Annotated in this window: 42 protein-coding genes (1 of these 42 running past the window's edge); 16 read left to right on the top strand and 26 right to left on the bottom strand. The window is 41.3% G+C overall.

What is annotated here, in order from left to right; all coding sequences use genetic code 11:
* Both J3P37_RS05045 and J3P37_RS05040 read left to right on the top strand, forming a co-directional pair.
* A protein-coding gene (locus tag J3P37_RS05045) for an alpha/beta hydrolase (RefSeq protein ID WP_256009934.1) crosses the window boundary here: on the top strand, positions 1–84 show its end. The gene continues 540 nt to the left of window position 1, outside the view; 84 of the gene's 624 nt are visible here — the last part of the coding sequence; its start codon lies beyond the left edge, outside the window; it ends in the stop codon at positions 82–84.
* A 74-nt stretch (positions 85–158) separates the two neighbouring features.
* Entirely contained in the window at positions 159–416 is a 258-nt protein-coding gene (locus J3P37_RS05040) for a hypothetical protein (RefSeq protein ID WP_256009933.1), read from the top strand.
* 161 nt (positions 417–577) lie between these two features.
* On the opposite strand, the gene J3P37_RS05035 is transcribed toward J3P37_RS05040, so the two are convergent.
* From J3P37_RS05035 to J3P37_RS04970, 14 genes are all read right to left on the bottom strand, one after another.
* Positions 578–1,759, bottom strand: coding sequence for an aldose epimerase family protein (locus J3P37_RS05035; protein ID WP_256009932.1), 1,182 nt, complete (start codon positions 1,757–1,759; stop codon positions 578–580).
* Between the two features lie 109 nt (positions 1,760–1,868).
* On the bottom strand, positions 1,869–3,542 hold the full coding sequence (locus J3P37_RS05030) for a beta-N-acetylhexosaminidase (protein ID WP_256009931.1): 1,674 nt from the start codon (positions 3,540–3,542) through the stop codon (positions 1,869–1,871).
* Positions 3,526–5,940 (bottom strand): glycoside hydrolase family 3 N-terminal domain-containing protein, encoded by a 2,415-nt coding sequence (locus J3P37_RS05025; protein ID WP_256009930.1) that lies wholly within the window; start codon positions 5,938–5,940, stop codon positions 3,526–3,528. Before J3P37_RS05025 ends, J3P37_RS05030 begins: the two co-directional genes overlap by 17 nt.
* A gap of 35 nt (positions 5,941–5,975) precedes the next feature.
* Positions 5,976–7,388 carry an alpha-L-fucosidase gene (locus J3P37_RS05020; protein ID WP_256009929.1) on the bottom strand — a complete coding sequence of 471 codons (1,413 nt, stop codon included), beginning with the start codon at positions 7,386–7,388 and terminating at the stop codon, positions 5,976–5,978.
* Positions 7,389–8,654 carry a glycoside hydrolase family 88 protein gene (locus tag J3P37_RS05015; protein ID WP_256009928.1) on the bottom strand — a complete coding sequence of 422 codons (1,266 nt, stop codon included), beginning with the start codon at positions 8,652–8,654 and terminating at the stop codon, positions 7,389–7,391.
* A 111-nt stretch (positions 8,655–8,765) separates the two neighbouring features.
* A complete protein-coding gene (locus tag J3P37_RS05010; RefSeq protein ID WP_256009927.1) occupies positions 8,766–9,695 on the bottom strand; it encodes a DUF5017 domain-containing protein in 930 nt (309 codons plus the stop codon).
* Between the two features lie 77 nt (positions 9,696–9,772).
* Positions 9,773–11,428, bottom strand: a complete 1,656-nt coding sequence (locus J3P37_RS05005) for a RagB/SusD family nutrient uptake outer membrane protein (protein WP_256009926.1) — start codon at positions 11,426–11,428, stop codon at positions 9,773–9,775.
* A gap of 11 nt (positions 11,429–11,439) precedes the next feature.
* Positions 11,440–14,577 (bottom strand): SusC/RagA family TonB-linked outer membrane protein, encoded by a 3,138-nt coding sequence (locus J3P37_RS05000; RefSeq protein WP_256009925.1) that lies wholly within the window; start codon positions 14,575–14,577, stop codon positions 11,440–11,442.
* A 378-nt stretch (positions 14,578–14,955) separates the two neighbouring features.
* Complete coding sequence (locus tag J3P37_RS04995) at positions 14,956–16,389, bottom strand: hypothetical protein (RefSeq protein WP_256009924.1); 1,434 nt, start codon at positions 16,387–16,389, stop codon at positions 14,956–14,958.
* Positions 16,390–16,473: 84 nt separating this feature from the next.
* On the bottom strand, positions 16,474–17,391 hold the full coding sequence (locus tag J3P37_RS04990; protein ID WP_256009920.1) for a hypothetical protein: 918 nt from the start codon (positions 17,389–17,391) through the stop codon (positions 16,474–16,476).
* 23 nt (positions 17,392–17,414) lie between these two features.
* Entirely contained in the window at positions 17,415–20,564 is a 3,150-nt protein-coding gene (locus J3P37_RS04985) for a polysaccharide lyase family 8 super-sandwich domain-containing protein (RefSeq protein ID WP_256009919.1), read from the bottom strand.
* A 202-nt stretch (positions 20,565–20,766) separates the two neighbouring features.
* The gene (cslA, locus tag J3P37_RS04980) at positions 20,767–22,872 is read right to left on the bottom strand and encodes a chondroitinase-AC (RefSeq protein WP_256009918.1); all 2,106 of its coding nucleotides are present in this window, start codon (positions 22,870–22,872) and stop codon (positions 20,767–20,769) included.
* A 38-nt stretch (positions 22,873–22,910) separates the two neighbouring features.
* On the bottom strand, positions 22,911–24,329 hold the full coding sequence (locus J3P37_RS04975; protein WP_256009917.1) for a sulfatase-like hydrolase/transferase: 1,419 nt from the start codon (positions 24,327–24,329) through the stop codon (positions 22,911–22,913).
* Between the two features lie 172 nt (positions 24,330–24,501).
* Complete coding sequence (locus tag J3P37_RS04970; protein WP_256009916.1) at positions 24,502–28,599, bottom strand: hybrid sensor histidine kinase/response regulator transcription factor; 4,098 nt, start codon at positions 28,597–28,599, stop codon at positions 24,502–24,504.
* Between the two features lie 239 nt (positions 28,600–28,838).
* Here J3P37_RS04970 and J3P37_RS04965 point away from each other — a divergent pair, with 239 nt between their 5' ends.
* The 3 genes from J3P37_RS04965 (at position 28,839) to J3P37_RS04955 (ending at position 30,538) form a co-directional block, all read left to right on the top strand.
* Complete coding sequence (locus J3P37_RS04965) at positions 28,839–29,384, top strand: SOS response-associated peptidase family protein (protein WP_256009915.1); 546 nt, start codon at positions 28,839–28,841, stop codon at positions 29,382–29,384.
* Positions 29,385–29,434: 50 nt separating this feature from the next.
* The gene (locus tag J3P37_RS04960; RefSeq protein WP_256009914.1) at positions 29,435–29,794 is read left to right on the top strand and encodes an iron chaperone; all 360 of its coding nucleotides are present in this window, start codon (positions 29,435–29,437) and stop codon (positions 29,792–29,794) included.
* Between the two features lie 114 nt (positions 29,795–29,908).
* Positions 29,909–30,538 carry an NAD(P)H-dependent oxidoreductase gene (locus J3P37_RS04955; protein ID WP_256009913.1) on the top strand — a complete coding sequence of 210 codons (630 nt, stop codon included), beginning with the start codon at positions 29,909–29,911 and terminating at the stop codon, positions 30,536–30,538.
* Here J3P37_RS04955 and J3P37_RS04950 read toward each other — a convergent pair whose 3' ends face one another.
* The 3 genes from J3P37_RS04950 to J3P37_RS04940 form a co-directional block, all read right to left on the bottom strand.
* On the bottom strand, positions 30,539–31,021 hold the full coding sequence (locus J3P37_RS04950) for a GNAT family N-acetyltransferase (protein ID WP_256009912.1): 483 nt from the start codon (positions 31,019–31,021) through the stop codon (positions 30,539–30,541). It lies immediately after the preceding gene.
* A gap of 2 nt (positions 31,022–31,023) precedes the next feature.
* A complete protein-coding gene (locus J3P37_RS04945; protein WP_256009911.1) occupies positions 31,024–31,857 on the bottom strand; it encodes a hypothetical protein in 834 nt (277 codons plus the stop codon).
* 110 nt (positions 31,858–31,967) lie between these two features.
* Entirely contained in the window at positions 31,968–33,749 is a 1,782-nt protein-coding gene (locus tag J3P37_RS04940) for a hypothetical protein (RefSeq protein ID WP_256009910.1), read from the bottom strand.
* A 327-nt stretch (positions 33,750–34,076) separates the two neighbouring features.
* On the opposite strand from J3P37_RS04940, the gene J3P37_RS04935 reads away from it, so the two are divergent.
* Entirely contained in the window at positions 34,077–35,465 is a 1,389-nt protein-coding gene (locus J3P37_RS04935; RefSeq protein WP_256009909.1) for a pectate lyase family protein, read from the top strand.
* Between the two features lie 127 nt (positions 35,466–35,592).
* On the opposite strand, the gene J3P37_RS04930 is transcribed toward J3P37_RS04935, so the two are convergent.
* Positions 35,593–36,171, bottom strand: coding sequence for a PhnA domain-containing protein (locus J3P37_RS04930; RefSeq protein ID WP_256009908.1), 579 nt, complete (start codon positions 36,169–36,171; stop codon positions 35,593–35,595).
* Between the two features lie 122 nt (positions 36,172–36,293).
* On the opposite strand from J3P37_RS04930, the gene J3P37_RS04925 reads away from it, so the two are divergent.
* The 4 genes from J3P37_RS04925 to J3P37_RS04910 all read left to right on the top strand — a co-directional run bounded on the left by J3P37_RS04925 (position 36,294) and on the right by J3P37_RS04910 (position 40,619).
* Positions 36,294–37,523, top strand: a complete 1,230-nt coding sequence (locus J3P37_RS04925) for a multidrug effflux MFS transporter (RefSeq protein WP_256009907.1) — start codon at positions 36,294–36,296, stop codon at positions 37,521–37,523.
* 87 nt (positions 37,524–37,610) lie between these two features.
* Positions 37,611–37,970, top strand: a complete 360-nt coding sequence (locus tag J3P37_RS04920; protein WP_256009906.1) for a response regulator — start codon at positions 37,611–37,613, stop codon at positions 37,968–37,970.
* Between the two features lie 366 nt (positions 37,971–38,336).
* Complete coding sequence (locus J3P37_RS04915) at positions 38,337–39,131, top strand: alpha/beta fold hydrolase (protein ID WP_256009905.1); 795 nt, start codon at positions 38,337–38,339, stop codon at positions 39,129–39,131.
* 6 nt (positions 39,132–39,137) lie between these two features.
* Positions 39,138–40,619, top strand: coding sequence for a sensor histidine kinase (locus J3P37_RS04910; RefSeq protein ID WP_256009904.1), 1,482 nt, complete (start codon positions 39,138–39,140; stop codon positions 40,617–40,619).
* A 42-nt stretch (positions 40,620–40,661) separates the two neighbouring features.
* On the opposite strand, the gene J3P37_RS04905 is transcribed toward J3P37_RS04910, so the two are convergent.
* Together J3P37_RS04905 and J3P37_RS04900 are read right to left on the bottom strand one after the other, a co-directional pair.
* On the bottom strand, positions 40,662–42,245 hold the full coding sequence (locus tag J3P37_RS04905; RefSeq protein WP_256009903.1) for a fasciclin domain-containing protein: 1,584 nt from the start codon (positions 42,243–42,245) through the stop codon (positions 40,662–40,664).
* Between the two features lie 187 nt (positions 42,246–42,432).
* Positions 42,433–42,897, bottom strand: coding sequence for a DUF1579 family protein (locus J3P37_RS04900; protein WP_256009902.1), 465 nt, complete (start codon positions 42,895–42,897; stop codon positions 42,433–42,435).
* Between the two features lie 544 nt (positions 42,898–43,441).
* Here J3P37_RS04900 and J3P37_RS04895 point away from each other — a divergent pair.
* The gene (locus J3P37_RS04895) at positions 43,442–45,451 is read left to right on the top strand and encodes a PAS domain S-box protein (protein ID WP_256009901.1); all 2,010 of its coding nucleotides are present in this window, start codon (positions 43,442–43,444) and stop codon (positions 45,449–45,451) included.
* Between the two features lie 353 nt (positions 45,452–45,804).
* On the opposite strand, the gene J3P37_RS04890 is transcribed toward J3P37_RS04895, so the two are convergent.
* Positions 45,805–46,152: a winged helix-turn-helix transcriptional regulator gene (locus J3P37_RS04890; RefSeq protein ID WP_256009900.1), complete on the bottom strand. Its 348-nt coding sequence runs from the start codon at positions 46,150–46,152 to the stop codon at positions 45,805–45,807.
* 104 nt (positions 46,153–46,256) lie between these two features.
* On the opposite strand from J3P37_RS04890, the gene J3P37_RS04885 reads away from it, so the two are divergent.
* From J3P37_RS04885 to J3P37_RS04865, 5 genes are all read left to right on the top strand, one after another.
* Positions 46,257–46,961, top strand: coding sequence for a nitroreductase (locus J3P37_RS04885; protein WP_256009899.1), 705 nt, complete (start codon positions 46,257–46,259; stop codon positions 46,959–46,961).
* Positions 46,962–47,040: 79 nt separating this feature from the next.
* Complete coding sequence (locus tag J3P37_RS04880; protein ID WP_256009898.1) at positions 47,041–47,784, top strand: NADPH-dependent F420 reductase; 744 nt, start codon at positions 47,041–47,043, stop codon at positions 47,782–47,784.
* Positions 47,785–47,809: 25 nt separating this feature from the next.
* A complete protein-coding gene (locus tag J3P37_RS04875; protein ID WP_256009897.1) occupies positions 47,810–48,232 on the top strand; it encodes an organic hydroperoxide resistance protein in 423 nt (140 codons plus the stop codon).
* A 4-nt stretch (positions 48,233–48,236) separates the two neighbouring features.
* Positions 48,237–49,277, top strand: coding sequence for an LLM class flavin-dependent oxidoreductase (locus J3P37_RS04870; protein WP_256009896.1), 1,041 nt, complete (start codon positions 48,237–48,239; stop codon positions 49,275–49,277).
* A 156-nt stretch (positions 49,278–49,433) separates the two neighbouring features.
* On the top strand, positions 49,434–50,342 hold the full coding sequence (locus J3P37_RS04865) for an NmrA family NAD(P)-binding protein (RefSeq protein ID WP_256009895.1): 909 nt from the start codon (positions 49,434–49,436) through the stop codon (positions 50,340–50,342).
* 378 nt (positions 50,343–50,720) lie between these two features.
* On the opposite strand, the gene J3P37_RS04860 is transcribed toward J3P37_RS04865, so the two are convergent.
* From J3P37_RS04860 to J3P37_RS04840, 5 genes are all read right to left on the bottom strand, one after another.
* Entirely contained in the window at positions 50,721–51,344 is a 624-nt protein-coding gene (locus J3P37_RS04860) for a hypothetical protein (protein ID WP_256009894.1), read from the bottom strand.
* 751 nt (positions 51,345–52,095) lie between these two features.
* Positions 52,096–54,060 carry a T9SS type A sorting domain-containing protein gene (locus J3P37_RS04855; protein ID WP_256009893.1) on the bottom strand — a complete coding sequence of 655 codons (1,965 nt, stop codon included), beginning with the start codon at positions 54,058–54,060 and terminating at the stop codon, positions 52,096–52,098.
* Positions 53,964–55,310 (bottom strand): alpha/beta hydrolase family protein, encoded by a 1,347-nt coding sequence (locus tag J3P37_RS04850; protein WP_256009892.1) that lies wholly within the window; start codon positions 55,308–55,310, stop codon positions 53,964–53,966. The genes J3P37_RS04855 and J3P37_RS04850 overlap by 97 nt, the downstream gene beginning before the upstream one ends.
* A gap of 84 nt (positions 55,311–55,394) precedes the next feature.
* On the bottom strand, positions 55,395–55,952 hold the full coding sequence (locus J3P37_RS04845; protein ID WP_256009891.1) for a Riean_0653 family protein: 558 nt from the start codon (positions 55,950–55,952) through the stop codon (positions 55,395–55,397).
* 400 nt (positions 55,953–56,352) lie between these two features.
* Positions 56,353–57,459, bottom strand: coding sequence for an NADH:flavin oxidoreductase (locus J3P37_RS04840; protein ID WP_256009890.1), 1,107 nt, complete (start codon positions 57,457–57,459; stop codon positions 56,353–56,355).
* Between the last annotated feature and the right edge of the window lie 212 nt (positions 57,460–57,671).

Here is a 57,671-nt window from a genome sequence, read left to right as displayed (position 1 = left end):
GTGAATCAGCGCGTATATAAAAGAAGAGAACATACGATTTCGCAGGAAGAGATTGAGTTAGCCAATCAGCTGATTTTCGTATAACATCTATTCCGTTGTAAAAGAATGTGATAGAACATCCCGCAGCTTTGCTTGTTACGATATAAAAACTATTATTTATGAAAGCACTAAAAAAATCACGTAACATGATAGGCCGCATCTTTTTTTTCTGCCTATTCTTTCTAATCAGTTCGGTGCAGGCTTTTGCAACTAATTATATAGACAGTGACCTTAGCAACCAGGCTGGCACTAATAAAAACTGGCATAACAGCTTCTGGTTCTTTGTATGTGTAGCGTTTCTGATCGCCGTAGCGATTATTGGATATAACCGGAAATTCATCAAGATAAACAGGAATTATCATAAAAACCTACAATAGGATGGTCTGCAAACGCAAAATCAATCTGTTACTATGGACAGAAGGGAGTGCGCCAGCAAATACTAGTAAAAAACAAAAAGGCTGCAATTCTGATTGAATGCAGCCTTTTTCTTAAAAACTCTTGCTAGCGCGTGTGCCGCGTGTGCTAAAAAATCAATCTATTATTCTACAGAAAATTTGTACAAAGTAGTTGTTTTATACGTTTGGCCAGGCTTCAAAGTAGTGCTTGGGAAAGAAGGTTGGTTCGGCGAATCAGGAAAGTGCTGAGTTTCTAAACAAAAACCTGAGCGATGAGCATACACTGCGCCACCTTTGCCATCTTTTAATTTTCCATCAAGGAAATTACCTCCATAAAATTGTACACCCGGCTCTGTAGTAAGAACCTCAAGCGTAATCCCGGTTTTCGGACCAGTTATTTTCGCAGCCTGCTTCAGGTCTGTAGATGAATTAGTAAGGACAAAGTTATGATCGTAACCTTTCCCTAATTTTAGTTGCTCATTATCCGCATCTACCCTTTCGCCGATTGCTGTAGGTTTCGTAAAATCAAAGGGCGTTCCTGCTACATCTTGCAACACACCTGTCGGAATTAAGCCTGCATCTACAGGGGTAAATCTAGAAGCATTGATCGTTAAAACATGATCATTGATGTCTCCATTTCCCTGACCGTTTAGGTTGAAGTAAGCATGATTGGTGAGGTTCACTACCGTAGTCTTATCGGTGGTAGCATGATAGTCCATTTTAATCGCGTTGTCATCGGTTAACGCATAAGTAACCTTTACTGTCAGATTTCCTGGGTAACCTTCTTCACCATCAACAGAAATACGCGACAACTCAAGAGTAAAGTCGTTTACCTGTTTTGCGTCCCACACCTGCGCATGAAAACCTTTAGGGCCTCCATGAAGCGACTGTCCGTTATCATTAGCAGGAACCTTATACGTTTTTCCTTCCAGGGTAAACTGGGCTTTTCCGATCCGGTTTCCGTATCTTCCAATCAAAGCCCCAAAATATGGCTCTCCTGTTTGCTGATATCCGGCAACATTCTCATAACCTAAGGCTACATCTGTTAGATTCCCACTCTTGTCAGGCACCAGGATACTTACGATACGACCTCCATAGTTAGTGATAGCCACCTGGAAATTGTTTTTATTTTTTAAAACGAATAAGCCCGTTTGCTTACCGTCAACTGTTGCTTTAAAATTATTACTATCTGGGATCATAATCTGTTTAGAAACTGAAACTGAATCTGAGTCTGTATTTGATGTACTTGTTTGCTTTGAATTGTTGGTGCACGCCGAGAATCCCAACGCTCCAACGGCTAAAAATAGCAATAAATTAACTTTCATGAGTATTTATAGGTTTTTAAGATTTAAAACCGAAAGTAATTATATTTATTTTAAAATACTTCTGTTTAAATACAAAAATGCCCGTCGTATTAGAACGGGCATTTTGCAATTACTTGATCTGCCTCTCCTGCCTGGTTAATTCGTCAGTGTCCGGCATCATGTTTTTTCTCTGAACCGGCCCGTTAAATTCTTTGTATTTACCTGGCTCAAAGGGATCAAAATAATACAGGCCGCTTTCAGCAAAGAGCCTTAAATGTCTTTTTAGCCTCAATTCGAAATCTGAATAATTTTTCTTAAGCGGATTAGTCCATGCCGATTCCGCCAAAGCGGTAATGCGAGGAAAGAGCATGTAATCCAGGTGCTGCTCTGTTGACACAGATTCAGTCCAGATATTTGCCTGAATACCTCTTACTAACTGTTTAGACTTTGGATGCTCGAGGATTTCTTTATCCGGAAATTCATACACTGATTTTATTGGAACGAAATTTCCGGCCCACTTTCTTCCGATCTTCTGCGTGCTGTCTTGCACGAAATCAAAGTAAAGTGGCAGCCTTGGGCATAACACCGTTTTAAATCCTTTATTAAAAGCTTTCATCAATTCAGCTCGTTTATCATGTCTCCACCAGAAAACAGTTGTTTTATTGATCGGCAAAGATGATCCAACTACCTCATCCCAGGCCAGCACTTCAGCACCCATTTTCACTATGCTGTCGGCTATCCGATGCACAAAGTAATTTTCAACCTCCTTCAGATCTTTCAACTGCTTATCCTTCATTAATGCCTGGACTGCCGGATCTTTATTCCAGTTGTCATTGCCGAAATGAACTTCATCAGCACCTATATGAATCATACCAGAGGGAAATAACACATTTACTTCCTTTAATATATTGTTCAGGTACTGGAAAGTTGCTTCTTTTCCTGGATTAAAAGTGAATTCTGGATATTTTTCATTGCCACCGCCGCTGAATTCAGGATAGGCTTTATTGGCCGCAGTAGCATGACCCGGCATATCAACTTCGGGTATCACCTGTATGAACCTTGCTGCAGCATAGGCTACAATTTCATTGATATCATCCTGTGTATAATATTTCGCCGGCGCCAGTGGGTCTGAATAATTACCAATGCCGCCGATCAAATTTAATTTAGGATAGCCTTTGATTTCCAGCCTCCATCCGGGCTGGTCGGTAAGGTGCCAATGAAATTTGTTAAGCTTATAAAAAGCCATCCAATCAAGAATGTCTTTTACTTTCTCTTTACCAAAGAAATGACGCGACTCATCCAGCATCAAGCCTCTCCAGTTATAAAAAGGAGCATCACTGATCGCATAACATGCAAGTTCAAGCTTTTTATCTTTTAAAGCCGTATTTCTAACGATCTGCAGAACGGAAACTGAACCTGCGAACAGCCCTTCTTCTGTGGAGGCCTTCACCTGAATTCCCTCCGGTCTGATGTCCAGTTGATACAGAGCATCCTTTGAGCGCTTTTCAGACTGGAGGATAAATTTAACAGCGGGCAATGATGAAGAGGCATTCCGGCTTAACGCTAAGCCTTTATGCTTCAGCAATTCCGTTAAAAAATACCTGACAGCAGTCCCCTTGCTTATGGGATCCGAATAGACTGGTGTCTGATCGCTTAATACGAAAACGCCTTCCCGAGGCTGTATGCTTTGCGGCATTGGAATCACAGGGCTGATCCTTGACTGGGCAAGAGCTCCTGAGATAAATGCAGCCACTACGAAACAGTAAGCAGTCAGTCTTTTGATGTGATTATTGCGCTTTTTCATATACCGGATCTTTTACCGTAAATTTTCCGTTGAGCCTGATATCTTCCGAGGAAGATCCTACCATGACTTTGAAATCTCCGGCTTCTACCACTCGTTTCATTTGCCTGTTCCACAACATCAGATCGTCTGCCTCTACGGTAAACTTCAAGGTCTTAGTTTCTCCGGGGTTTAGTGATACCCGCTCAAATCCCTTAAGCAATTTCTCATACGTGGTAACGCTGCTAAGGACATCGCGCAAATATAACTGAACCACCTCTTCACCTGTGACTTTTCCGGTATTCGTGATCTCTACCGAAATAGTTAGCTTCTGATTAGAGGCAATCTGGTTATTAATTTTCAGATTCTGGTATTTAAATGTTGCATAGCTGAGGCCATGGCCGAAAGGATACAGCAAGCCAGGCACTCTTGCATTCTCGCCTTCATCTGTCTGCGCATTGGGTTTTGTAGGAAAGTTAAGCGGCAGTTGCCCGACAGATTTTGGGAAGGTTAAAGTAATTTTCCCGCCAGGATTATAATCACCAAATAAGACATCGGCAACTGCTATCCCTCCTTTTACGCCCGGATAACCTGCGTAGACTATTCCCTTAGCATACCGGTCGATCCAGTTCACTGTTAATGGCTGTGAGCCTGCCAGTACAACAACGTAGGGCTTACCTGTAGCGTGGATAGCTTTTGCTAATGCCAGCTGGTGACCCGTAAGATCAAGCGAGGTCCGGCTTTTATTTTCCCCAGCCGTCCTGGTATTTCCTCCTAATACTAAAATAGAATAGTCGGCCTTACGCGCCTGGGAGACCGCTTCATCAATTAACGCTTGTTCTTCCTTATTGGGCGCTTCAGGGAAGATCTCACTTTCAGGCCATCTTTTGTCGATTAAATCTGCTCCCTTAGCGTACAGCACCCTGTTCTCACCCAACTTGTTGCGGATTCCATCTAAGATGGTTACACTTTTTGAACGAAGTGGGCCGTAATGAGTATGCGCATAATCATTATCAAGGGCGTTGGGCCCGATCACCGCTACGGTTTTTAAAGCTTTAGAAAGCGGAAGCACATTATCTTTATTTTTCAACAACACGATGCTCTCTCTTGATGCCTGTAGCGCAACTTGCTGATGCTGCTGATTATTCACAAGTCTGGCACTTTTTTCCGCATCCTTTACATACGGCACATCGAACAGGCCAAGCTGGAATTTCACTTTCAGAACGTCGTGAACCCGGTTATTAATTGTATCGATTGGAATGCGGCCTTCCTTTACCAACTCTCTAAGGGAATAAATAATACTATCCGGAGCCCTGAATGTTGTCCGAACATTCATTCCGGCCATAAAAGCCTGGAAAACGGCTTCCTTAAGATTGGCAGCGACATGATGTTTATTATATAAGTATTCAAGAGCATCGCTGTCACTCACCACATAACCGCCAAAGCCAAAGTCAGTCCTCAGGCGATCAATCAGCCAGTAGCTGCTTCCCGAAACCGGGATGCCGTTATAGTCATTATAAGAGCTCATTACTCCCTTGATCTTTGCTTCTTTGATCACTTTTCTGAATGGATAGAGCAATACGTCCTCCACTTCCCGCGGAGATACCTGCGGGTCGGTACGAGCCAAGCCTTCGCGTGCTCCTTTATTGGCACTGTACACTGCAAAATGTTTTGGTGTAGACGCGGCTCCGCTTTCCTGGATACCAAGGGCCATTTCAACGCCTAAGCGTGCTGTCAGATACGGATCTTCCCCATACACCTCTTCTAAACGTCCCCAGCGCTGATCCCGGGCAACATCCAGGATCGGTGCATACACATTGGTGTACCCCAAAGCCCTGGCTTCGCTGCCGGTGATCCGCCCCATTTGCCGTACCAGCGAGCGGTTCCAGGTCATACCCATGTTTAATTGTGTAGGAAATCCTGTTGCTTCATAGGCTTCTATTCCCCTGATCCCTTCATTCGTAAAATCAACAGGAATTCCCAGGCGCGTTTGATCTATAAAGAAGCGCTGTGTTTCATTCATTGCCCAAACATGGCGCTTAATATCTGTCACCAGGTCCAATTTTTCCTCAACAGAATTCCAGTTTAAAAAACCGTTAAGATGCTCATCAATATTAGCGATACCATCTTTCCATATTGCGTTTTTCCATTCTTTTGTTGGCAAAGAATCTTTTAGCACCCTCTTCCAGCCATAAAGAGTGGCCATTTGGTTGGTTTTCTCATCCAGAGACATCTGCTGCAACAAATCCTTTATGCGCAGGTCGACGGCCTGCGTACGATCTTCATAGATGTCTTTTTTTCCATTCTTATTGAGATCAATCCAGTCCTTTTTGTAAATTTTTGCACTTTTCTGTGCGAATGATACCGGTGTTAACAGTACCGCAAATAATGCCAGCACGGCATGTTTCTTTTTTATACTCATCTTAAAATTATAACCTTTTCAGACAACTAATTTTTTTAGTTCATCGTCAATTTAAACACATATACAGGTACCGTTTCTGGTAACTTATCCGGCATATTGATACGCAATCCCTGTTCATCCTGCATCCATTTGATTGATTTGGAGCTCCCCAGAAGGTCCACTTTTTTCACTGTAAATTTAGAGCCGGCAAAAGAATTTGCAATAAGGTCTTCTGATTTCCAGCTTCGCGCAAAAAGATAAACAACATTATTTTTTGCAGTATAACAGATGTCGGGATGAATCTCTTTAGAAGTGTTATCGTTATCGGTATCCTGCATGGTATTTTTGCCCGCTTTATCCTGAGCTTCTGCAGTTTTCTCAAATGAGATACTTTCGCTGTTCACTATCCATGGATGGGTCCCATAAACGGCTTCCTGATTAACTTTCATCCATTTACCTATATCGTCCAAACGCTCTTTGCTTTCAGTCAGCAGAGCCCCTTCCCCATTCGGACTTACATTTAATAACAGGTTACCACCTTTGCTCACTATCTCTGTCAGTTGGCGAATCATCAATTCTGAAGACTTCCATGCTTTATCGTGACGGTTATAACTCCATTTACCACTCATCGTGATGCAGGATTCCCAGGGCAGAGCATCCCTTTTTACTGCTATTTTCTGCTCATAAACATTGTAATCACCAACGTTATTACCGATACGATTGTTAATAATACAGTCCGGCTGCAGCGTCTTTATCATCTGGCGTAGCTCAGTACTTTGAGCTTTGGTGATATGGCCTTCGGGCGTATCGAACCACATGACAGCAATGGGCCCATATTGTGTGAGCAATTCTTTGACCTGCGGCTTTACCTTGCGTTCGAAATATTTAGAAAAGTCTTTACTGTCTTCATCCGGAAAGTCCCAGGTATTGCTGCGACCGCCTTTCGTTGGCCAATCTGTTGGCACATCCGGATCTTCCCAATCACGCCCCAGGGAATAATATATTCCCAGTTTTAAGCCGTGTTTTTTACAGGCCGCTGCAAGTTCCTTAATCGGATCTCTTTTAAATGCAGTGGTCTTGACTATATTGTAGTCGCTTGTTTTCGAGTCGTACATGGCATACCCATCATGGTGTTTAGACGTGAACACCACGTACTTCATGCCGGCATCCTTAGCCCTCTTTACCCATTCGTCGGCATCGAACTGTACAGGGTTAAACCTATCCGCTAGTTTGGCGTATTCTTTTAAAGGAACCCGCTCATACAGCATAAAGTGTTCATTCCCTCTGGATGGTTTTCCGTTCCAGTCACCTGCGGCCACAGAATATAAGCCCCAGTGAACAAACATGCCGAATTTTGCATCCTGCCACTCTTTCAGACTTTTGTTTGGATCATTTTGAGCAAATACTGCCTTGCTAACAAGGAGAAAAAGAATTAAAATAACATTCTGTGTGTTTAGCTGCCTCATCATCTACTTGTTTAGTTTTTGATAGCGCAACAGCGCTTCAAGGAAATAGTAATCGGCATAAATTAAAGGCACATCTATTTCGCTGTTATGCGGAAAACTACCCACCGAATGCTTTAATATAAAGCCAGAATTTGTTCCGGGTTTAGCAAGGTATTCGCTGCTGGAAAGTGATTTAAGCATCTTTTCTGCTGTGCTGTAATATTCTTTCCCTTTGTCTCCTGTATAGGTGCTTAGTTCCAGCAACCCGGCAGCTACCAGAGATCCGGCAGACGCATCCTTTGGAATATAGCTTAGTTTCTTCCGGTCTTTGTTATCCCAATCAGGAGTAAAACCTTCCTGTCCGACGTTAAAATCCCAGTAGGGTATTTTATCTTTTGGCAGGTTAGGATGGCTGATAAAGAAATCTGCTGCTTTCTGCGCCGTCTCTAAGAACCTTTTGTCCCTAGTCTCGCGGTACATCATGGTAAAGCCATAAATAGCCCAGCCCTGCCCTCTTGACCATGTAGAATTATCTGCATAACCCTGGTTTGTTTGCTGGTGTAGTACCTTGCCTGTTTCCGGATCATAATCCACCACATGGTATGTGCTGTTATCTTCCCGGAAATGATTTTTCATGGTATGCAATGCATGACTGATCGCCGCCTCTTTGTATTTTGGATTACCTGTAATCCGGGATACATAGCACAACATTTCCAGGTTCATCATATTGTCAATGATGACAGGATATTGCCACTTAGTTTTGCCGTCCCAGGACATTTTGGGGTTCCAGGACTTGATAAGACCAACCTTTGGATCAAACCTCGTTAATGCTGATTCTGCCGATTGGATCAGTATTTTGTTGTAAGCATTAATTTTAGCAGTATCATTTTCCAACCTTACCGCGTTACCGTAAGAGCAGTACATTACAAATCCAACATCATGGTGCTGAGTTAAAAATTGTCCCTGTTCTAAAGCTTCTGTCCATTTGGTAGCGGCAGTTTGCCATTCTGGTTTTTGTATATACTCATGAATATACCAGAGTCCGCCCGGAAAGAACCCTCCCGTCCAGTCCCAGACATCGGTACCTTTTACTGTACCATCATTTTTGGTTGTTCTTGGGAAATTAGTTAGATCCTTCTCCTGTTCGAGCATCATTTTATATTGTTTTGATGCCACTTTAAAATCTTTTTTTACAAAGTTATTCTTCGTATTGCAGGAAATGAACATCATCATTGCCAGGGCAATCGCCAATCCATTCTGCGTTAAAATTGAACTTTTTCCGTTCACCATACCTTTTTTTAGTAAATAATATTCCTGTCATCGTATCACCGGCGGATATGATGTTAGCTTGATTGAATTAAAACTGTTTATGAAACAGAGGGAGGTTTAGCCCAACTCTGTTTATGGTTCTACCTTTACCTGGACTTCCTTTATGACTTTGCTTTCCCCGTAAATATTAACATTGGATGCTATAAATGTAACCGTGTAGACACCTTCTTTTGTAAAAACATATGGATAAGAATCCATCCGGGTGCTCATGTTTTTTAGCGCAACACCTTTGTCCGGTTCAACTGTAGTGAGGTTTAGACCTTTCGTAATTGCCCATACATGATTACTTAGCACAGTAGCTCCGCCTCCCTGGAATTTCACCGTTTTGTCTTCACCAAATATCCAGTTAACCGGAGATGAGGGCAGGACTTTTACAGCTGTCCAGCCTGCAGTAGAGATATCTGCTACAGTCAGGGCTTCCCCGTCTGTTGTAGTTATTTTGATATCAAACTTGTTGATCCACCATCTTGGCTGGTTAGACCCTGTATTTCCTTTATATCTGAATGCGAAATAAACGGCTTTGCTTTTGTCCAGATTAAAACCGAGATTAGCTAATCGGGTCAAATCAACAGTACCGGACGAAACATAGGCAGCGTCGGTACTTTGTATTCCCGAAAGAGTAAAAGCACTGGTTATATCTGTCCAGTCTGCACTCTCATTAATGCTTTCGGGCTGATATTGCCCGTTGAACGTTTGAGAAGCAAATAACCTCAGAGATTGAGGTTGTTGTACATCAGAACCATACCGTCTGTTCGTGGCAAATTCAAGTGTGAACAAATCGCTTTGAGCCTCGGTCCGGTCTTTATAAATATATTTATGACCATCTTCTCCAGAGAAAAGCACCAACTGATCCGGATTTCCTGAGAGCAAGAAATTAACTGTATCACCTACATTATAGGTGGTTCTGTCTGTTTTTACATCAAACGTTAGCTCTGTTACTTCTTTTTTGTTGCAGCTTGCCAATATGATCATTAGCAGCGGAAGTATATATATTTTTTTCATGAGTTATTCTTATTTATGGCTTTTATCAGAATTTCTTTGATATTATCCAGATTAATTTCTAATAATTGACCTACAGCTTACCAGCCTTCATTTTGAACCATTGCTTTATTTAATGATAGTTCTAACACAGGTATAGGCAACAGATTATTTCGGCTTGTAACATTATTACCAGCCAAAGCACCAAAATTTAAAGCGCTACCCGCTGTAGCAGATATGTCCGTGCCCAGCTGATCCATTTCTGAAACAAAGATCCCCCATCTGATCAGATCAAATTTTCTTAATCCTTCAAATGCCAATTCTATAAATCTTTCTTTCCGTAAGGCAGTTTTTAATGCTTCAGGGTTGCCCAATACTGTATTCGTGATGTCAGAAGCATTCGCTCTGTCTCTAACTTCCTTTAAATAACCAACAGCATAAGCTGTGGCGCCGTTTACTTCGTTCTCGGCTTCTACAAGCATCAATAAAACATCAGCATAGCGTAATAAGGGATAATTCTGTGGTGTGTAGTTCTTATTTTTAGGTTTAACAGACTCATACACCCGGCGAAATTTACCGCAGTTTCGATTGTAGATCTGTGTCGCTGTCCAAAACGTAGAATCGGCTACGTTTACAGTATTGTTTACTGTTCGATATGTGTATTGATAGGGAGCTATGTTCCAGTCTCTTCTCAGGTCTGTTGCTTCATAACTGTCAAACAGCTTTTTCGTTGTACTGATCAGACCGTAGCTGAAACCATGACCATCGCCAATTTCCTCATTACATTGCAGTCCCAAAGTGTTGCCAATTCTACCTGCTTCGAAATCTCCGCCACGATTACCATAGAACTCAACTTCCCAAATAGACTCACCAATATCATATCTATCTGCTGCGTAATTAATGAATATCTGTTTATAACTTGGCAGCAGCCGGTGCTCTTTGCCTTCTCCCTCCGGGTCTACAACTTTCTTAGCCCATTTTAAAGCTTCTTCATACATAGGCCTGCCACCATTTAGGGGATAACCAGCCATTTTTAGATAAACCCTTGCCAGAATACCTCTAACCGCAGATTTAGATACTTTTCCACCGTAACCTATTTCTGTCGCTGTTTTTACCATAGCTTCAGAAGCCTCCATTTCTGCTGTAATAAAATCGTAAACATCTTTTTGGGGGGTACGGGCAATGTCTATATCGTCGACTGATGAGGTTGGTTCTGTTTTAAGTGGCACATCGCCCCAATTAGTAACCAGTAAAAAGTAGTAATAGGCTCTGAGGAACTTAACCTCACCTTTGGCTGCCGTCTTATTCTTCTCATCCATGCTTACACCATCTATCCGACTTAGAAAGACGTTCGCCCTTTCTATCCCTTCATAAAGATATTTCCATGCATTAGCCACATCAGAGTTTGACGCATCGAAATTATAGACCGCCGGACCGGAAGTATAAGAACTTCGGTTATAAAAGCCCTCATCTGCTATACTAAAGTCTACCGCGAGCCGGTCTCCGTAGAGCTGCTCCCTTCCTAAAATATCATAAACCCCGGCCAAACCGGCATTTACATCGGTTTCGTTATTATAAAAGTTCTCCTTCACTATAAAGGTCGGATCCTTTTCAAGGAATTTTTCACAACCAGTGGTAAGTAATAGTAAGAGCATCATCACCACTGACAATACACCTTTATGCAATTCATTTTTATGAATTGCGGAAAATAAGTAGTCCAGCACTATATTTTCTGAAGTATTAGTATTCTTTTTCATAATTAACTGCTTTATAAAGACACATTTAAACCGAAAACGATTGTCTTTGGACGAGGATAAGAAGAATAATCAAAGCCAGGTGTTAAGGGCGAATAGTAGACAGCTACCTCCGGATCGTAACCTGTATAATCAGTGATAGTAAAAAGATTTTGGGCTGAAACGTATACCCTCGCAGATTTTACCTTGACATGATCAAGAACACTTTTTGGTAATCTGTAACCTAAGTCAACAGTTTTTAACCGCAGGTATGAAGCATCCTCCACAATTCTGCTTGAATAGGCATTGGGTCCTTCCCCCCCCACCCTGAACATCGTTGTATTTGTATTTTCGGGGGTCCATCTGTTTTCAAAGCTGGAATACTGGTTCAGGTTTGATTTGTTTCCGGCTTCAAATAGTAGCCTGTTCGCATTCAACACATCATTGCCGTAAGACCATTGAAAAAACACATTGAGATCCAGGTTTTTATATCTGAAATTATTAGTGAATCCTCCCTGATGTATGGGGTATCCGCGACCAATAACGGTTCTGTCTAAATCGTTTACTGTACCATCTCCGTTTAGATCTCTGTATTTAATATCTCCCGGCTTAATAAAGGTTTGTGAATTGCCATTGGTTGCGATATTGTCTTTAAGCTGGTATGCGCCGCTGGGTAAAAGATCGAAGTCTGAATACTGGTAAACGCCATCCCATATGTAACCATATATCTGACCTAAAGGCTGTCCGATTTTTGCTATATATCCAGGCAGTTCTCTGAAATTTTGATCCCACTGCACTGTACGGACAATACTTTCCTGATTTTGCGTCAGCTCAAGTATCTTGTTTTTATTAAATGCGATATTGAATGAAGATGTCCAGCTAAAATCAGCTTTCCTGATATTCTCTGTAGTGAAGCTTAATTCCAATCCTTCATTTGAGGTCTTACCTATATTCTTATAGGCAGAAGTATAACCAGTTGAGTATGGCAATAATGCATCAAGCAGAAGGTCTGATGTGATCTTTTTATAATAATCTGCGGTAAACGTTACTCGTTGCTTGAAGAAACCTAAATCTAAGCCGATGTTAGTTTGTGAAGTAGACTCCCATTTCAAATCCGGATTAGCGATTGAACTCAGGAACACACCTTGAATCAAATTATTATTAAAAGAATAATAACCGTTATAAATGTTGCTGGTATTGTCGAAGTTCATTTGTGCATATGTTGCATATTCGCTTACCCTGTTATTCCCTGTAACACCGTAACCCATCCTTAACTTTGCATCAGACACAAACCGATATTCCTTCATAAATTCTTCATTATTGATTCTCCAGGCAAGTGATGCAGAAGGAAAGTATCCCCAATGGTTGCCTTTTCTGAATTTGGAGGACCCATCTGCCCTGAACGAGGCAGTAAGGTAATACTTGTAACTATAGTTATAATTCACACGTCCCAGGTATGACATTAAAGACCATTCACTATTAACAGAGGTTACTGGCTGTGATTCGCCCTGACTCAAACCGGCTAATCCCAGTATTTCATTAGGAAGCTGTGTAGCTCTCAGCCCATATCGTTTATAGCTGTTTTCCTGAAACTCCAATCCTCCAACTGCGGTTATTGTATGCTTTTTTACTTTTTTGGCGTAAGTCAATAAATTCTCATTCCGCCAGGTGTTATTATCGGTATACAGAATACCGCCATTCACTCTGTCAGTACTTCCCGAATATCCGTAACGAGTTTTGGAATTATTGAAAGTCTCGCTTCTGTATGTAGCATTATTGACACCTCCTGAAATTTTGAGCTTGAGACTTTTAGTAAATGCGTACTCTGCAAAGCCATTAGCTACCAGTCTGTTTTCAAAATTATGCCTCAATTCATTATTTGCTGAGAGTATAGGATTAATACGGTAGTCATTTCTGGCTTCATTGGCAGTTAAATCGGGGTCATTTAAAAATTGTTCTAAATCTGCACCACTTGACGACACCGGCCTGTACCCCCAAACGCTATACATGAGGTAATTCATGGCAGAATGATTCTGATCCGGCGTTGCAGGATTGGCGCCATGAGTTTTAGCCCCTGTATATATGACAGTTGAGCCAAGTTTAAACTTATCGTTAACTGTTTGATCTAATGTAAATTTACCCTGCTTTCTATTAAATCCGGAGTTTATAACCGCTCCCTGTTGGTCAAAAATATTGCCTGAAAGGGAGTACTTTGTACTCTTGGTTCCGCCAGATACAGACAGGGAATGATTTTGCATACTGGCTGTTCGGAACAACCTGTCCTGCCAGTCTGTACCTCCAGCTGTGCGGTAGAAATCCAGTGTAGTATCGCCTCTGAGATAACTGGTTTTTACACCAGTAGGATCTCTTTCTGCCTGTAGTTTCACGAACTCATAGGGCCCCATCAGGTCAATCTTATTGATTACTTGCTGAAAACCGCCATAGGCATTATAAGTAATAGTTGGAGCCCCTTCTTTACCTCTTTTTGTTGTAATGATGATTACACCGTTAGCACCTCTCGCACCATAAATAGCTGTTGCAGAAGCGTCTTTTAACACTTCCATAGACTCTATTTCCGCAGGATTCAGGATACTTGCATTCGCATCCTCCATCGGGAAGCCATCAATTACATACAGCGGGGAGTTATCCTGCGTAAGTGAGTTAGCTCCTCTAATTACGATGTTTACCCCAGCTCCTGGTTTACCACTTTCCGACGACACCTGTACACCTGCAACCCGTCCCGCTAATGCATCAATTGCCGAACCAACCGGTGCCTTCTGCAGATCTTCCATCTTTACGGATGCTACAGACCCAGTCAGGTCTTTACGCTGTACTTCCCCGTATCCAATAACAACAACCTCACTTAAGGTTTTGCTATCCTCCCGAAGCTTTAAATTGATCGTCGTTTTTCCGCCAACTAGTATTTCTTCCGAAAGAAACCCTATATAACGGAATATTAATACCGGTGCTCCGTCAACAGGCACCTTAATACTGTACTTACCGTTTACATCGGTCACAGCCCCCAACGTTTTGCCTTTCACTGATACACTTACACCGACCAGCGGATCGCCATATTTGGCATCTGTAACAACACCACTAACTTGCTTAGTCTGCTGAGCGAAGAGAGTTGAATAATGTGCGATAAATAAAAAGAAAATAAAAATCTTCCTCATAATCTATAATTAAATTATAACTGTTTTAAATGCATCATTCAGATGCTCTCATACTTCATTCTTCTGAAGAACCTATCCCAAATCTCCATATAAAGACTCCGAAACGGGGATAAAAATTATGTGATTTGGGGGTAAATATTCGTTTTATCTAAAAATTTCAGCCCTTTACAAAGGAAACAAACACGCAATCCAATTTTATAACGAATTACCAACAAAAAACCACTCTCGTTAATAAAAACACACCAAAAGAAGCAATAAAATAGAAAAAAGACAACCAAACCATGAAACATCAATCGGATTAATACTAACAAAACGCAAAAAGCCGTCTCAAATATTATTTTCTAGACGGCTTTTTACTTTAAATAAAGAATTCAGGTTTCATTTCACAAACTTAAGTACCTGCTTGGCCTCTTCTGTAATGAGTTGGGCTACCAGAACACCCGGACTAATTCCAGCGGCGTCAAATGATAAGGCATTATGTTCAGATACTAAACTGACCTTTCTTTCTATTAACTTTCTACCCTGCATATCTGAAATAATGAGTGTTGCGATACCCGGTTTATGGGCATAAGCAGATACGGTGATTTTTTGTGCATTAGCATACACAGAGAAACGGCTTTTTTCAAGATCATAATTAATAGCCACGGTATTCATAAAAATCTCATCGCTCCCATCTTTATCCACCTGTTTTAGCCTATAATAATTTATCCCGGAAACAGGATAAGCATCTTTAAAGTTATAACTTCTTGTTTCATCGCTATCTCCCTTACCTTTAACAATTCCTATTGAGGTATACTCCTTGCCGTTTACCGATCGCAAGATTTCAAAAAAATCATTATTTTGTTCTGATCCTGTTTTCCACCTTAATTCTACTCCATTATTTGTTTTTAAACCTGTGAATGACGTTAAAGATATAGGGAGAGAAGATCCATCATAAATTAAAGAGAGCTCTGATAAAACTGCGGAACCATTGGACGCTGCACTACTGGAGTGAATAACTGTTGCATTTAAGGCTGTGCCATTTGAAAAAGCGATCGAGGGATTCGCCGTCAAAGTATTATCAGCACCACTTACTTCTAAAGAACGGGGATAATTGGCACCTAATTTAACCCCATCTACCCAGATATTGTAGGTATTATTGGGCAACGTATACGAACTTGCACCCCGAAGGTAGGTTTTCTCTTCACCTGTATTATTACAGTATACCTCAACCTGGTAAGTACTTCCTTTTTGAAAAGTAGTATTGTTAATATTGGTCCAGGTTGTTGTCGTTGAGGCGTCGCTTCCAACACGGTATGCTAGAGTAATTCCGGCTGCAGCTGCAAATGTCCAGCGCAAAGTGGCAAAAAGCTCGTTGCTTGACCTGTATATGGAATTTGCGCTTTTAAAAAGATTATTTTCATCGTGTCCAATTGCCCATATGTAAGTACCCGAGGATAAGTCTGTATTAAACTTTATTTTAAAGTCGGCTTTTACCAGATCTGTGGCATTAGATATCCCATAAGCGCCAAACTTTGTTATACTGCTTATAGGTTGGTTCATTGTAAGGCTATTATTTTCGTTCAGCATAAAACTTCCTTCTGTTCCTGTACCTCCTCCTATTAGCACTCTTACTTCACCATTTGATGGTTTGGGTAAAAACCCTGCAGTGGTCGCATTTGAATAAGAGAAATTGGTTCCACTTGCTGTTGCCTGATAAGTGCCCGGGGTTGTACCGAAATCGTATACCCAGCTAGTGTTGTTTACCCATTGCGCTTGTGAGTAACCAATATTCAGCACCAAACCTAGGCCTAATAGTAATTTTCTTTTCATATTTTTATTTGGGTATTATTAAAAGTTTTGTTTTTATATAACTGAGTATAAATAACGTAGGCTGCCAAGCCTCAGTCTTTTGTGTTATTTTGCGTGATAGGCCAGTTCTATATTCCCACTGATCTTGAGTGCAGATGTATTTGGTTTTGCATTTATAGATTGGATCAGGAAGGCATTCAATACCGCATTCGCAGGTATAGTAGCATCTGTTCCCTCTGCAACATTTGTTTCTGTTGGACGAATTAAATCAGCTGAGCCGTTAAAGCTGTATAAAACTGTCTTTGAAGAAACCGTATTGGTAACCCATAAATGGTAACTGTTCGCAGCTACTATCTGCTCCTTTCCACTTTTGGAGTAATGTTTTGCTTCCGGAGAGTTGTTCATGTACATCTCTATTTTATAAGGGGTATCATAGGCCAAAACACCACCGCTTAGAGTAGCATATTTTCCTGTAGAGTTGCCAACTGTCCTGCTACCTAAAGTCACCCCACTATTACTGTACAAAAATCTGACAGCATTAAATAAAGCTCCGCCCGAGTTTGCTCCGGTATATACGGCATTCGCGCTGTTATACAGATTACCTGGTTTACCCTTGGTACCCATAGAAAAATAGTATGTAGCTTGTTGCTTATCTGGATTGCTGAAAGTTACATTGAAGGTAATACTGGCAATTTCAGATGCGCCCGCGATATTATAAGCAGAGAATTTGGTCGAGCCAACAGTGGAACCAGAGAAAGTCAGAGTGTTCGAAGTTGGCTCTATCGTAAAACCCCCGTCTGTATTTCCTGGTATAAATAGTCTCACTGTGCCCGAAGAAGGCTGGGACAATACAGACGCAGCATTTTTCGATAAATATTCTGCGTTGTCAGCTGTAGCGGTCAATGTGGCTGATTTACTATCGCCAAATCCGTAGCTCCAAGTTGTAGATTGGTTTTTCCATTGTGCCTCAGCAATTCCTGTACTCAACAGGAAACTTAGACCTAGTACTGCGGTTCTTTTCATATTGTTCATTTTTATGTATATGGTTATTGTTTTATAAATTTCAGCCTGCCATCTCCGACTTTAAGGATATAAGCGCCCGCCGGAAAATCCCCGACACTATACTTCATTAGATTTTCACCATTTCTTAAATGGCGATTTTCTTTCAATAAAATCCTTCCGGAAATGTCTGTTATTAGCACTACCGATTTTCTGTCCAGATTAGAAAAACAGGTTACATTTAGTTCATCATTGACAGGATTCGGATAAATGATAAGTTGCTTTCCCTGTAGGGGTAAAGAGGCCGGATTAGAGTTTTTGTCCTTAATTAGTATTAAGGTTTGAGCAAATCCGTCTTTAAGATGAAAATTGGCCTCCAGCAGATCTTCATCCTTAAAAATTCCGGCACCGGAGGCATTTTCGCTAACTCTCCAGCTTCCGGATAAGGAAACCTTCACCTGATTTACAGATGATATCCAGGTGCTTTCTGTGTTGCTTACCGCATTTAAATCGGGACTGGCTATTTTAATAATAAGTGTATCCCTCTCCTCTTTTAAAGACAATAAAGCCCTGCCTGATATTCCTTTTAAATAACCAATGTTAATATCTGACTGAGGTAAAAAGGCGGCAAAGGAAGTTAAATTTCCAGGAATGTATTTTACTGCATGGATAGAATCCGTTTGCATCAAAACTTCAAACACTTCGTTCTGATGAATTTTTGATGCTAAAGCGCTCATTTTTTGAGGTGTTGTAGCAGGGACAACCACAAACTGGTAAGTTGCTGCGTTTGGTTGCGTACCATGAGAAAGCCAGGATTTACTAACAATGGCGCTTGCTGTTGTCGCAGTATTATCTGACATATGTACAGGTGTATTTTGGCTACCCCTGAATATGTTTAGATCGCCATTTCCCTGGCTTATATAATAACCTGTGGTTTGCGCGTTTACCAGCCAAAGGCCGTTTAATGCCGTAGAGAGACTTTGATTATATCCGCCATTGGTTGCCGTTAGGGAGTTAATGTAGATGGGGTTATTGGTACCGGAATTTACAGACTGAAACAGGGTTGTAATTACCGGATCCAAGGCATTGGAAGAGCTTATGTTACTGCCTAGGCACAGCATTAAAGAATCAAAAGTGAAAACCGTTTTACGAAAAGCAAGATTACTTCCTATATATCTTGCACCTGCATTCTCAGAAAAATTCATGCCGAAGACCCCGGTATTTCCATTGGCCAGGGCACCAGCAAAGGCATCAGCCTGGTATTCTGACGCAGTCCCAGAAAGCAATGGCTTAAGGTTATCATATGACTGCATGACGGTTGTTGTGCCGGGCATCATATTCCAATCCCAACCAGCACCGCCATTGACATAACCACTCGCTGCCAGACTGCCATTATAAAGCACTTCTAAGGCGCCGTAACTCTGGTAACGACCATAGCGGTTAGCTCCAGCATAGATCTCAGCACCAAACATCCTGTCAGTGAATCCGCGAGCAACAGCGATCCAATTGTCTTTCCGCATAATACCAGTCTGCGCATAATTCAGCTGGTGATAACCATCGTAGTTGAGAGCAGGTACTGCATACCTGTTTGTATGGAAGATATAATTATAAAAGCCTGCCATTTCCGGCTCTGCATTTTGCTGAGTAATATCACTTCCAACTTGAATAAAGCGATCCAATGCCGTCGCACTTACCGGCACAGATGCAGGAAAAGGAGAACGCCCGGATGCTGAATGAGGATAGATGGCCCCTTTAGATGTTTCAAGAAAAAGCGCCTTTAAAGCCTTGCTCATATTTCGGTAGGCTGTTAAACTTACTTTGAACGGCGTACCTTTTAACTCATAAGCTCTGTTGATCCAGGTATCGTAAGCATACAGATAACTGATGTGTTGGGAATTATGGTGGAAACCTGCGCCATCGGGTTTTATGCCATCTCTCGCGCCCTGACTGTCGTATGTAAACTGTTCCAGATACCTGCGAAAGCTTTTGAGGTCGCGGCTTATTTCGCTATCAGAATTGCCCAGCAATGCCAGTTCAACCAAAAAGTTTGATTTCACATGCAGATAATCCATTTCCAAACCGGGCACAGGGTCCACATTATAAATTGTATTAAACTCATGTGACCATTTCAGCATTTTCACGATAGCCGATTTGGTACCCGCATCAGCGATATGAGGTAGAGCATCTAAAAAACCCACAGAATATACCCTTGCCGCTGAATAATTATTATAGGGTATTATGCTTCTTGACCCTTCCGCCAATCCCTGTTCTAAAAGATAAGCTGCAAACAACTGCAGTTTATTGAGGGCATCAGCGTCATTGTTGAGGGCATAAGCCCGGGTCAGAGCACCGCAATATTCAGACAGCTTGATCAGCGTATCTATGTTATAAATCGCAGAAATTCCCCTGCCCCTTACAGAGCCATCTGAATTGTAGGATATTGCGCAATTGTTGACAAAACTTTTTGCTGATGCAAGGGCCGATGCGGATACCGGGCTCAGTGTTCTCCTAAAAGAAATTTTAAGTCCCTTTATAGCTTCTGATTCATAATTTGTTACAGAGCTGAAAGGTATATCCGGCTGGTTTTTCCAGGCAGAATAAGCGTTAGTATAATTTGATGTTAACCTGAAATGCCCGATATCAAGTGCCATGTGTGGCCCGGGATTACGTACATCAGCATTCATCACAAAGGTCATTTCATCAAGGAAAATTACGTTGGTCAGCGATGATGAGGGTTTGTAGACCACTTCCATTTTGTTTAGGAAAAAACCCGGCAACTCACTTCCTGAATCATAATCATAGCGGTAACTTCGATGGAATTCGCGCCAGCCCTGGTAATTAAGCAGCATTCTTCCCTCCCGCTTAAGGATATTGTTAGCATCATAAAATTTAAAGATCAATGTATCTGTGCTTACACTGCTGCTATAGACAAAGAATTGGGCTGAGTTTGCTGTATAGTTATAGGTATCAGCGGCTGGAATATTTAGTGCACCGGCAGTTAGAACAGCACCGGCCTGCGGTACCCATTTCAATGCATTCGCGCCTCCTTTTACATGTTCGTTGCTGAGAGAAATCTGTCCGCCATTGCTCGTAGACCAGTTGGATGGAATGCCTGTATTAAAATTGACGAAACGTTGCTGGCCAAGGCCAAAATACGTTTGTATAATAAAAAGAGATACGAGTAAAAGTTGCCTCATAAAGCACCGTTATAATTTCCCAGATAACGAATCTGGGAAATTAGGAAGCCAAACAGGGGTATAAAATCGTTTGATTAGGGGTAGAGATTCCTTGTTGAATGAAAGACAAGGATTAATCAGGGAATACAATGACGAATTACACAGACGGCACAGGTATCTCTGTGGCTTCCCCATGTCCTCTGTGGTTATTTGTGGTTACAGTTTAGAACCCAACCTTTTTTGTATCTCCTTTATACGCACCTCCCGGGAGCTCAACACTTACACTTTTCAACTTCCCGGTTTTAACATCCTTCATGCTAACCACCACACTGCTTTCTTTTTGCAAAGGATCAGCAACAAATAAATCAAATTTGCCTCCTTTAGCTTCTTTAAGCATCAACACGCAAGGTTTATTAACAGTTATAACCGCATTATTAATTTCTACGGAAGACGGCACATAGAACACCGCCTGAAATATTTTAGACTCGCTATGATAAACAGCCTGATTCTGCGCGGTATTGCTGATGATACTTAAGTTTTTGGGATTATAGCTCTTTATATTTTTAATCGCCGGCAACACAATATAACTATAGCTAGCTGAAGCTGGTTTACTTCCATGGTCTATCCATAATTTGAATACATTTCCTGAAACCCTATTAGCCGAATGGGAATTATTGATCTTAAACCAGTTCCCGGATTGCTCCATCGTACTTATTTTCAGATTGGTCTCCTGTGGAAAATAATACCCTACGTTATCATGCAACACCCAACTGTTCGCCCCGGACTTAAGCTCTTCAAAACTCTCTTTTTTGAAACTTTTACCCAGCGATGTACTTACATTTCCATTGAGCCAGGCCTGATTAACAGATGTAGTGACGGCCTCAGAGGCTGAAGAATTAATATCAGCTCCTAAACAAACAACCTCTTCATCAAAAAAGAACCAGGACTTTTTTGCTTTCACACCATCATAATCCAGCTGATAGGCCGTAGCTCCGTAAACGCCATCTGAAACCCCGCCGGCAAATTCATTACGGCCGGTTTCCCCCCAGTTCACTTCCATCTTAAGGTCTTCGTTATGATCCTTACTGGTTGTTCCAGGGATCTTATCCCATTCCCACACAGGCATAATATTATAATACTCAGGCCCCCTGACTTGTATATTTGTTGCCCCGTCTGAAAGGTAACGGCCATAATTGTTTTCCTTATTGCCCATCTCACTCCTTTTTGTACGGGCACTCGCAATCCTTACATTAAAAGAGTATTCCGGGCGTATATGCAGGGTATAATCCCCTTTCCAGAAATGTTTATGAAAAGCTTGAACTTTATAAGGCTCGGTTACGGAGCTGTCTACTCGTAACCTTTCGTTTTCTAACTGGGCAGTATGTTCCGGATCAATCAATACCATGTTGTTTAATTGATACTTTTCTGATGGTTTACGTAAAATGCCCGGCCGGCTCACTCCCCTCCCTTCAACGTTAAAGTCGATATATCTTGATCTCAGAGTTTTCAGATAAGTATCCCTGTAGAAAGTGGAAAACAGGGCTAACTTTTCTTTACTTAATGCATAGGGCGTACCAGCCACATATTTCGCTATTTTTATTACGCCCGATATGAAAACACTTCCGTATCCACTGATATACAGCTGGGGGCCGTGCTGAAGGTACGAGAAGTCATGCTGCAAACCTTCTTCGCCATCTACCAGGCTTACAGGTTTAAAAAGTTCATTTAAAGAAAATTCAAGGAGCTCCTTATCTTCAGTTAAAAGAGCCCTGTAAAAAAAGTGCGTAGCAATATCTGTTTTATTAGCACCTGTTTTTGCTTCAACATCACCTCTCTTCATACGTTCAAAAAGCTTATTCTCCAGTTCTTCGGGAAGTTGTTTCGTTGCGAATCGCATAAGAATAATGGTTATTCCCAGCCTTTGCGGCATATTGATTTCATTATGCCACCAATTACCGCTTTTAGGGTCTTTCTCAAACCAAACGCTAAGAGCCTTTATAATGGAACCGTACAAATCCTCTCTGCCATAGTACATACTTCCTTTGCTGGTATAAGCCTGAACCAGGTCTTGCGTTCTGCCGATATGCTCAGCAGGCTGCCAGTTTGTAATTGACTGATCTCCGTAATTTATATCAGGCCAGGTTCCATCCTTTTGTAAGCTTCCCAGGGCTTTTTCAGCTGGTCTCTCTACGTTTTTTGCATTTTTACTGACGTCTTCAAACACCCTTTTGATAATAGTGCCAAATGGGTATGTAGCTTGAGCGTCTGCTAAAACAGGTAAGGCTAACATTAAAGATAATAAGCAGAATATTTTCCTTGATCTCGTCATTGTTTTCATTTAATAATCATCTGTATTACACACGGGTATTAGGGATATTTAAGCTCCATCTCCCTGCCCGATACCTCCATGCGGTGTTTCATGATCTGATTGTAGTCACCATAAGCACTCTCCCAATGAGGCTTATCTATTGTTTTTTCCCATTTTTCCAGCTGCTCTGACAGTCGTTTTACCTTTGCAGGATATCTGGAAGCCAGATTCGTAGTTTCCGAAATATCTTTTTTAAGATTGAAAAGTAATACCGGATTTTGCGGCCCGCTGCGAATGAGCTTCCATTCACCGTTGCGCACGGCTGCAGCAACTCCCCTTCGCCAAAAAAGGATCTTATGAGGTGTCTTGTCATTCCGTCCAGAGATAAAAGGAAGTAAATCTTTGCCATCAAGTGGTTTAATACCAGCGTGCCTGCCTCCCGCTGCCGCAATTGCAGTCGGAACAATGTCAAGGGCCGAAACGGTCTGGTTATATTTCTTGCCTGCCGGGATATGGCCAGGCCATTGCATTAAACAGGCAACTCTTATCCCTCCTTCCCATTTAGAGCCTTTTAATCCTCTTAAATGACCATTATCTGAAAAATTCCCCGTGGCAGCACCATTATCGTTGATGAAGACAATCAGCGTGTTATCAAACAGATCATTTTTCTGTAAAACATTCACAATGCTGCCAACTCCCTCATCCAGTGATGCCATCATTGCTGCGTAGGCCCTGCGGCCTTTGTCGGGAATATATGAAAATTTGTTCATGAGTTCTGGTTTTGCATTCATCGGAACGTGAACTGCATTATAAGCCAGGTACATAAAAAATGGCTTGTCCTGATTTTCAGTGATGAATAGGGAAGCTCTTTCGGTGAACATATCAGTGAGATAGCCTATTTCTGATTCCGGAACGATCTGATGGTTATCAAACATCGCAAACTTCCTGGCCCGTTCTTTCCTATAGGCAAAGAAATCACGGTGTCCTTCCAGGAAACCATAAAACTCATCGAAGCCCCTGTTTAAAGGAAAATGCTTTTCTTCTTCACCCTGATGCCATTTACCGATAGCTATGGTTCTATACCCGTTTGATTTCATATGGTCGCCGATAGTTTTTTCATTCGGATCGAGACCAATGTCGCTTAACTGGTAGCCGTCTGCAGGCTTATTAGAGATGTTATGTTCGAATCCGAATCGCTGCTGATAACGCCCGGTTAAGATTCCGGCACGGGATGGTGCACAAACCGATGCACTTACATAAGCGTCAGAAAACAGTATGCCATTTCCAGCAATGAGATCAATATTGGGTGTGGGAATTTCTTTCCCCCCATAAACGCCGAAATCTGCATATCCGGCATCATCGCTGACAATGACAATTATATTGGGCTCTTTTGATCTGATCTTCTCCTGGGATACCAGTTTACCGGGACTCCAGAACAGGCAGACGATGACTACAAACTGTTTGATTCCTATATTCATAGAATTTGAGACTGGACAGGACAAGCCTGAAACAATTGGTGCTGCTTCAAATTTTCCAGAAAAAGACCGCATCAAAGGTGAGATATTCGTCAAAATGGGGGCATGGATTCATTCCAGGCCAGGTTTGTCATTTCCCAAATGGTTATTAAAGCGCGCCAGCTTGCCGGCTGTTTTAATTCCCTTGTCGTTCCTTTTGATCCAAAAACTCAGATGGCGTTTTCCCATACTGTTTTTTAAATTCTTTGCTAAAATATTTCCGGTCATTGAATCCAACGGAATACGCTACTTCGGAAACGTTCAGGCCCTCTTCCAACAGCTGTACAGCTCTTTTTAATCTTAAAGACTTGAGCATGTCTGTTATGGTCATTCCGGTTAGTGCTTTGATTTTTTTATAAAGCACAGCCTGACTCATACCGATTTCAGCCACCAGGCTACTTACATTAAAATCCGGGTCCTCCATCTTTTCTTCAACAATCAACATTAGTTTGTTAAGAAACTTCTCATCCGGTGATTCAATATCAATCTTCCTGGGCATGAGCATTACCTGCCTGCTATATTTCTCTTTTAGAGCCTCCCTTGAAACCAACAGATTTCTCAGGCTAAGTTCCAGGACCTGGATGCTGAAAGGCTTGGTAATATAGACATCAGCGCCTGATTCGAGGCCACTTACCTGGTGCATATGAGAAGCCATCGCTGTTAAGAGGATCACCGGAATGTGACTGGTAATGTCGTCTTGCTTAAGCGCAGAGCAAAGTTGAAAACCATCTATCCCAGGCATAGTTACATCCGTAATAATGATATCAGGAAGTTCTTCGCGGGCAACATTTAAGCCGTCGATGCCATTAGAACAGCCCTTAACCACGTACGATGGTTCCAGAGACCTGACTATGAATTGTCTTAGCTCGTCATTATCCTCCACTACCAGGACACTATGTTGTCTTTCGGCAGGTGGCAAACTTTCTTTAAAGGGAACCTGAACCGGATCAGTGAAATTAAATGATCTTTCCTCCGCTTTTTCGCCGGCTTGTAATTCCTCGTCCGAAAAATGCTGATGGCCTTTAAGTAAAGTAATAGTAAATTCAGTAAAGCCTTCGATTCCTTCTTTTGCAGACCGGCTCTTTAAAGCAATTTCACCTTTATGCAGATCAATAATATTTTTAACGAGTGCCAGTCCTATTCCCCAGCCTACCGGTTGATTATTCTTCGCTTCAACCTGGTAAAAATTATCAAACACCCTGGCCTGTTCTTCTTCCGGAATTCCAATCCCGCTATCCCTAACTATAAACTGCAGGTGCTGCTCTGTGGATACCAGTTTAAAAGAAATAGCGCCGTTCTCAGGAGTATATTTGAATGCATTTGAAAGAAGATTAAAGAGCACCTTTTCCATCTGGCTGGTATCAATATATCCTTCGATCAGCTCGTCATCACAATCAAAAGACAAACTGATATTTTTAACCGCTGTCTGACTTTGAAAAGCTCTGCAAATATTTGCGCAAAAATCTACCAGGTTTACTTTGCTGATATGGAGCTTCAGATTACCTGTCTCAATTTTTCGGAAGTCCAGTAACTCGCTGATCAGTCTCAAAAGCCTGTCGGAATTATTTTTGATACTCTGTAACTGGTAGTTCAGCACAGGATTATTCTTCGTGGCATCAATTATTTTTTCGAGCGGAGCAAAGATCAATGTTAACGGAGTTCTGATCTCATGCGAAATCCTTGTGAAAAAATCCAGTTTTAACTGGTATAATTCCTTTTGCCGCTCGTTATTCAAATGCTCGTAATAGAGATCAGTTTCTAAACGTTCCTGGCGTCTTAAAAACCTGTTGATATAGTACCAGGCAGTAACAAATATTGCGAAATAGATCAGGTAGGCCCACCACGTTCTCCAGAGAGGCGGATGGATTTTAATAGTAATAGCTGTTGGCTCGGGATTCCATACACCATCGTTATTACTTCCTTTAACCAGGAATCTATACGTTCCTGAAGGCAGATTGGTATAAGTGGCAGCAGGCCTTCGAACGTAATTCCAGTCCTTCTCAAACCCCTCAAGCTTATACGCGTAACGGTTTCTCTCAGGATGGATGAGGTTCAGCGATACAAAATCAATAGTGAAAATATTTTGCGACGCTTTGAACTCAATCTTGTCTGTAAATGGCAAATCCCTTTTCAACAGACTGTCTGGACCGTTAATTTTCACCGGAGTATTGAAGAGACTTAAACCTGAGATATAAACTTTGGGGATCGATTTATTACTTTGAAGGTTTTTAGGAAAGAAAGTGACTAACCCATTGTAGCTTCCAAAGTAAAGTGTTCCCTTTTGATCTTTATAGGTAGCATTATAGTTAAACTCATTGGTAGGCAGACCATCGCTGGCATAATAATTTTTAAAGGAACGTTCTTTGGTATTCAACTTGGAGAGCCCTCTGTCTGTACTTATCCATAGATTACCTTCATTATCTTCTTCGATACCTACAACGTTATCGCTTACCAGGCCATCGGCACTGGTATAATTACTGAATCGCTTTTTCTTTATATCGAAGCGGCTTATTCCTCCTCTATGTGCACCTATCCAGATATTCCCTTTATGATCTTCCTTTATACAGTTTATATAATTTGCATTTAAACCATTTGTCCCCTTTTTAAATTGTACAAAGCGATCACTACCAGGGCTCATGAAATTTAAACCTGCCGCAGTGCCTACCCATAATCCCCCCTTGCTATCAGTATACAAAACCCGGATATAATTACTGCCGATACGATTTTGTGAGGACTCAGCCTTTTCCCGGTAATGTATAAAGCCTCCGCTTTCCGGATTGTAGAGGTCCAGACCCATAGTAGAAGTTCCAACCCATAACCTCCCCTTCTTATCTTCGGTAATGGCACTCACATATCCAAAACCGAGCGCTTTAGGGTTCTTCCGATCTGGCCTGAAATGCCTGAAACTCTGGTCAACAGGATTAAACAGTTCAAGCCCGCCTTCGAACAAACCTATCCAGATCTGGTTTTTGGAATCCTTGAATATTGCCTTTATGGTGTTCGACCTTATACTTCCCGAATTTGAGGGGTCATTAGTATAACTTTTAAATTGCCCCGTTTGCTTATTATAGAAATTTAGTCCGTGCCCTTCTGTTCCTATCCATAAGTTATCATTTTCGTCGGCAGCAATTACGCTTATGATATTGCTGCTGATACTATTTCTGTACCGGTTGTAAGTAAAAACATTAAATGGGACAGTGTTTTTGTGAGCAACGTTTACACCTCCGAACATTGTTCCCACCCAGATAGATCCATGTTTATCTTCGATCACATCTTTAATGGAATTGTCACTCAAGCTCTTTGGATTCTCGAAATCGTGTTTGAATACCTGATATTGTGAAGTTTCCGGATTAAAAATATTCAATCCGGACATGGTTGCGATAAGCAGCCTGCCATCTTTGGCAGGTGTAATCTTTCTGATGAAATTTCCGCTCAGGCCATTAGGGCTTGAATAGCTGGATTTGAATCGTTTAAATGAGCTTGTCTCTGGCAAGAAGAGATTGAATCCATGCTTTTCTGTCCCTATCCAGATCCTGCCCTTACGGTCTTCGGCAATGGTTTTGATATAATCAGAGCTTATAGTATTCTCTTTATCAGGCGAGTAACGGAAGGTTTTGAAGCGATAACTTCCGTCCCCCGCGGGAACCATCAGAGTTAAGCCATTAGATGTCCCTACCCAAACATTTCCTTTAGAATCTTCAAATACAGCATAAACCTGATTATCTGCCAGCCCGTCTTTAACATAGAAATTTTTAAAGGTTCTTGACCTGGAGTGGGGCAGCATGCTCAGTCCTCCATTGGTTCCTAACCAAACTCTACCGCTCTTAGGAATATGTAATGCCAGAACTGCATAAAAACTCAAGCCGTTCTTGTCTGATGGATTATATAGGATCCTCTCAAAGGAATCAAATTCAGACGAATAACAGTTTACACCGCTTTGAGTTCCAATCCAAAGTTTGCCTTCTGAATCTTCTGTAATCGCATAAATATAATCATCAGTGCTGATTGTTCGCTGGTCTGCTGGATCGCTGGTATAGATTTTAAAGTTGCGGCCATCATACCTGTTTAAGCGATCACGTGTGCCAAACCACATATATCCCCGGCTATCCTGATGAATTGCTAAAACAGTACTTTGAGAGAGCCCGTTATTTACCGACAAATGCTCAAAGGGTTGAGCAAAAGCGGAACAAACAGAAAAGCACATCAAACAAAAAACACTAAATATTCTATCCATTAACCAATGCTGCCAGATAATTACGTACAATTAAGTAGGATTAAGTATGCTTATTCAATATAAGGACTAGGATACAGCTGAATTGGATCGCTGCTTTCCAAAAGTAGTTAAAAATCACCTCAATTTAACATTGAAGTCAAGTTTACATATTTTAATTTAGCATTTCTTTCTCAAACAATAGGGCAGCTATTTCTTTATATTCTTTATACAAAGAGATAAATAGACTTACTTCCTTGCCCATGAATAATGACAACTTTAAGGAGACAATAAACATTCCTTCCTCCTTTTTCATTACATCCACGTTGAACCTTGAGTTCAAAGGAGAAGCTGCTGAGTCAAACCCAGCTGCAGCTTTCGGATTTTCAGTGCCTGTTATTACGGATGAATGCCCGGGTAAGCTTCAATATTTTCCTTTGAGCAAAAATTCTCACTATTCATTGAAAAAGGAAGTCAATCAGGATCTGTTCATGCAAGCAATGAGCAATAAGAATTTTTGTGTGATCATTTGCAATTCGATTGATATCGAACATGAAGAATCGAAAAAAAAGCGATCTTTCAAGTCGCGCGACAAGGGGCCTTTAGCCTTCATTGCAGGTGTATGGGATGTTACTGAAGACCCTTTAATGGCGGCTACGTTGTTTAGTTGTACTTTACTTAGTATGGAATCGGAACCGGATGGTGGAAGAATTCCATTGCTTTTGACCGCGAATCAAATAAACTCATGGATTTCGGGGAGTCTCGACTTGAAGCAAAGGCTTCAGTTTATACAATCATTAAAATCCTAAAATAATCATCCCGCCCCATTGATCTTTGTTTCTCTTTCCTAACTTTAGGTATGGAAACAGCCAAATTTAAAACGATCGATGAATATATAGCCGGTTTTCCCGAAGATATACAGAAGGTTTTGCAACAAGTTCGAATCACGATTAAACAAGCTGCCCCTGAAGCCTCAGAATCGATCAGCTACGCAATGCCTGCGTTTTCCTGGAATAAACGTCCACTTGTTTACTTTGCGGCTTTTAAGAAACATATAGGTTTTTACGCACTTCCGGAAGGAAACGATGCGTTCAAAGACGAACTATCACGATACAAGACGGGGAAGGGCTCCATTCAATTCCCTTTAACTGAACCTATGCCTTTAGGACTGATCACCAAAATCGTAAAATTCCGTCTGGAGGAAAACTTCGGAAAATGAGTTTCCAAAGCTTTAGAGGTAGGCCTCTATTATAAAAATGATAGATGAGTATAACTCATACTATTTTAATAAAGATTCAACCCAATCTATCTTTGTGTCATCAATTAAAATAAAATGAATACAAAGAAGGTATTTATTATAAACGGAGGGCAGGTTTTCGGGCATTCCGGAGGACGCTTCAATAAAACTGTAACTCAAGCTACCCAAGCTTTCTTTGAAGCGCAAGCAGGCTATGAAATACGGATTACAGATATAAACGAAAAATACTATCCAGCAAGAGAAGTTGAAAATTACGTATGGGCAGATGTGGTGATCTACCACACTCCGATCTGGTGGTTTCAGGTTCCTCACGGTCTGAAGAAGTATATTGATGTTGTTTTCACGGAAGGACATCAGAAAGGCATATACCGGAGTGATGGCCGTTCATCAGCCAACCCGGCGATTAACTACGGTACCGGAGGCAGTCTGCATGGCAGGCATTATATGCTCACAACGTCCTGGAACGCCCCTGAAACTGCATTTACGATACCTGGCGAGTTCTTTAATGAACACAGCGTAGATGAGGGCCCCTTGTTTGGTTTCCACCGCATGAACGCGTTTACAGGTATGAAGCCTCTGGAAAGCATTCATTTTCATGATGTAGAAAAGAATGCTGATATCGTAAAGGACCTGAAAAGATATGAAGATCACTTAAACAGAGTTTTTGCAGAGCAACAAGCAGAACAAAATCCTCTTACTATTTAATTAGGCCAGGGGCTTCAACATATTAAAATTTACAATAACAAGCCCTTTGATAACATTTTCCTGCTCTTTGATTACCGCGAAGCCATTCCTTTCAAAGAAAGGTTTTGCGGTAATACTTACATTGGCAGTGAGAACGTCATAGTTCAGCTGGATTGCTCTTTGTTCAGCCTCATGCAGCAGCTTATTAGCGATACCCTTTCTTTGAAAATCCTTATGTACATAAAAAAGGTCAAGGTAGCCGCCAGTATCTAAGCTGCAGTACCCTACAATCGTGTCATGGTACTCGGCAGTAATAACGTCTTGCTTATCGAAAATACTCAACCAGCGACTGGTATTTTCCACGGAAGATGTCCAGACAGCTATTTGCTCCTGGTTATAATCGTTTTTACAGACACTCTTAATCGTATCCACATATAGCTTTTGCATCTCATACATGTCCGCTAATGTCCCCTGCCTGATCCTTAAATCTGTGATGTTCATCATTCTTAATAGTGGAATACAGCTCCTGCCGTATAATATGGTTCGCTATCTCCTATTTTAATTTTTAGCCTTACCTTGTCGATCCGTTTCCCTGTAACATCATAAACGTATTCGTAAGTTACCGGCCCTACCTCAGCGTTACCGCTTTCGCTGATTTTAAGGGGAAGTTTATTTGTGTTCATCAATACTACATCGTCGAACAATTCTGTTGCCTGATGCTGGTATAAGGGATGCAGCAAACTAAATGGATTTACAATCAGCTCTTTCGAAAAACCCTCGATCTTCCGGACAATTGTACCTGTTTGGGATCCGGATTCGTCGAAAGCATCTGTTCTGGTTTCAGTCAATTCATCGTTTGCTCCATAAGTGTAAGTACATATTGAACGAACAGATAATACGCCCTCAAAAGCGATCATTATTTTTCGTTCTTTGATTTGTCCCTGGCTGTTGTAGGTATACAAGTACCTGGTGGTTTCCAGGTTATCAGAAAACTGGCTCTTTTGTGTGATCCTGTTCTGCTGATACGAATACTTCGTTGGGCTTTGCGATTCAAATACCGATTCCTTCAACCTGCCATTATCGTATTTAAAAACCGACGTGTATTTCCAGGGCAGATTACTGCTTCCAGAGGTTACCTTGTCCAGAGTCAGATCACTGTTATAAGTAAACTCAAGTTTATGAGTGACTCCGACATCGAACGTTACTGATTTCACAAGCTCGGCACTGCTTGAAGGATTTTTTTCTGGAGAATCTTCGGGCTGTGTAACTTCATTCTCTGTGCAATTTTGCAAAGACATGCAGAAAGGCAGAATAAGGATTGCTAGTAAAGCTCTTTTCATACAAAGTTGGTTAACGACTTTTACTATTACGATAAAAGTTACTCTTGCGCTACAGGAGGGTTGAGAGTTAAGGGTTAAAGTTCAGAGCTTAGCAACCGTGCTTTTAACTTTTAACTCTGATCTTTCAACTTTAAACTTCGTTCCGCTTTACGTTTCTCCCGTTTCATTTTCCGGAGCTCCTTTTTGGTTGGTTGTACCTGCCGCTTTTCAACATCGCCGGCAGTAGCCAGCATTATTTCTTTCATCCCCGCAAACACAGACGTCCACATCAGGTTGAAAAAAGAGCCGGAGTCCTTTCGTTCCGAAACTGTCTTTCCTACCCGAAGTTCACCATCATCATCCGGATTGCTACTTTTGATCACCAAAGTATTTGCAAGCGATGAGATGAGGCCTCGCTTTTCGAGTGTCTTATCCTCTTCCTTCAGTATATTAACCTTCAGATCATTATAATAAAGTTTAAGCCAGCCAGATGAGCGTCGCCAGTCTGCCTTCACATTAAATGTGACTTTCTTTATCTTGCCTGATTCAATTTGAACGAGCGACAAACCCTTGCTGACTGCATTAAGCTCAGGCATATTCATCGGCCCAAGAGAGCCCTTAAAATTAAAATCAGCATTTTTTGCAGTCAGGTCAAAATTCAGGGTCACATCCATCTTTCCTTTGTTCATTAGCCAGGTACTTATCGTTGCCCGAGCCCAATTATTTTTAGAAAGTTGTGATGAATCATTCGTTACATTAAGAATACTCCCATTAAATCGGTTAAAAGATACGGTTCCTTTTCTTTTTGATTTTGGGTTGTACTCCGAATAGCGTATGGTTGAATTCCTGATTATAACCGAATCAACCAATGTATTCAACTTTAAACGCCTCAAAACTACGTGGGGATAGTTCCGGCCCTTATCAAAAGAAACCGGGGGCAATTCCCTGTTCATAAAAATATCAATATCCGCTTTATCGATTAAAACAGCATGGGCTGTCAGCCTGTCATCGGTAAGCAAAGTGTTAAAGATCAGCTCGCGGCACAGCACTTCTCTAACACTGATATCATACCGGTCATGCTGCTGCTTAAATTTCCTCGAAAAAGCCATCTCCGGATAATTTGGCTTTACTTTTAGTTGTACAAGCTTCAGGAACCTCCCCGAACTTGAAGCCTCTGCCCCTCCAAAAGAAATAGTATATAATCTATTTTTCGTAACGAATTTCTGCTTACTAAGATTTAAACTGATGTCCTTTGCATAATAGAAACGTGAGCGGTCAAAGTGACTGGCCGAATCTATTTTCAGGTCTGAGATCCTCAGGCTAAGTCCTTTGAACTTCAGAACATCCTTACTTGTGCCGGCATTCCGGTAGCTGACATCAGCGTCCTTTATCACAATACTTTTGATTAGAACAGTTTTCAAAAGACCGGAAAGCAGCTCGTAAACATTTTTAGACCTTGATTTATCTTTCCTAGTATGCGATCTATTGTGCGAGACAATAATATCAGGCTTGTATATGACGACAGAACTCCAGTCGATCTTTTTATGAAAATAGATCTCCCAGAAGCCAACATCCCGGAGAAGCAAGGCATCCATCTTGATTGTCAATAAATACTGGGGAGCAAGATTTTTCTGCATCAAACGTCTGAATAAAGCAGTGTCTGGTCTGAGATACAAGTTTTCAAACCCTATATCCCCTGTTAGCAGATTGACACTGATATCATCAAAACTTAGATCATAGAGTCCTTTACCAGATTCTTTCACCGCAGCTTTAATTTCTGAACTAATAACAGACTTCCAACGAAAGTGTACGTATATAGTCACAGAGAGGCATAAGCCAATTACTACTACAAGTACCGATAGGATGGTCTTATGTGTTGCTGTAAATTGTTTAAAATGTTCTTTTTCGACCATTCCGGTTAAGATTGCAGGGCCTGATATTAGGTCAGGGAAAACCTGCTGTAAATAGGTAGATTAGGAACAGCATTTACGATAAAAAGTTTAACATATACAGATAAGACTAAGATCAGATCATCTCTTTTTCAAAGATTGCAATATAGGAAAATTTGGATAGCTAACCTGGTACACGCGGCACCGCGTGCGCCAGTAAAGAAATAGAAAAGAAATAGTAAGTGGATTTATTACGATAATAACATCCTACAATATTTAGTAAAGAAGCTACATAATCGGGAGGCTGTGTCCATTACTTTTGCTTAAATTTTAAACCAACTACAGCAATTTATGAGAAAGATCTTAAGCGCTGCACTTTTATTTTTAAGCCTCACCACCGTAGTAAACGCCCAGCAGCTTGCGTTTCCAGGCGCAGAGGGCTATGGTAAACACACAACAGGAGGCCGGGGTGGCCGGGTGATTGAAGTAACTAATCTCCTTGGGGATGAATCACCGGGAAGCTTACGCGCCGCACTTAACACGCCAGGCAAGGACCCCATCACGATTGTTTTCCGTGTTTCCGGAACCATAGCTTTAACTAAGGGCCTGGTTAAAGTTGGCCGGTCTAACATGACCATTGCGGGACAAACCGCACCTGGCGACGGAATATGCATCAAAGACGGCTGCCTTAAATTCAGCGGAAGCAATCTGATCATCAGATACATGAGATTCAGACCGGGCGACGAAGCCGGACTTAGTGATCTTTCCAGCCTGGGTAATGAAAATTCTAAAAACGTTATTATCGATCACTGCTCACTAAGCTGGTCGAATGAGGAGAGCCATACTTGCTATGATAATAAATTCATCACGGTACAGTGGTGTATACTGAGTGAAAGTTTGTATAGTTCTTTTGATTCTAAAGGAGCAAGAAGTTATGCAGCCCAATGGGGCGGGCAGTATGCCAGCTATCACCATAATCTTATTGCAAACAATGTAAGCCGCTCCCCACGTGTTAACGGAGCCAGATCTCATGACACAGTGGCTCTATGCGATTACCGGAATAATGTGATCTACAACTGGGGGAAATCTGGTGCGGTTTATGGTGGCGAACTTGAAGTAAATTCACCTGAAGCGAAGTGCCTGGTAAACTGGGTTAATAACTATTATAAACCAGGACCGGCAACTTCGGCAGACCGTTACTTTGCCGCCCCATCCTACGAATCCCGTAAAGGTGCCGCTAAAGGATATGCCAAATGGTTCATTTCAGGCAATATAATGGAAGGCGACAAGTCCCTCAATAAAGATAACTGGAAAGCGATCGATGTAAGTAAAGTAGGCTCTGCAGAGAATATCAAATCTCCCATCGAGTTTAAAGTCGAGAAACCGGTGACCGAGTCAGCAGAGGATGCCTACAAATCTGTACTGGCTAAAGCCGGGGCAATTTTCCCGGTAAGAGATGCAGTTGACACGCGCATTGTAAGCGAAGCATCAGGAAAAACAAAACCAAAAGGTAGCGGAGCTTATGGTGCCAACAAGGGAATCATCGATTCTCAAAAAAGCCTGGGTGGCTGGCCGGAGCTAAAAGCAGGTACTCCTCCCCTTGATTCCGACCATGATGGGATGCCCGACAACTGGGAGAAAAACAACAATCTTAATCCCCGGCAACCAGAAGACAGGAATACTGTAGCAAAAGACGGTTATACGATGTTGGAAAAGTACCTGAATGAGCTGGTGTTATGAGTGGTAAGTAGTAACGGTAAGTTGGAGTTTAAAGTGTAAAGTAAAATCTGTCCTGAGAGTTAGCGCAGCTCTCAGGATTGAGTAATAAAAAAAGAGTCTCTGACTCGCTAAAGCGCTAGGCCTAAATCTAAACAGACTTCTTTACAAACTTTGTCAAAATTACAATGGTGTCCCCATTTATTTTACCTTCAATCTGCTCCGCATTATCTTGAACCAGCTTAATCTTTCTAACCATAGTACCTTTGGGAGCGATATAATTAGTTCCTTTCACATTTAAATTCTGAGTAAGAACCACTGAATCTCCGGACTCCAGCACTACGCCATAGCTGTCTTTATGAATAATTTTTTCTGCCTCCAAAGCATCTTCGGCGTTCGCCCACTCTACAAGTGCTTCATCCAGGTAAACGGCATCCATCGCATCTCTGGCCCATTCTTCAGACGACAATTTATTCAGTATCTTGTATGATAAGACCTGTACAGCCGGCACTTCGCTCCAGATACTGCCTTCCAGGCTGCGCCAGTGCGGAATATCTGAGTAATTATCTGCCTTAATTTGATCAAGACAGCCCGGGCATAAAACAACCTGATTTTCAACCACATCCTCAGTTTTAGGAGGAACGGTATATGCATATAAGTTTTCGTCAGGGGCAGCGCAAAGCTCGCAAATCTGGTTACTTCTCTCCTGTAAGGTCGTATTTATTGCCATATTGGGCAAAAGTACTTTAATTTAGTTTTTTATTTAATTTTCAGTTCGCAAATCTTAGCTCAAGTTTACGCGGGCATCAGCCATATCCGCAAACAAAGCATTTTGATTTTTGTACATCTTTTATGTCTTCTACCGCCCGGAATTATTTCCTGTTGATTCTAATCCTCGGATCTCTTTCAGCAATAGGTCCATTTTCTATTGATATGTACTTGCCCGGCTTTCCGGCAATTGCAGCAGATCTGCACACCGATGTTGCACAGGTAGCGCTTTCTCTATCGAGTTTCTTTGTAGGAATTTCAGCAGGCCAGCTTTTATATGGCCCCCTGCTTGATCGCTTCGGACGAAAAAAACCACTTTATTTCGGCATAGTGGTCTACATTCTTGCTTCAGTGGGTTGCGCTCTGGCAATAACAGCAGACCAGTTGATCCTGCTTCGCTTTATGCAGGCGGCAGGCGGATGCGTGGGCATGGTTGCCTCAAGAGCAATGGTGCGCGACTTGTTTCCCGTTACCGAAAGCGCCAAAGTTTTCTCCACCCTTATGCTGGTTATCGGAGTATCGCCAATCATTGCCCCAACTGTTGGGGGTTATGTAACTGCAGCCTTTGGCTGGCATTGGGTGTTTGTGATCTTAACCATTATGGCTGTCCTACTCCTTGTGGGAGTTCATTTTGTTTTACCCGAGACCAGGAAACCGGATACCAACCTTTCACTTAAGCCCCTTCCTATTTTAAAAAATTTTTATCAGGTACTCCGAAATCCTTTTTTCCTCACATATACCTTTTGCGGATCAATAGCCGCAGCCGGATTATATGCTTACATCGCCGGGTCGCCCTACGTTTTTATGGAAATCTTCCATGTAAGCGAGCAGCAATACGGGTGGATTTTCGCTTTTATAGCTGTGGGTATCATTGGATCAAGTCAGCTGAACACTATCCTGTTAAAACACATGAGCAGCCAGCAAATCATTAAGCGGGCACTTTCAGTTCAGGTAAGTACCGGAATATTGTTGTTTTTGGGCGCAGTTTTTAATTTTACGGGTTTAGCAGGTACTATAGGCTTAATTTTCCTTTTCTTATGCTGCCAGGGATTTACTTTTCCAAACACCTCCGCACTAGCACTTGCTCCCTTCAGCAAAAACGCAGGAAGCGCATCTGCCTTAATGGGAAGCATCCAGATGGCATGCGGCGCAATGACATCCTTCTGCGTAAGTTTGCTAAGCAACCATTCTGCATTACCCATGACAGGTGTTATGGCCTGCTGTTCCATTACCAGTTTCGGTATCTTGATGATCAGCAACGCTTATGGCATCGATAAAAGGGCTTTGCACATACAAGATGAGAACTTTAACTAACAATTCATTACTTAAAACTTACATTTATAACATCCTAAGCAATCAATTCAGGCATTTATTCGTTTAAAAGAATCCAGCAGATAATTCATGAAAAGAAAAAAAGTTTTGATAATAGACGACGATGTATCGATACTTGAGGTGATGCAACTGGTAGTTAATGAGTTGGGATGCGAAACATACACTTTCCCGACCTGGAAGTCGGAAACCATCCAGGAGATCATAAATATTGCCCCCGACCTCATAATTCTGGATGAATGGCTCATTGGGGTTAAAGGCAGTGATCTCTGCATTATTTTGAAGTCAATAAACCAGTTAAGGCGAGTGCCCGTTATCCTGGTATCAGGCACCGAAGGTCTCGCCGAGATTGCGAGGAAATCGTTTGCTGATGGTTATGTAGAGAAGCCGTTTGATATTTCAGAGATAGAAGAAATTGTTATGAAGTTCTAAGGCTAGGGAAGCTCTTCCCTATTTCTGATATAGCGTTCTATTCTTAGCTTTGCAGGCTGATAAACAAACTCTATCAGCAAAACCATATGGGACTTTACACAATTGAAAACATCGACAATTATGTCAAACAAAAAATTGTGAAGATTGTTCTCATGCTGAGTTTACCCAATATTCCAGGATATCGTATATGGCGTTCTACTATGTTATTTATTTTAGTGTACACACTATTAATGAACGGTTTAATCCCAACTGGAGTATGGCTTTTAAATGAAAGGATGGACTGCCTGATAGTAGAGACCTCGTTTAAACTCTTTACTGAAAAAAGCATTTCTCTTTTATCCCTTATAGACTAATTCTTTATAATATATGAATTCAATATCAAACAGAAATAACGTTAAGGTAGTAGGTAATGGCGAAAAAGTAATGCTTTTTGCCCATGGATTTGGATGTGATCAAAATTCCTGGCAGTTTGTCACTGATGCTTTTAAAGACGATTACAAACTCGTGCTTTTTGATTATGTAGGTGCCGGAAAATCTGATCTCTCAGCTTACAGCTCTTCCAGGTACGGTCGGCTGGAAGGCTATGCACAAGACATTCTTGAAGTGTGCGACGAACTAAAACTGAATAATACGATCCTTGTTGGCCATTCAGTCAGTAGTATGATTGGGCTGCTTGCTGCCATAGAACAGCCTTCGTTCTTTAATAAGCTTGTTTTTGTAGGTCCCTCCCCAAGATATTTGAACGATGAAAATTACCATGGTGGATTTGAAAAGGCCGATCTGGAAGCCCTTTTTGAGTTTATGGACTCAAACTATTTGGGATGGTCTAGCCAGCTTGCACCGGCTATAATGGGAAATCCGGACAGACCAGAGCTTGGTGAATTTTTAACCAGTAGTTTTTGTTCAACCAATCCTGACATAGCACGAGAATTTGCCAGGGTGACCTTCTTTTCCGATAATCGCAAAGACTTGCAAAATCTTAAAGTTGAAAGTCTGACTCTGCAATGTAATGACGACATTATTGCACCCCTTAATATTGGATCCTACATTCTGGAAAACACTCCGTTAAATAAATTGCATATAATGGAGGCCAGCGGCCATTGCCCGCATATTAGTCACCCACAAGAGACTATCGCTGCAATAAAGGCATTTTTAAATTAAGGAAAATTGAGTTATAACGATATTGACAAAAAGCTTTTAGATACACTGATCGATCCGGAAGACCTGTATCAGAACGCTCCTTGTGGATATCTGTCCTTCTTGCCTGATGGAACTATAATTAAAGTGAATAAGACTTTAGCCAATTGGCTTGGATACGCATATGACGAAATTCTGTATAAAAAGAAGTTTACGGATTTAATCACCAAGGGCGGCGCTTTACACTTCGAAATGTTTTTCAGGCCCCTTATCAGCGCCAATGGATTAGTCAATCAGCTTAGTTATGATATTATAAAGAAAGACAAAGGCACCTTTCCTGTTTTTTTAAGTGCCGTTGCCAGCAAAACCACTGAAGGGAGGGTACAGGCAATCAATGCAACTCTCTATGATGTAAGAGAAAGGAAAATGTACGAACAGGAACTGCTCCTAGCAAAGGAAAAAGCAGACGCAGAACGGAAGCGCTTTGAGTTCCTTTCAGATTTTAATCCTGAGATCATATGGACTGCAAACAGTAATGGAGATATTGATTATGTCAACAAACGATATTATCAATACTTCAATACCCTGCAGTTCTCCACTAAGGAAGCACTGTTAAAAGTATACCCCCGCGATCGATTAAAACTACTGCGAATTTGGATAAACAGCATCCAGACGGGCAGCACCTTTACCGTTGAAATCCGTCTCGAAAATCATTCTGGAGCATATGAGTGGCATTTAATTAAAGCAGCTGTTTATATGGAAGAAAACGGCACAGCCGCACGATGGATAGGGTCCTGTACAAATATCGATGCTCAGGTTTTATCTATACAAAAAAGAGACGAGTTTATTAATATAGCAAGTCATGAGTTAAAAACTCCCATCACCAGTTTAAAAGCATATAACCAGATCCTTCAAAGGATGTCATTACCTTCTGCTGCAAACAGCTTCTTGTCGCGTGCTAACACATCCTTAAATTCCTTGCAATTCCTGGTTTCAACCTTATTAGACGTTTCTAAAATTGATTCAGGTCAACTATCTCTCAATCTTAGTTCTTTTTCAATGAAGGAAGTAGTGGAAGAAGCTGTTGAGCTGTTGTCTACAAGCTATCCCACCCACACTGTTATAAAAAACATGGATCTTCATAACCTGTACCTGGTTTATGCTGATCGGCAAAGGATAATGCAGGTGATCATCAACTTAATAAGTAATGCCATCAAATATTCACCGAATGCAGATCAGGTGGAGGTGTCACTAATAAGAAGTGAAAATGAAAAGCTTATAAAATTTGAGGTACGCGATTATGGGGCAGGTATTCCAGAAGATAAACTAGAACAGATCTTTGAAAAGTACTATCGGGTGAGTGATACCAAAAACAACAACAAAGCAACAGGACTTGGCCTGGGTCTATACATTATTCATAACATAATAAAACAACATCAAAGCAGGATTTTTGTAAGCAGCACCCTGAATAAAGGTAGCTGCTTTTACTTTTCACTTCCTGCTTCCAGCTAAAAGTTCCCAAGCGTAGTGTAAAGCCTGTCCATAGAAAGCTAATCAATATAGAGTGTTTTGAACCAAGTTCCTGTTAAGCTCTCGTTCAGCCTGAGGTATAGGCAACCTTCTGTGCTTTGATTCAATAAATCCTTTGGGAGCTAACATGTCTGCAGCCGTACCCCATCTTAGTAAATTGGGGAACAAACTTCCTTCCCTCTCCATTTCACTGGTCCAGGTTTCCCTCAGGATATTCATATTAACATCCGGTGCTTGTATCCCCTTTCTTTGCATCAGTACAGAGTATGTTGCCTGCGCAGCAACAGGATTTTGCAAAGCAAGATTAGCCTCAATATTCATCAGATAGACTTCAGTTAACCTCAAATAAGGTAACTTGTCACGATTCCAGAAATAGCTCTTTATATTTGTGCTCTTCTCAGCCGAGTCCTCCCAGATCATTTCCCTGTTAGTTGAAAAGATTTGATCAGGTGCTTCCAGTGCGTACTTGTTAGAATTAATCACCTGATTGGTAAAGTCCAAAACTTTTTGATAATCCTTTTCAAGCAATGCGGCTTTCGCCTGAAGTATTTTTATCGAAGTTTTATTTATCAGAGTTCGATCTGACGTATTTTCAGTAATTGATCTTGCTGCTGATTGTAGTTGTTCTGTAATATACCTGAAAACTGCTGGACGATTTGTATTGCTTTCTACCCATGGAACAGCATTTGATGTTTTTAGAGGAATATTTTCGTAATAAGTTAACAATTGCAAATACACATAAGCTCGCATCGCTTTTAACTGAGCATGTTTCTCACGCGAATCAGAAAGTAATTCGGGCAACTTTGCTTCCACTGCATTTACTCTCGTGATAGTATTATAGCCCTCACGCCATACGTTCAAAATAGCCTGATGGCTTGCATCGAATCGAAAGTTATCGATATCCCGATAAACATTCCTATAAGATTGAGGAATAGACTCAAGTTCTACATCATGGCTTATAAGGGCATCTAATACAACCAGTTTTTCATGCCAGTCAGAAAGACTTGTTTTAATTTCGGCAAGAGCAATAGGATATTCCATTTCAGTAAATCTCCGGGCAATTACCGCTGAGGTATTCTCTAAACTTACTTTTACAACATAGACCACCTGGTTGGTATTAGAAACAATTTCTTTTCCGCCAATAGCTATGTTGTTAATCCATAAATTATCGCCAATCCTGGAAATTCTTAACTGCTTTCCATTAAGCCCTGTAAGCATCTTGCCATCGGTCAGATCTGCCAACTTATATACCCCTTTAACAACGTGGTCTCTTATCACTGCATCTGAAAACCCAGCAGGAGTTTCTGTTTCCATTGTCGTCGCCTCTGGGGAGCCCTTGCTGGTCTGGAACTTATTAAAGGTATTAGAAACGTTATCTAAATCATCTAAGGGTGCAAACACGGTAATCCCTTCCGCCGTTTCTTCATTGCTTAAATTTACATTTTTAAGTGCGCTGGTGAAATCACTAATACTATCGGCTGAGCTTAGGCTAGTAGTCAGCTCAGTGATCAGGATTTCAGGATCGCGCTTGTTTTCTGGCTTATTCTCTGATTTCTTACAAGAAAACGTTATAAAGATAATAACTGCTAATAAGGGTCTAAGTCTCATAGTAATTTCAACGATTGGAAATCATGTTACACAACAAACTTATGGTTAATTTTTCTCTTTACAATACCAGCAGTTAAAAATTTTGCCCCAATATTAACCCGTGTAAATCTACTTAAGCGAATACATTTTAAGTTTTAAGGAGATTGGTGAATTAACTTCATAGTTTAAAAGCACGTTAGTACTATTCTTAAACTCTTGTGTAGTTTGCATCAGATGCTAAAAATTCCTCACCTTCAGGGCTAAGGTTATACATGATCATTTGTAAGATATTATCGGTTGGACACGGAATCTCGATTCGCCATCCCCAATCAGGATTATCCGGCACTTCATACGAACCGCCTAAGGCAATGTTACCTTGTTGATTGATTGTTCCATAACAATTCATTATTTTTCCACTCATGCCCCAGGAATCAACCCACGAGGCAGTAACTACTGCTTGTTTGTTGTTGTTGCCAATCAATAATAAACCATCCTGCTTAACACCTTCATGATGCCAGTCATAGCTCAGTTCCAGGAATTTGCCATTTGCAATGGATTTAATCCTCATGTTTGAAACGGAGATAAAATCAGGATTTGGTAACCAACTCAACACCAAACGGTATGTGCCCTGCCATTGCCCGATAAATTTGCTGTTTAAGTCCATTATTTTCATACTTAGTCTGTTTTTTAATCTTATTTTTCTCAGGCGCAGTCTGTATAATATATAAATATAACGAACGCTGATTGACCGGGTGTTAAGCTAAGCAATAACAGGATTTTATATTAAAAACGCCATGCTTTAAAAGCCATAGTTCTAAGGTTGGTTTCATGTTTAGGTTTTTATAATTTCTGAAAGGTACGTTCAAAAATAATAAAATGTTTGATAATGAGAGCGTGAGCACACAACTTGTGCAGGTTGATAAAACCCATAGGCCTATGCGTTTCACTTTACTTGATAGCCAGTTACGGAAGCAATGCCAGCTTGACTCGATTTTATATTTATACTGCCTGGTTGGGCGATGGCAACCACTCGCTTGAACAAGGATTGCCCTATGCGATTTTTCGTTATCTTCGCTATAATATCTATTGGTGGCGAAGAGTTTAGTCCACGAGCTCTTTTGCCATTTATAAAGCACCTTATATTGGCTAAATGGCGGTAATGGGAGTAATAATATAGATGAGTATCAACTTTTTAATAATTTATCTTATTAATAAATATGAACCCAGTCGTGCCTTCTTTAAATCGTTCTGTTTCTTTCCAAGCCTTTTCCCGGGAGGAGTTAGAGTTACGTGTACAGGAATTAACTGATTTTGTTGAAAACGCCTCATTACCTTTACATTGGGTAGATAGCAAAGGCATCATAATCTGGGCAAACCAGGCTGAGCTTGATATGTTGGGATACACCGCGGAAGAATACATAGGATCTCCAATCAGCCATTTTCATGCTGACCGCTTAGTTATCGAGAATATTTTAACACGTTTAGCTAATAATGAAACTTTGCATAATTATCCGGCCAGACTTCGCTGTAAGGATGGATCTGTAAAGCATGTTCTCATTAATTCCAATGTGTTCAGAAAGGAAGGTGAATTTATTCATACACGCTGCTTTACCAGGGACATCACAGTATTAAAGCAGGCGGAAGAAAGAAGTGCAAGGCTAGCTGCAATTGTTGAATCGTCAGAGGATGCTATCATAAGTAAAACACTTGACGGGATTATAACCAGTTGGAATAAAGCGGCAGAGCGTATTTTCGGCTATACGGAAAATGAGGTATTGGGGCGGCCTATCACTATACTCATTCCGAAAGATCGTTTGCAGGAGGAGGAATTGATAATAGGAAAAATCACCAAAGGCGAAAGCGTTGATCATTACGAAACTTACAGACTTACAAAAGAGGCAGCACATCTTCCTGTTGCATTAACCATATCTCCTGTGAAAGATGCAACTGGTATTATCACCGGCGCTTCTAAAATAGTACGCGACATTACGAAACAAAAGCTATTCGAAGCAAACTCGCAGAGACATGCTGAGCACCTGGAGGCGCTGAATACCATAGGTAGGAAGATTTCGGAACTTCTCGAAATAGATGAAATATTGCAGGAGGTTATAGATGCTACCGTTTTGGTAACAGGAGCCTCTTTTGGTGCATTTTTTTATTTAAACAATCAGCAAAAACATGGATTGCTGAGATCGGTTAAATTTGGAGGAACTGACAAAAAGATCTTCGAAAACTTTTACACCTGCAACCTGCCACTTTTCAACTCTTTGATATCTGATGACACCAAAGTGGAAACTTCTGTTACGCACAAAAAGGCCAGACATGAAATTAACGTTCAACTATCCGCTTTAATGGAAAACACTCTGCCGTTCGCCGGTTATTTGATCATTCCCTTAATTTCAAGAAATAATGGTGACGTTGGAGTGATGCTTTATGGTTATTCCAAAGGTCATGAATATATTGAGAATTATGAAAGTTTACTGACAGCTGTTGCGGCCCAGGCAAGTGTAGCCTTGGAGAAAGCAGAATTATATGAGGAAATCCGACGGCTTAACAACAAAAAAGATGAGTTTATTGGATTAGCTAGCCATGAATTAAAAACGCCCGTAACAAGTCTGCAAGGATACCTGCAGATTGTACATAGACGCCTGCCTGACAAGGACGAAAATAAAGAGTTTCTTCAAAAAGCGCTGAATCAAGCAGGAAAGCTTTCCCGTTTGATTTCAGATTTGCTTGACGTTTCTAAGATAGAAAGTGGTCAGCTAACATTAAATTACAGCACTTTCGATTTGATCCCTTTTTTAAAGGACTTGATAGACCTTTTGCAGTTTGCAGCGAAAACACATCGGATTGTATTAAAAGCCAATGTAAATCACTTGACAATTTCGGCAGATAAAATCAGAATAGAACAGGTTGTTACCAATTTGATTTCGAATGCTATCAAATACTCTCCAAAAGCAGATTTGGTTGAGTTATCTGTATCAACTTGCGATCCTAGTGTTGTTATTGCCGTACAAGATTTTGGCATTGGGATAAAGAAAGAAAACCAGGAACAAGTTTTTTCAAGGTTCTACAGAGTCGAAGAGCTGGCAGGACATATGTCAGGCCTGGGACTAGGCTTATTTATAAGCAGGGAAATCATCAGCCGCCATCATGGGAAACTATGGTTGAAAAGTGAACCAGAAAAGGGCTCTATATTTTCGTTTAAACTGCCTTTAACAGTTTAAATCTCATTTTTCATTCGTTGCTCGTGTAGATATTTTTTCACTGCTTACGCTAAAAAAAATCGGTTGGAAATGTTCTTAGTATTCAGCTTTACGGGTCCTGCTAAGAAATACCGGAAAGATTCGCCATAGCTTTTCGAAAGAAGGTGTAGCACATCTGACACTTTTTAAAAACTACCAATTGTCAGATCAAGTAGTGGCTATTACATTCCATGTTCTCTTGACAGGTTCATGCACTTAGGAGGAGAGCGGCTTAACAAAGGAATGGGATGGTGTATCCTTTCTTTTAGGAAGAAATTACTGTTGTTAGTGAACTTTCAATACTAAAAAAACAAGGGATTATGAAATTATTCTATTTAAAAGCTTAGTAACTTTTTACGGTGGCTAATGCCCCAATCCTTCATTGCATAAATGATCGGTGTTAAGGTATCTGCATAAGGCTCGTGAGTGTATGTAATTCTTACTGGATATTCCCCTATCACGGTTCTTTTAATAAGCTGGTGCTGCTCCAGCTCTTTTAACTCTTTAGCTAATACCTTTGGAGTAATACCTGGTATACTTTCCTGGATATCAACAAATCTATCATTGCCCACACCGATAGAGACAATTATCGGAATTTTCCACTTACCGCTCAGTACGTCCAAAAAATCCCGCACCGGCTTGATGGTGCTTATACAATCATTATAACCTCTCTTTACTGCCATAATTGTCTTTTGAAAATAACAAAGTGCTTTCCTTTAGGAAAGGACTATACAAAGTAAAGCATATTTTATGGAAGTTTGCATATTCGATTTATAGACATTTCATTATGGAAACAGTAACATCAGAAAGAATACAACCAGACACTTATACCTTTAAAGAAGTATTGCTTTTAAGAAAATCATGTCGGGGCTTTTTACCAACACCAGTGTCAGGTGACATGATTACCTCCGTTTTGGAAGACGCGCAAATGGCACCGTCCAATTGCAATACACAACCATGGGAAACGCATATCGTTTCGGGAGACAAGCTCAAAGAACTTTCTGAGGCTCTCGTAAGAGCAAACAAGGCAGGAAGGTTCTCGCCGGATTTTAGCTTTGATACGGATGACTATCACGGTCGTTACCAGGAACGCTACTTTAACCTGGGTAAGACAATGTATGAGGCATTTGATGTTAGACGTGATGACAAAGAAGGCCGAAAAGAAGTTTCAGATCAAAATTATAAATTCTTTAATGCCCCACATGTTGCTATCCCTTTCATGCCATCTTTTGGTGACAATGTTCGTGTAGGTGGAGATATAGGCATGTATGGGCAAACGTTTCTCTTATCCCTTACAGCGCACGGCCTTGCAGGTATCCCGCAGACAGCCCTGGGTTTTTTCGCTGGAACCATAAGAGAAATATTAAACGTGCCAAGCGAACTTAAAATGTTGTTCGGGATTTCATTCGGCTATGCCGACCCAGATGCGCCAGGCAACTCGTTTAGATTAGGGCGTGATCCAATTTCGCACAATGTGACTTTTCATCGATAAAATAGGGAGCCTATCTGTGCTCCGGAACAATAAGGAATTGACCTGCGGGTTTAAAATTGAAATCTTAAAATAAAAAGATATGAAAATAGGAATAGTTGGAACAGGTTCCATAGGGAGCATTTTGGCAGAGAGATTATCTCAAGCCGGGCATCATATAAAAGTAACCAATACCAGGGCAATGCCTGAATTGGAAAAAATTGCTGCCAGCTTGGGTGCAACTGCTGCAACCATACAAGATGTTGTGAAAGATGTAGATGCCATCATCTTTTCTATGCCATTTAATGCTTATAAACATCTGCCCAAAGACTTATTGAAAGAGGTACCTCAGGATGTAATAGTTATGGATACTTCGAACTACTATCCTTTCAGGGATGGTGAGATAGCTGAATTAGAGCAAATGTCCGAAAGCGAATATATATCTGGGATACTGAATCGCCCGCTTGTTAAAGTGTTTAATAATATTCTGGAATATACCTTAAAACACCATGGCAAAGCAGCCGGTGCAAACGATCGAATAGCCATTTCTATAGCCGGCGATAACGAGGAACATAAGAAACTAGTTGCTCAACTGGTTGATCTTACAGGTTTCGATACTGTGGATGCAGGAAAGCTGGCCGAATCCTGGAAACAGCAGCCAGGCACGCCAGCCTATTGCACGGAGCTGAATGAAGCAGAATTAAAACAGGCCCTTGCCAACGCTGAAAAAGAAAAAGCCCCTGCGATCCGGGACCTTATCATGGACAACCTAAGAAGTAAGAGCGCCTGGCCTTCCTACGAAGAAATTTTAGCTGGTAACCGATTACATCAAATGGGAATTAAGTAGATTAAATATCGTTAAAGCTAACACAATGAAGATATTATATACAGCAGCAGCCACAGCTACCGGAGGTAGAAATGGCCAGGTAAAAAGTGATAATGGAGTTTTGGATATACAGGTAAGAGCACCCAAAGCAATGGGCGGTGCAAATGATGACTATACTAATCCAGAACAATTATTTGCAGCCGGTTACGCTGCTTGTTTTGATAGTGCGCTAAACCATACCATCCGCTTAGAAAAAGCAAAGACTGGCGAAACTTCAGTCACTGCAAAAGTGTCAATTGGCCCTCTCGAAGGTGGTGCATTCGGACTGGCAGTTGAACTTGCGGTAAATATTTCAGATGTTTCTATTGAAGAAGCGCAACGACTCACTGAACGTGCACATCAGGTATGCCCCTATTCCAATGCCACCAGGAATAACATCGAGGTAAGCCTTGTTACGACAAATAGTTAAAATAATGACAACCCGAGATATTGCTTATTCCATTTTAGAATTGGCACTTGTGCCCGAGGGCAGCACCATCAAACAAACGCTGAACAATTCCCTGGCTTTGGCCAAAGAAGCAGAAGCGCTGGGTTATAAGAGGATCTGGTTTGCTGAACATCACAATTCGGAACATGTCGGCAGCAATGCGCCGTCACTATTGATCGGCTACGTGGCCGAAAACACCGAAACCATCAGAGTCGGTTCGGGCGGCATCATGCTTCCTAACCATTCGCCCTTAGTGATTGCTGAGCAGTTTGGCACCCTGGCACATCTGTATCCAGGCCGAATCGATTTGGGTTTGGGCAGGGCGCCAGGTACCGACACGGCAACTGCCCAGGCTATCCGGTCCGACTTTATGCAAGCTGCTCATATCTTTCCTAAAGAAATTGAGAAAATTCAAACTTTCTTTTCTCCTGGTAATAGTGATTCAAAAGTGAGGGCAGCTATCGCCGAGGGTACAGATGTACCCCTTTATATATTAGGATCAAGCACCGACAGCGCACACCTCGCAGCCAAGAAAGGCTTGCCTTATGCATTTGCAAGCCACTTTGCCTCTACGCATTTACTTGAGGCTCTGCATATTTACCGCGAAGAATTCCAGCCGTCTTCAGTTTTGGAGAGCCCTTACACTATAGCCGGTGTTAATGTATTTGTTGCAGATACAGATGAACAAGCCGAGCGTTTATTTACCACGCTGATCAGGATGTTCGTTGGCGTATTGACCGGAACTCCGACCGCACTGCATCCGCCAACAGCCATGACTGATGAATTGAGAGGTATGCTGCAGCACCCTGCAGTGCATCAAATGCTGAAATACTCCTTTGTGGGCAGTAAGCAAACCGTAAAAAAGCAAGTTCAGGCATTTTTAAACGAGACTAAAGTAGATGAACTCATCGTGGTAACTGCGACGCATAGCCTGAAAGACCGGGTAAAGTCGGTTCAGCTTTTTTCAGAAGTTTTGAATGATATCAATGCAGAAGCTTCTCGTGCTCATCAAACGGTTTTAAAATGAGCGAAAGAAAAAAATTAAAGCTGGCTGCAAATATTGATGGCACTGGCTGGAACTTTGTGGGCTCGCAGCATCCAGACATGCCGTCGGAAGCCAGCATTTAGAAAAGTAGGATAAAGATCATTAAACAATAAGATTATAAATAAAAAGCTAACCCAAATGGAAAATAAGCAAAATCCAACGGTACTTATCTTAGGTTCCAGCGGAACAATCGGGAGTCAACTGGTTAAAGACCTCGAAGATAAACCTGTTAACGTTCGGATCACTTCCCGTAAGCGGAACAAGGTAGAGCAAATGGTAGCGGAAGGGAAAGACTGCAAGTTTCTTGACCTTGATGATCCGAAAACATTTGCATTTGCTCTTGCCGGTGTTGATAGAGTATTTCTTTTAACGGGGTACACGGTTGGCATGCTCACGCAGAGTAAAACGTTAGTGGATGCTGCGAAAAAAGCAGGCGTTAGTCATATCGTACATGTTGGCGTATTTGCTGAATGGGATACTACAGACGCTCACTTTGCCTGGCACCAGATGATCGAAAAATACATTGAGGCGAGCGGTATTGCCTGGACACACCTCCATCCGAATATGTTTATGGAAGCCCTTACAAGTGCTTATTTGCCAAAAAATCTCACCTACACCACTTATTGGGAAGATCGCAGGGTAGGGTACATTGCTTCAAGTGATATAGCTGCCGTTGCGTCAAAAGTTCTTGTAGACGGACCTGGGCGGCACGCCGGTAAAGATTATTGGTTGAGTGTAGAGAGCTATAATGGAAAAGAAATCGCCCGGCTGATGAGTGAGGTTACCGGACTTGAAATTAGGTGCGAAGAAAAAGGTCTTGAAGAGTTTACAGAACTGATTGAAGCATGGATAGCTAACGGTGCTGACAATTGGTACGCAAGTGCAAACATTGAATTTGTCAGGCAAATGCTTGATGGAAGAATGTCATATATGTCGATGGTTCAAAATGATATTCCGTACATCCTTGGCAGACCAGCAAAAAGAGTCCGCGAGTATCTAGCTGAAAACAAAGAAGTACTGGTAGCTTCGGCTAATCAAAAACAGTAGATCTACTTCTGCTCACAGGCTAATCATTCCGCCTGTGAGCACGAACTTAGAAATAAATCCATCACGCTAATTTCTTAGATTGATCACATCCAGGTAAAAACAAGAAACTGGCAGTCGGATTGGTAACGAGCAAATTGAATTTCTTTGAATTTACTTGATTGAAATTTTACAAAAAACCCTGTAAATGGGTGTATTTACAGGATTTTTAGATTTTGTTGCACTTGTTTGTACTTGTTTGGAAGGTACTTCATGCGCCCACCTGAACGCGAACCAGGGACCAAAAGAATATGATTCTTCTAGCCTAACCATCCTGTCTTACAGAAGCAGTTTACGAACTATTTTTGCAACCACGGTTACGTATTGTTTAATCCACAGGCGTCAATTAAGGTCTTCAGCTTGGCTATCAGCTTCAACGGCAAGTTCCATTACATAACCAAACATAAAGGCATCGATCATAGAAAGCGCATAATCGCGATCGATAGGCAACCTATCGGGTGTCAATACATCTTCATCGATATATTTTTCTGCATCCCACATTTTACGGACCAATTCGGGATTTTCAGGCTCGATGCTCTCAAAGACCCTCTCGAAACTAGAGTTGGCCGCTTTGATAAATTCCATCTTATCTGCTGAAGCCAATGGCAAAGCAGAAATCTGCACAGAACTTTTATTTTTCATTTTCTCTTCTTTTGGTTTAACAATTAGATTATTTTTTGATAAATTTTCTTTTTTCCTCCCTATCCGGTAATCTAAACCATCACTTTGATGGCCATCCCGCTCGTCAAAGACCGCTTTGAAGATGTCCAGTTTAAACTCGTCGTCGAACTCGAAACCTTTATCACGTTCTTCAACCGAAATATAGATCTCCCATTCTATAACACTGATCTTATGCATGTTGTCAAATAGAAGTTTCGATAACTCTAATGCAAAAGGAGAAGCTTTGAGCATATCTGTCCATTTTCTAGATCCAGCCAATCGCGCAATGTAGTGTTGAGCTTTCATTAGGGTAAAGTTGTCTTCATCGATATCAAAATCGAGAGCCAGTGCTTCTACATCGAAAAACTTTGGCGCATACTCATAAAGGTCGTGGCCATAAGCGGGATCGAAATAACGTTTTTGGGTTTTAAATCTTTGTGAAGATTTTTTGCTTGGAGTTTGAAGTACTCAATTGTTTTCATAATACATTCCTGTTATGCCAACTAACTATCCAGAGTTTTGCGTTCGTAATCTTGTTTGGATAATAAGCAGGCAGGTTTGCATTATTAACCTATTGGCCGATGAAATCTTTGCACGAACGGGCAAGCTTGCCAACAAGCATATACAATTATAGATATAAAAATTGTAATTTCAATACCTAGATTTATTTTACAAATGTGTTTGGATATCTTAGTGTATGAGCATTTGTTACGGCCTACCATAATAACAAGCACGGTGATCGTTTATAAAGTGATCATCAAATTTAGAATTTAAGATCATATGACCGGAAGTTAGACGGGCTATTGGGGACTTTAATCTTTCTTAAGGATACGAAAAAAAATTGTAAAGCAAATGAGAGCAAACAGCAAAGGCAACATACTTGAATCAGCTACAATTCTTCCAGCGGCAGAATATACCGCCTACACACAATTAAGATCTTGATCCTTGCCAGGTGTATTTATTTATTGTTTCGGTGATTTGAAACGAGTTAATAGCACCGAATAAAAAGATAAAGCCACTCCATGATCGGAAGTGGCTTTATCTCTAACAAATTGGGCTAATGTTTGATAACGATTTGCTTTTTAATCACATTTTCACCTTGGAAGATATGTAGAAAGTAAGTGCCGTTCGGTACATCAGCCACAGGCAGTGATAACCGTTTCACGTCAGCTTCTGTCCTTCCTTGCTTTAAGATATTCCCTTCGGAATTCAATAACTTCACTTCGAAATCATGATCGATTGGTCGCCTCTGTCCGTTTGCCTGTCTTGAAACATTGTCGTTTTGGTAACCAACTATTAGTTCGGTATTTGCAGGATTAGGATAGGCAGCGATCCGGCTAAATTCATTATCACAATTAACTACCGTAACATCCCAGGAAGCTTCAGAGTCATAAGACATTGCACATGGCCCTCCACTTAAATAGGCAAGTACCTGGCCATCACCTAGCCTGAGGTCTTTTGGTAGACGTAACCAGCCTGATTTTGTTGTCACCGGAATCTGATTCTGATAGTAGACACCTTGTTCATAATTCACTAGGTAATAATGCAGGTTGACAGGAAACGCTGGTTGTTCAGAGACCTTCCAGAACAGGATATTGTCAAACAAACCACCAAACATACCAACTCCACCTTCAATGGTACAAAGCTTTTCTGCATAACAACCTTCCTCGCAATAAGCTTCGATTTGTACAGAATATGGCATCCCACCAATTAGGGTTTTAGATATTTGCCTTGTTCCACCCGCGTTTCTTACCGTAGCAGTTAAAGTTAAGGCACCATTGACGTATGTATTTAGGCTGATCTGACTATTTGATAATGAAATTATGTTGCCAGGGCCGCTCCATGTTACTACTGCATCCGAAGGCACACCCAAAATAGTGAAAGTCGACCCAACCCCCGGACAAATATGGGCTGGACCAACAATCGAGAGATCAGCACACATCAGGGTACTGTTAACAGCGGTGGGATAATTATTGGAACTGGTACTGGCAGCAAGAATTTCGGACGCAATCCAATCCCCGTTTCGTTGCTTGATTGATGTATGGATTTCATTTGCAATAGAACCTTCGTTATATTCTGTTATAAAGTTAACGAATGGAGAGCTCTTAACTCCGGTAGGTGGGGAGGCTCCGATATATTTTGTTGTATAATCTGCCCTGGTAAGAGTAACTGCACCCCTGCCAATATCTAAAGCACTAGTAACCGGAATGAAACCAAATGTTGGAACGTGTGAAGCTGATATGTTATACTTGTAGAACCAATTTTGCGAGCTACTGCTGTTTATGTCAAACCCTGTGTTATAAACTCCTCCCGGAAAACTTTCATATGAGTGATGATTTGAAGGCGCATTAAAACTTTTGTTTGTGATGTTTATTGTAACAGGTATGAACCATAGTACTTTTTTTCTGATCCACATTCTGTTATAGTAAACCCTGTTGCCTCCGCCCTCAGAAGTATGGTTGACCTGAAGATCAATATTCAAATCGGTACTTCCAGGTAAGATACCGAGCAAAAAAGACGGTTGACCCGTAAAAACCGTTGCTACAGGAAATGCTACTTGACTCACTAGATCCCCCAAGAAACGGGTACTTGCTTTCCCTTGTATACTTAGCACCAGTTCATTTGGGGGGGCATTTTGAAGGGATGCGCATTCTGACCCATTACTTACAGCAACAAGTCTTAGTGGACTACCACTAATGCCTTGAGGATATCCCAAATTTCGTAATTCCGTTTGCCAGGTATTGTGTACGCTATTGTCAATCTGGTGATTTGAATTGACATAATCAATAAGCATCTGGCGTGCAGCATCAGTGCTTGCTAGGTTTAACATTTCATTTGGGCTCGCGCCTCCATCGAGAAACTGGACTATTTCAGCTGTAGTTGCTGTAATACCGGTTTTTACGTACAAATTTCTCAAATGTCTTGCTAAATGCTGGTACCCGAGAGGCACATTTGCGCCCTGATGTGGAGTATCATAGCTGATAAATAAGTTTGTTTGATGATTCTCCCCTTGATTTTCCATCTCCTTAAGCGCCCATCGGGTTCCAAACCACCCATACTTTGCCCGATGATGATATTTTTAGCTGTGCTACCAGACTCAGTCTTCCAGGCATTCACGCGTCTAATCACTTCTTTTAATAATTGTGCATTTCGCTTGAGATTGTCTGTGCCTTTTTTCCAATCCACATATATTATGTCGTATTGAGGAAGGTTTAACAAGATGTTCTTTAAATCTGATGCATCACCATTAATATCACTTAAAAATCCATAAATCCCAGTTATCCCGTCTTTGCTTTCTGGATTAGTTATATGTCCAGGATCAAATCCTTCTACTACAATTAGTGGCTTCTGCAGACCTGCATTATCATTTGCGTATTTAATAGTGACAAATCCGCTAGCTGATTGTCCTTCAAAGGAATTTGGGGAAGTAATCTGCATTTGTGCCATATTAGCCGGAAGAGATGAAATGGTTTGAGTCCTCATTTCATTGTTAGGTTCCTCAGCATTGTCAGTAACAAGAATCTTAAAATGAGATTGCAGCACTTCGCCCGTATTGAGGGTAACCTTCATCTTTATTGTTTTTTCTCCAGCGGTAGCGTAAGTCACCTCATAAGCATTTATTGGTCCTGAAGGAATTTGGCGGTAACCAAAGCCATCTCCCGCGTCAATTCGGAAACTGCTTGGATCAAACGAATTACCTTCAATAAGTGAAGTGCGAAGGACAATGTTATGAGACAACCCTCTAAACTCAGAGACAAAGGGACTCACAGCAAATAGTGTTTTAATCTGGTAGGGATCCTGCCAATTTCCATTAACATATTTATCACGTAAAGAATTTCCAACCTGCGAGATTAAGTTTTCAATTAACGCATCTTCTCTAACCTTCGCATATTTACAAACTAATCCCGTCAAAAGGATTGTTCCTGGCTCCCGATAAGGAAGCGCTTGACTCTCCAGTGCGTTGATTGTACGAATGTTGAAATTATTTACACGCATTGAGCGGTAGGTTTGATATATCGCCTGAAACTCCTTCCAATTTACGGAGTTACTGTCAGCCAAAACGCTACCTTCATAGTTTGTTAGCTGCGCTTGCTCGAAAGCTATATCGTATAAAAGCCCATGAGGAACCCGGTTGGTTTCCAGGGAACCAAAAATGGCAGACATCTGATCGAAAAAAGCTGTCGATATCTCTTGTTGTGCTGTGGATTTATTAGCAGCAAAGAAAATAAAGAATAGGCAAGGGATAAGCTGTTTAGGTAAGTTTAGTTTCATATATTCTACATGTAGTTTTTTTATCTTGAATTAATAGGGTGTTGTACACCAGATCCGGTGACTTTTGACATGCGAGGTTTTCTTCTAATGATGCATATCAAACCGCCCTTCCCTGACCTCGACTTTTTCTCCGAACTGGTTTGTAGCATTAAACGAGAAGATTCCGGTGATGATACGGTTTGCAAGATCAAGTTTTGTGATCTTTAGTTTCCCTTTCTCAGCAGGATCGATTTTGTAGGTTTTCGCATCCTTGCCATAAGGCCATTCAACATACTGTACTGAAATCTCTGAATCTATATCTGTTGACCCGAGATCATGTTCACCAACAGAAAGAGGCTTATTTTTAGAATTAAAGTAAACACTTCGGTAGGGTTGTGTTCTGTCGTTATATGCACTTAAATGAAAGGAATAGTTAAATACAGGATCGTGGCCATAATTACAACTTAGTATGTTGGCAAGTCCGCCGACTTTTTTTCCTGGTAAAAATAATTTACCATTAATCAGGCATCCGAAAGTGTTCTTGCCTTCCTGGGTTATCGGCGGCAAATCGTCGATTGGATTTTCACTGGGTTTCTTTTTACAAGCTGTTACCGATAGTGCCACTATCAAACAGATAAATAAGCATTTAAGGTTGTGGTTCATATATAAATTTTAATTAAATAATTGTATGGCAAATAATGAGGCGAGAAATCTGGAGCCCGTCCTATTTTTGTAAAGCTTTCATTTTGAGCGAAAGTTGAGGAAGCAACAAAAATATTGGAGGATTTAGAGGAGGTGCTAGGTTAGGCATTTTTCAATAGTTTAACAACGATGTCTACATTAGTATCATGACGATGCAAATAAAACATTCAACGTTAAGGGAAACTAAATCATATATTATGAAATTATAAACTAGGTGGAACGGGTCGTTGCTTCAGAACTGTAAAAATCTTGAAAAAGATCCCGGCATTTACAGTTGCCCTATGGAAACGAAGCAGATGTGTGAAAATAAAAAGCCGTTTCCTCTTCCAGAAAACGGCTTTTTTTATACGTTATGAAATACTTAATCCATTACCAACTCTGCAAGAGCCTCTTTTGTAAACCCTTTCAATTCATCGGTACGATGCTCCCTGATCTTTTGAACCCAGTTAGGATCAGACAATAAAGGTCTTCCCACAGCCACAAGGTCAAAATCCCCACGGTCCATCCGGCGAAGCAATTCATCAAGTGAACTTGGCTGAGAGCTTTCTCCGGCGAAAGCCGCCAGAAACTCGCCGGTCAATCCCACAGAACCAACACTGATAGTAGCTTTACCACTTACTTTTTTAACCCATCCTGCAAAGTTAAGGTCGGAGTCTTCAAATTCAGGTTCCCAAAAACGACGCTGAGAACAATGGAACAGGTCGATTCCTGCTTCAGATAGTGGATTTATCCATGATTCCAGCTCCTGGGGATTCTTTGCCAGCTTATTGGTATATGCAGAAGGCTTAAATTGTGACAGGCGGATTATTAAAGCAAAGTCCTCTCCTACCTGTCTGCGCACTTCTTTGATCACCTCTACTGCAAAACGGGTACGTTCTGCTAAGGTATTACCGCCCCAGATATCGGTACGCTTATTGGTCTCTTCCCAGAAAAACTGGTCGATCAGATAGCCGTGCGCTCCGTGGAGCTCCAGGCTATCGAAGCCCAAACGTTTTGCTGCAGCAGCGGCTTTTCCAAAGGCAGCAATGGTATCCGCGATATCCGCATCGCTCATTACATTCCCGTTTACAACACCGGGTCTACCCATGCCGGAAGGTCCTTCAAACGGAGAAGAGGGTAGCCATCCGGAATGATGCTGATCCATAATGCCCATATGCCAGATCTGTGGAGCCATACTTCCTCCCGCTTCGTGCACATTGCTGATCACATTTTGCCATCCGGCTAAAGCCTGATCATCATAAAAATGCGGCACATTAGGGTCGTTTGACGATGCCGGACGATCAATTACCGTCCCCTCTGATAAAATAAGTCCCACCTCTCCTTCGGCTCTCTTGCGATAGTACGCAGCAACTTCCGGGGTTGGTATACCCTGGGGAGAAAATGAACGCGTCATTGGAGCCATCACAATACGGTTCTTAATATTTAAAGATTTCAGGTTAAAGGGCCTGAATAAGATGTCTGTGTTCATTTTTCTAAATTAAATGTCTGATTGAATAAGCTGGCTTAATGCGGCAAATGCCTCATCATTCCTTTTGTAATACGTCCACTGCCCTACCCGGGTGGATTTAACGAGTCCGGCCCGCATCAGCAGGTGTCACTTCCTAAAAAAGCTATACACAAAAACAGTGTATGGAACAGAAAGAAACGTTTGTAAATCGAGAGAACAAAGGTCAGCCGTTT

This window comes from Desertivirga xinjiangensis, from assembly GCF_024436435.1.
Classification (GTDB): domain Bacteria; phylum Bacteroidota; class Bacteroidia; order Sphingobacteriales; family Sphingobacteriaceae; genus Desertivirga; species Desertivirga xinjiangensis.
The sequence above is the reverse complement of the archived record's forward strand: the minus strand, read 5'-3'. Positions and strand labels throughout refer to the sequence as shown.

What these genes read in the sequence shown, in the direction of transcription:
- J3P37_RS04875 (WP_256009897.1), top strand. Translation starts at nt 47,810, where the DNA reads ATGAAGATATTATATACAGCAGCAGCCACAGCTACCGGAGGTAGAAAT.
- J3P37_RS04975 (WP_256009917.1), bottom strand. Translation starts at nt 24,329, where the DNA reads ATGAATATAGGAATCAAACAGTTTGTAGTCATCGTCTGCCTGTTCTGG.
- J3P37_RS04950 (WP_256009912.1), bottom strand. Translation starts at nt 31,021, where the DNA reads ATGATGAACATCACAGATTTAAGGATCAGGCAGGGGACATTAGCGGAC.
- J3P37_RS05000 (WP_256009925.1), bottom strand. Translation starts at nt 14,577, where the DNA reads ATGAGGAAGATTTTTATTTTCTTTTTATTTATCGCACATTATTCAACT.
- J3P37_RS05015 (WP_256009928.1), bottom strand. Translation starts at nt 8,654, where the DNA reads ATGGTGAACGGAAAAAGTTCAATTTTAACGCAGAATGGATTGGCGATT.
- J3P37_RS04860 (WP_256009894.1), bottom strand. Translation starts at nt 51,344, where the DNA reads ATGAAAGCTCAACACTACATTGCGCGATTGGCTGGATCTAGAAAATGG.
- J3P37_RS04995 (WP_256009924.1), bottom strand. Translation starts at nt 16,389, where the DNA reads ATGAAAAGAAAATTACTATTAGGCCTAGGTTTGGTGCTGAATATTGGT.
- J3P37_RS04960 (WP_256009914.1), top strand. Translation starts at nt 29,435, where the DNA reads ATGGAAACAGCCAAATTTAAAACGATCGATGAATATATAGCCGGTTTT.
- J3P37_RS04880 (WP_256009898.1), top strand. Translation starts at nt 47,041, where the DNA reads ATGAAAATAGGAATAGTTGGAACAGGTTCCATAGGGAGCATTTTGGCA.
- J3P37_RS04855 (WP_256009893.1), bottom strand. Translation starts at nt 54,060, where the DNA reads ATGGAAAATCAAGGGGAGAATCATCAAACAAACTTATTTATCAGCTAT.
- J3P37_RS04955 (WP_256009913.1), top strand. Translation starts at nt 29,909, where the DNA reads ATGAATACAAAGAAGGTATTTATTATAAACGGAGGGCAGGTTTTCGGG.
- J3P37_RS05025 (WP_256009930.1), bottom strand. Translation starts at nt 5,940, where the DNA reads ATGAGTATAAAAAAGAAACATGCCGTGCTGGCATTATTTGCGGTACTG.
- J3P37_RS05035 (WP_256009932.1), bottom strand. Translation starts at nt 1,759, where the DNA reads ATGAAAGTTAATTTATTGCTATTTTTAGCCGTTGGAGCGTTGGGATTC.
- J3P37_RS05020 (WP_256009929.1), bottom strand. Translation starts at nt 7,388, where the DNA reads ATGATGAGGCAGCTAAACACACAGAATGTTATTTTAATTCTTTTTCTC.
- J3P37_RS05040 (WP_256009933.1), top strand. Translation starts at nt 159, where the DNA reads ATGAAAGCACTAAAAAAATCACGTAACATGATAGGCCGCATCTTTTTT.
- J3P37_RS04970 (WP_256009916.1), bottom strand. Translation starts at nt 28,599, where the DNA reads ATGGATAGAATATTTAGTGTTTTTTGTTTGATGTGCTTTTCTGTTTGT.
- J3P37_RS04865 (WP_256009895.1), top strand. Translation starts at nt 49,434, where the DNA reads ATGGAAAATAAGCAAAATCCAACGGTACTTATCTTAGGTTCCAGCGGA.
- J3P37_RS05005 (WP_256009926.1), bottom strand. Translation starts at nt 11,428, where the DNA reads ATGAAAAAGAATACTAATACTTCAGAAAATATAGTGCTGGACTACTTA.
- J3P37_RS04945 (WP_256009911.1), bottom strand. Translation starts at nt 31,857, where the DNA reads ATGAAAAGAGCTTTACTAGCAATCCTTATTCTGCCTTTCTGCATGTCT.
- J3P37_RS04940 (WP_256009910.1), bottom strand. Translation starts at nt 33,749, where the DNA reads ATGGTCGAAAAAGAACATTTTAAACAATTTACAGCAACACATAAGACC.
- J3P37_RS04930 (WP_256009908.1), bottom strand. Translation starts at nt 36,171, where the DNA reads ATGGCAATAAATACGACCTTACAGGAGAGAAGTAACCAGATTTGCGAG.
- J3P37_RS04900 (WP_256009902.1), bottom strand. Translation starts at nt 42,897, where the DNA reads ATGAAAATAATGGACTTAAACAGCAAATTTATCGGGCAATGGCAGGGC.
- J3P37_RS04985 (WP_256009919.1), bottom strand. Translation starts at nt 20,564, where the DNA reads ATGAGGCAACTTTTACTCGTATCTCTTTTTATTATACAAACGTATTTT.
- J3P37_RS04850 (WP_256009892.1), bottom strand. Translation starts at nt 55,310, where the DNA reads ATGAAACTAAACTTACCTAAACAGCTTATCCCTTGCCTATTCTTTATT.
- cslA (WP_256009918.1), bottom strand. Translation starts at nt 22,872, where the DNA reads ATGACGAGATCAAGGAAAATATTCTGCTTATTATCTTTAATGTTAGCC.
- J3P37_RS04870 (WP_256009896.1), top strand. Translation starts at nt 48,237, where the DNA reads ATGACAACCCGAGATATTGCTTATTCCATTTTAGAATTGGCACTTGTG.
- J3P37_RS04925 (WP_256009907.1), top strand. Translation starts at nt 36,294, where the DNA reads ATGTCTTCTACCGCCCGGAATTATTTCCTGTTGATTCTAATCCTCGGA.
- J3P37_RS04920 (WP_256009906.1), top strand. Translation starts at nt 37,611, where the DNA reads ATGAAAAGAAAAAAAGTTTTGATAATAGACGACGATGTATCGATACTT.
- J3P37_RS04915 (WP_256009905.1), top strand. Translation starts at nt 38,337, where the DNA reads ATGAATTCAATATCAAACAGAAATAACGTTAAGGTAGTAGGTAATGGC.
- J3P37_RS04840 (WP_256009890.1), bottom strand. Translation starts at nt 57,459, where the DNA reads ATGAACACAGACATCTTATTCAGGCCCTTTAACCTGAAATCTTTAAAT.
- J3P37_RS04885 (WP_256009899.1), top strand. Translation starts at nt 46,257, where the DNA reads ATGGAAACAGTAACATCAGAAAGAATACAACCAGACACTTATACCTTT.
- J3P37_RS04845 (WP_256009891.1), bottom strand. Translation starts at nt 55,952, where the DNA reads ATGAACCACAACCTTAAATGCTTATTTATCTGTTTGATAGTGGCACTA.
- J3P37_RS05030 (WP_256009931.1), bottom strand. Translation starts at nt 3,542, where the DNA reads ATGAAAAAGCGCAATAATCACATCAAAAGACTGACTGCTTACTGTTTC.
- J3P37_RS04905 (WP_256009903.1), bottom strand. Translation starts at nt 42,245, where the DNA reads ATGAGACTTAGACCCTTATTAGCAGTTATTATCTTTATAACGTTTTCT.
- J3P37_RS04965 (WP_256009915.1), top strand. Translation starts at nt 28,839, where the DNA reads ATGAATAATGACAACTTTAAGGAGACAATAAACATTCCTTCCTCCTTT.
- J3P37_RS04990 (WP_256009920.1), bottom strand. Translation starts at nt 17,391, where the DNA reads ATGAAAAGAACCGCAGTACTAGGTCTAAGTTTCCTGTTGAGTACAGGA.
- J3P37_RS05010 (WP_256009927.1), bottom strand. Translation starts at nt 9,695, where the DNA reads ATGAAAAAAATATATATACTTCCGCTGCTAATGATCATATTGGCAAGC.
- J3P37_RS04935 (WP_256009909.1), top strand. Translation starts at nt 34,077, where the DNA reads ATGAGAAAGATCTTAAGCGCTGCACTTTTATTTTTAAGCCTCACCACC.
- J3P37_RS04895 (WP_256009901.1), top strand. Translation starts at nt 43,442, where the DNA reads ATGAACCCAGTCGTGCCTTCTTTAAATCGTTCTGTTTCTTTCCAAGCC.
- J3P37_RS04890 (WP_256009900.1), bottom strand. Translation starts at nt 46,152, where the DNA reads ATGGCAGTAAAGAGAGGTTATAATGATTGTATAAGCACCATCAAGCCG.